The 57,671-nt window shown below is 37.3% G+C and carries 47 protein-coding genes and 2 tRNA genes (1 of these 49 running past the window's edge); 37 read left to right on the forward strand and 12 right to left on the reverse strand.

Going from position 1 to position 57,671, the window contains the following annotated elements; all coding sequences use genetic code 11:
- The first annotated feature begins 22 nt into the window (after positions 1-22).
- The 3 genes from NZ923_08870 to NZ923_08880 all read left to right on the forward strand — a co-directional run bounded on the left by NZ923_08870 (position 23) and on the right by NZ923_08880 (position 4,870).
- Complete coding sequence (locus NZ923_08870) at positions 23-1,516, forward strand: aldehyde dehydrogenase family protein (GenBank protein MCS7230130.1); 1,494 nt, start codon at positions 23-25, stop codon at positions 1,514-1,516.
- A gap of 200 nt (positions 1,517-1,716) precedes the next feature.
- Positions 1,717-4,515, forward strand: coding sequence for a GAF domain-containing protein (locus tag NZ923_08875; GenBank protein MCS7230131.1), 2,799 nt, complete (start codon positions 1,717-1,719; stop codon positions 4,513-4,515).
- Complete coding sequence (locus NZ923_08880; GenBank protein MCS7230132.1) at positions 4,496-4,870, forward strand: response regulator; 375 nt, start codon at positions 4,496-4,498, stop codon at positions 4,868-4,870. Before NZ923_08875 ends, NZ923_08880 begins: the two co-directional genes overlap by 20 nt.
- Here the strand turns inward: NZ923_08880 and NZ923_08885 are convergent.
- Both NZ923_08885 and prmA read right to left on the reverse strand, forming a co-directional pair.
- Positions 4,836-5,801 (reverse strand): Ppx/GppA family phosphatase, encoded by a 966-nt coding sequence (locus tag NZ923_08885; GenBank protein ID MCS7230133.1) that lies wholly within the window; start codon positions 5,799-5,801, stop codon positions 4,836-4,838. The genes NZ923_08880 and NZ923_08885 overlap by 35 nt on opposite strands.
- Entirely contained in the window at positions 5,770-6,606 is an 837-nt protein-coding gene (gene prmA / locus NZ923_08890) for a 50S ribosomal protein L11 methyltransferase (GenBank protein MCS7230134.1), read from the reverse strand. Before prmA ends, NZ923_08885 begins: the two co-directional genes overlap by 32 nt.
- 133 nt (positions 6,607-6,739) lie before the next feature.
- Here prmA and NZ923_08895 point away from each other — a divergent pair, with 133 nt between their 5' ends.
- The 15 genes from NZ923_08895 (at position 6,740) to NZ923_08965 (ending at position 26,997) form a co-directional block, all read left to right on the forward strand.
- Entirely contained in the window at positions 6,740-8,038 is a 1,299-nt protein-coding gene (locus tag NZ923_08895; protein ID MCS7230135.1) for a nodulation protein NfeD, read from the forward strand.
- Positions 8,039-8,062: 24 nt separating this feature from the next.
- On the forward strand, positions 8,063-8,821 hold the full coding sequence (locus NZ923_08900; protein MCS7230136.1) for a slipin family protein: 759 nt from the start codon (positions 8,063-8,065) through the stop codon (positions 8,819-8,821).
- Between the two features lie 17 nt (positions 8,822-8,838).
- On the forward strand, positions 8,839-9,753 hold the full coding sequence (locus NZ923_08905; GenBank protein ID MCS7230137.1) for a PfkB family carbohydrate kinase: 915 nt from the start codon (positions 8,839-8,841) through the stop codon (positions 9,751-9,753).
- A gap of 295 nt (positions 9,754-10,048) precedes the next feature.
- Complete coding sequence (locus NZ923_08910; protein ID MCS7230138.1) at positions 10,049-12,580, forward strand: hypothetical protein; 2,532 nt, start codon at positions 10,049-10,051, stop codon at positions 12,578-12,580.
- Between the two features lie 15 nt (positions 12,581-12,595).
- Complete coding sequence (smc, locus tag NZ923_08915; protein MCS7230139.1) at positions 12,596-16,135, forward strand: chromosome segregation protein SMC; 3,540 nt, start codon at positions 12,596-12,598, stop codon at positions 16,133-16,135.
- Positions 16,136-16,169: 34 nt separating this feature from the next.
- Positions 16,170-16,880 (forward strand): MtnX-like HAD-IB family phosphatase, encoded by a 711-nt coding sequence (locus tag NZ923_08920; protein MCS7230140.1) that lies wholly within the window; start codon positions 16,170-16,172, stop codon positions 16,878-16,880.
- A gap of 65 nt (positions 16,881-16,945) precedes the next feature.
- A complete protein-coding gene (locus NZ923_08925) occupies positions 16,946-17,542 on the forward strand; it encodes an isoprenylcysteine carboxylmethyltransferase family protein (protein ID MCS7230141.1) in 597 nt (198 codons plus the stop codon).
- 2 nt (positions 17,543-17,544) lie between these two features.
- Complete coding sequence (gene lpxB / locus NZ923_08930) at positions 17,545-18,693, forward strand: lipid-A-disaccharide synthase (protein ID MCS7230142.1); 1,149 nt, start codon at positions 17,545-17,547, stop codon at positions 18,691-18,693.
- Between the two features lie 29 nt (positions 18,694-18,722).
- Complete coding sequence (gene lpxK, locus NZ923_08935; GenBank protein ID MCS7230143.1) at positions 18,723-19,736, forward strand: tetraacyldisaccharide 4'-kinase; 1,014 nt, start codon at positions 18,723-18,725, stop codon at positions 19,734-19,736.
- Positions 19,737-20,417 carry a gamma-glutamyl-gamma-aminobutyrate hydrolase family protein gene (locus tag NZ923_08940; GenBank protein MCS7230144.1) on the forward strand — a complete coding sequence of 227 codons (681 nt, stop codon included), beginning with the start codon at positions 19,737-19,739 and terminating at the stop codon, positions 20,415-20,417. It begins immediately after the preceding gene.
- A gap of 18 nt (positions 20,418-20,435) precedes the next feature.
- Positions 20,436-23,237, forward strand: a complete 2,802-nt coding sequence (gene ppdK / locus NZ923_08945) for a pyruvate, phosphate dikinase (protein MCS7230145.1) — start codon at positions 20,436-20,438, stop codon at positions 23,235-23,237.
- Positions 23,238-23,299: 62 nt separating this feature from the next.
- Positions 23,300-24,340 (forward strand): tRNA preQ1(34) S-adenosylmethionine ribosyltransferase-isomerase QueA, encoded by a 1,041-nt coding sequence (queA, locus tag NZ923_08950; protein MCS7230146.1) that lies wholly within the window; start codon positions 23,300-23,302, stop codon positions 24,338-24,340.
- Positions 24,341-24,365: 25 nt separating this feature from the next.
- On the forward strand, positions 24,366-26,219 hold the full coding sequence (locus NZ923_08955; GenBank protein MCS7230147.1) for an APC family permease: 1,854 nt from the start codon (positions 24,366-24,368) through the stop codon (positions 26,217-26,219).
- A complete protein-coding gene (gene ispD, locus NZ923_08960; GenBank protein ID MCS7230148.1) occupies positions 26,216-26,902 on the forward strand; it encodes a 2-C-methyl-D-erythritol 4-phosphate cytidylyltransferase in 687 nt (228 codons plus the stop codon). The genes NZ923_08955 and ispD overlap by 4 nt, the downstream gene beginning before the upstream one ends.
- 21 nt (positions 26,903-26,923) lie before the next feature.
- Positions 26,924-26,997, forward strand: a tRNA-Arg gene (locus NZ923_08965).
- A 172-nt stretch (positions 26,998-27,169) separates the two neighbouring features.
- Here the strand turns inward: NZ923_08965 and NZ923_08970 are convergent.
- From NZ923_08970 to NZ923_09000, 7 genes are all read right to left on the reverse strand, one after another.
- Complete coding sequence (locus NZ923_08970; GenBank protein MCS7230149.1) at positions 27,170-28,171, reverse strand: DUF4097 domain-containing protein; 1,002 nt, start codon at positions 28,169-28,171, stop codon at positions 27,170-27,172.
- Between the two features lie 60 nt (positions 28,172-28,231).
- Positions 28,232-29,302, reverse strand: coding sequence for a DUF4837 family protein (locus NZ923_08975; GenBank protein MCS7230150.1), 1,071 nt, complete (start codon positions 29,300-29,302; stop codon positions 28,232-28,234).
- A 16-nt stretch (positions 29,303-29,318) separates the two neighbouring features.
- The gene (locus tag NZ923_08980; GenBank protein MCS7230151.1) at positions 29,319-30,065 is read right to left on the reverse strand and encodes a dolichol kinase; all 747 of its coding nucleotides are present in this window, start codon (positions 30,063-30,065) and stop codon (positions 29,319-29,321) included.
- On the reverse strand, positions 30,019-32,046 hold the full coding sequence (gene ftsH, locus NZ923_08985) for an ATP-dependent zinc metalloprotease FtsH (protein MCS7230152.1): 2,028 nt from the start codon (positions 32,044-32,046) through the stop codon (positions 30,019-30,021). The genes NZ923_08980 and ftsH overlap by 47 nt, the downstream gene beginning before the upstream one ends.
- A 24-nt stretch (positions 32,047-32,070) precedes the next feature.
- Complete coding sequence (gene hpt / locus NZ923_08990; protein MCS7230153.1) at positions 32,071-32,622, reverse strand: hypoxanthine phosphoribosyltransferase; 552 nt, start codon at positions 32,620-32,622, stop codon at positions 32,071-32,073.
- Positions 32,612-34,063: a tRNA lysidine(34) synthetase TilS gene (gene tilS / locus NZ923_08995; protein ID MCS7230154.1), complete on the reverse strand. Its 1,452-nt coding sequence runs from the start codon at positions 34,061-34,063 to the stop codon at positions 32,612-32,614. Before tilS ends, hpt begins: the two co-directional genes overlap by 11 nt.
- A gap of 31 nt (positions 34,064-34,094) precedes the next feature.
- Positions 34,095-34,167: transfer RNA gene (locus NZ923_09000), tRNA-Met, on the reverse strand.
- A gap of 206 nt (positions 34,168-34,373) precedes the next feature.
- Here NZ923_09000 and NZ923_09005 point away from each other — a divergent pair.
- The 19 genes from NZ923_09005 to NZ923_09095 all read left to right on the forward strand — a co-directional run bounded on the left by NZ923_09005 (position 34,374) and on the right by NZ923_09095 (position 55,227).
- A complete protein-coding gene (locus tag NZ923_09005) occupies positions 34,374-37,220 on the forward strand; it encodes a TonB-dependent receptor (GenBank protein MCS7230155.1) in 2,847 nt (948 codons plus the stop codon).
- Positions 37,221-37,307: 87 nt separating this feature from the next.
- Complete coding sequence (locus NZ923_09010; protein MCS7230156.1) at positions 37,308-40,286, forward strand: hypothetical protein; 2,979 nt, start codon at positions 37,308-37,310, stop codon at positions 40,284-40,286.
- 70 nt (positions 40,287-40,356) lie between these two features.
- Positions 40,357-41,388, forward strand: coding sequence for a PorV/PorQ family protein (locus NZ923_09015; protein MCS7230157.1), 1,032 nt, complete (start codon positions 40,357-40,359; stop codon positions 41,386-41,388).
- 112 nt (positions 41,389-41,500) lie between these two features.
- The gene (locus NZ923_09020) at positions 41,501-44,197 is read left to right on the forward strand and encodes a M14 family zinc carboxypeptidase (protein MCS7230158.1); all 2,697 of its coding nucleotides are present in this window, start codon (positions 41,501-41,503) and stop codon (positions 44,195-44,197) included.
- A gap of 178 nt (positions 44,198-44,375) precedes the next feature.
- Entirely contained in the window at positions 44,376-45,128 is a 753-nt protein-coding gene (cas6, locus tag NZ923_09025; GenBank protein ID MCS7230159.1) for a CRISPR-associated endoribonuclease Cas6, read from the forward strand.
- A gap of 114 nt (positions 45,129-45,242) precedes the next feature.
- Positions 45,243-45,710 (forward strand): Rrf2 family transcriptional regulator, encoded by a 468-nt coding sequence (locus NZ923_09030; protein ID MCS7230160.1) that lies wholly within the window; start codon positions 45,243-45,245, stop codon positions 45,708-45,710.
- The gene (gene sufC / locus NZ923_09035; protein MCS7230161.1) at positions 45,697-46,479 is read left to right on the forward strand and encodes a Fe-S cluster assembly ATPase SufC; all 783 of its coding nucleotides are present in this window, start codon (positions 45,697-45,699) and stop codon (positions 46,477-46,479) included. Before NZ923_09030 ends, sufC begins: the two co-directional genes overlap by 14 nt.
- Positions 46,480-46,520: 41 nt before the next feature.
- Entirely contained in the window at positions 46,521-47,924 is a 1,404-nt protein-coding gene (sufB, locus tag NZ923_09040; protein ID MCS7230162.1) for a Fe-S cluster assembly protein SufB, read from the forward strand.
- A 28-nt stretch (positions 47,925-47,952) separates the two neighbouring features.
- Complete coding sequence (locus NZ923_09045; protein ID MCS7230163.1) at positions 47,953-48,237, forward strand: sulfite oxidase; 285 nt, start codon at positions 47,953-47,955, stop codon at positions 48,235-48,237.
- A gap of 55 nt (positions 48,238-48,292) precedes the next feature.
- Positions 48,293-49,564: a Fe-S cluster assembly protein SufD gene (sufD, locus tag NZ923_09050; protein MCS7230164.1), complete on the forward strand. Its 1,272-nt coding sequence runs from the start codon at positions 48,293-48,295 to the stop codon at positions 49,562-49,564.
- 21 nt (positions 49,565-49,585) lie between these two features.
- Complete coding sequence (locus tag NZ923_09055) at positions 49,586-49,975, forward strand: SUF system NifU family Fe-S cluster assembly protein (GenBank protein ID MCS7230165.1); 390 nt, start codon at positions 49,586-49,588, stop codon at positions 49,973-49,975.
- Positions 49,976-49,994: 19 nt separating this feature from the next.
- Positions 49,995-50,312 carry a non-heme iron oxygenase ferredoxin subunit gene (locus tag NZ923_09060; protein ID MCS7230166.1) on the forward strand — a complete coding sequence of 106 codons (318 nt, stop codon included), beginning with the start codon at positions 49,995-49,997 and terminating at the stop codon, positions 50,310-50,312.
- A gap of 50 nt (positions 50,313-50,362) precedes the next feature.
- Positions 50,363-51,580 (forward strand): cysteine desulfurase, encoded by a 1,218-nt coding sequence (locus tag NZ923_09065; GenBank protein MCS7230167.1) that lies wholly within the window; start codon positions 50,363-50,365, stop codon positions 51,578-51,580.
- 19 nt (positions 51,581-51,599) lie between these two features.
- Positions 51,600-52,790: an IscS subfamily cysteine desulfurase gene (locus NZ923_09070; GenBank protein ID MCS7230168.1), complete on the forward strand. Its 1,191-nt coding sequence runs from the start codon at positions 51,600-51,602 to the stop codon at positions 52,788-52,790.
- Positions 52,787-53,134 (forward strand): hypothetical protein, encoded by a 348-nt coding sequence (locus NZ923_09075; GenBank protein MCS7230169.1) that lies wholly within the window; start codon positions 52,787-52,789, stop codon positions 53,132-53,134. Before NZ923_09070 ends, NZ923_09075 begins: the two co-directional genes overlap by 4 nt.
- 15 nt (positions 53,135-53,149) lie before the next feature.
- The gene (locus NZ923_09080; protein MCS7230170.1) at positions 53,150-53,503 is read left to right on the forward strand and encodes an iron-sulfur cluster assembly accessory protein; all 354 of its coding nucleotides are present in this window, start codon (positions 53,150-53,152) and stop codon (positions 53,501-53,503) included.
- Between the two features lie 148 nt (positions 53,504-53,651).
- Positions 53,652-54,254 carry a Fe-Mn family superoxide dismutase gene (locus NZ923_09085; GenBank protein ID MCS7230171.1) on the forward strand — a complete coding sequence of 201 codons (603 nt, stop codon included), beginning with the start codon at positions 53,652-53,654 and terminating at the stop codon, positions 54,252-54,254.
- Positions 54,255-54,301: 47 nt separating this feature from the next.
- Positions 54,302-54,841, forward strand: coding sequence for an archaemetzincin family Zn-dependent metalloprotease (locus tag NZ923_09090; GenBank protein ID MCS7230172.1), 540 nt, complete (start codon positions 54,302-54,304; stop codon positions 54,839-54,841).
- Positions 54,838-55,227 (forward strand): DUF2203 domain-containing protein, encoded by a 390-nt coding sequence (locus NZ923_09095; protein MCS7230173.1) that lies wholly within the window; start codon positions 54,838-54,840, stop codon positions 55,225-55,227. Before NZ923_09090 ends, NZ923_09095 begins: the two co-directional genes overlap by 4 nt.
- Positions 55,228-55,549: 322 nt before the next feature.
- Here the strand turns inward: NZ923_09095 and nfo are convergent, their stop codons facing one another.
- The 3 genes in view from nfo to lysA are tightly spaced (at most 13 nt apart) and all read right to left on the reverse strand, a layout consistent with a single transcriptional unit that may run on beyond the window.
- Positions 55,550-56,416, reverse strand: coding sequence for a deoxyribonuclease IV (gene nfo / locus NZ923_09100; protein ID MCS7230174.1), 867 nt, complete (start codon positions 56,414-56,416; stop codon positions 55,550-55,552).
- A complete protein-coding gene (locus tag NZ923_09105) occupies positions 56,413-56,922 on the reverse strand; it encodes a DUF5668 domain-containing protein (protein ID MCS7230175.1) in 510 nt (169 codons plus the stop codon). Before NZ923_09105 ends, nfo begins: the two co-directional genes overlap by 4 nt.
- Positions 56,923-56,935: 13 nt before the next feature.
- On the reverse strand, positions 56,936-57,671 hold the 3' portion of the coding sequence (gene lysA / locus NZ923_09110; GenBank protein ID MCS7230176.1) for a diaminopimelate decarboxylase. It continues 548 nt past the right edge of the window; the window shows 736 of its 1,284 coding nt (coding positions 549-1,284); its start codon lies beyond the right edge, outside the window; its stop codon occupies positions 56,936-56,938.

Consider the following 57,671-nt stretch of genomic DNA (forward strand, 5'->3'; position numbering starts at 1 on the left):
AAAAAATAAAAAGGACATTAACATGGCTGAAGTATTCAAAAACTATATCAACGGGAAATGGGTAGATGCAAAGTCGGGGAAAACTTTTGAAAACAGAAATCCTGCCAATTGGGACGATTTAATCGGTGTGTTTCCAAAATCAAGTGCCGAAGATGTTGAAGAAGCTGTAAAAGCTGCTAAAAAGGCATATCAATCTTGGCGACTTGTTCCCCCTCCAAAGCGTGCGGACATAATTAAGAAAGCTGCTGACCTTCTCGTCCAGAGGAAAGAAGAAATCGCTCGTGAGATGACACGCGAGATGGGAAAGATTTTGCTTGAAACTCGTGGGGATGTTCAAGAAGGTATTGATACAGGATACTACGCAGCTGGCGAAGGGCGAAGGTTATTTAGTTTCACAACAACTTCTGAACTACCAAATAAGTTTGCAATGGCAATTCGCTTGCCAGTTGGAGTTGCTGGACTTATAACGCCTTGGAATTTCCCGATGGCAATACCAACTTGGAAAATTTTCCCGGCTCTTGTAGCAGGAAACACGGTCGTTTTCAAACCAGCTTCAGATACACCGAAGACAGCAACTACTCTTGTTCAAATTCTTGAAGAAGCAGGCGTTCCAGAAGGAGTTGTCAACCTTGTCCACGGTGGGGGCAATGAGGTTGGGATGGCAATTGTAAGACATCCAGATATTGATTTGATAAGCTTTACAGGTTCAACCGCAGTTGGCAAAATTCTTTCAAGGGAAGCAGCGAACACACTGAAGCGAGTTTCGCTTGAAATGGGAGGAAAAAACGCTCAAATAGTTCTTGAAGATGCCAATCTTGAGCTCGCCCTTGACGGCGTTGTCTGGGGAGCTTTCGGGACCTCAGGGCAAAGATGTACCGCAACAAGTAGGTTAATACTTCACGAAGCAATTTATGATCAATTCATTGAAATGCTTGTTGAAAGAGTTAAGAAATTAAAAGTCGGAAATGGTCTTGATGAATCTACGGAGATGGGTCCAATTATAAATGAAGCACAACTTAACAAAATTCACGAATATGTTGAGATCGGAAAGCAAGAGGGAGCAAAATTGTTGATCGGAGGGCATAGGTTAACAGGTGGAGAGTATGACAAAGGTTGGTTTTACGCACCAACGATTTTCGTTGATGTCCATCCAAAAATGAGAATCGCACAAGAGGAAATCTTCGGACCAGTTCTTAGCGTTATAAAAGTTAAATCATTTGAGGAAGCAATTGAAGTTATAAATGATAGCGCATATGGGTTATCATCATCAATTTATACAAGAGATGTTAACAAGGCATTTAGAGCAATAAGAGATATCCAAGCTGGAATAACATACATCAACGCTCCAACGATCGGTGCTGAAACACATTTACCATTTGGTGGTGTAAAGCAAACTGGAAATGGTCATCGTGAAGGTGGATGGACGGTGTTTGATTTCTTCACAGAGATAAAAACAGTTTATGTAGATTATAGCGACAAATTGCAGAGAGCGCAAATTGACACTTACAAAGAGTAAAAACGAGGGGGGCTATGCCCCCGCTATTTTTAATACTTGCACTGATAAAATTTTGAGAGTTTTTGCAACGGATTTGCTGAAATTATTTTTATTTTATATCTTTTAGTGAATGGTCAAAATTCGTTCGTTTTGATCTGTATAAGTGGGCGGGAAAGGATTGAAAATTTGCAAAAACTAAAATTTTTTTGCCTAAAAAATATATGGGCGAAAAATTTCTTGCCAGTTTAATTGCCTTCTTTCTTATTGTAATCACCGCGGGTTTAATTTATTTCAACGAGCACGCGCTTATTAGAAATTTTGAAAACTATATCCACAATAAGGCCAATGTTTTGCTTTTGGCTTTAAAGCATGAGATAAAATCGGGTTTTGTTAAGGGTGAATCAGACAGAATTTTTGAGCTTGTGAAAAATTATAAGGATCTTCCTGACATAAGACTAATAGCGATATTTGATAGCTTGGGCAGGCTTATGTTTCATACAGGCGAGAGTAGTGAAATCCCTGTTAACCTTCAATATAAGCAGAATATTTTAAGATATGTTCCTGAAAAAGAATGTTACGAGATCTTTTCGCCAGTTGAGGACGGCAACAGGAAAATTGCTTCTGTTCTTGTTAAAATAGATGCAGTTACTTATAGGGAAAATATAACGAAGGCAAATTTACTTATTTTTAGTTTAATTGCCATCGCTATAATTCTGGGCTTTGCCACAGTAATATCAAGTTTCAATCGTCGGGTAGTGAAACCTATCTCAAGGGTTTCAGGGCTTATGCAGGATATAGCTCGTGGAGTTTACAATGTCCAGATTGATGTGCCTCGCTCATCCGAAATTTATGATTTTGCCGAAAGCTTTAATCAAATGGTTAAGCTTATTGATGAAAAAGAAAGACGACTTGAGAAACAAAAATTTCAGTTTAAGTTAATATCTGAAATCTCACGACTCGGGCTTGATATTAAATCCCTGGATGATTTCTTTAAAAATGTTGCTTCGCTTATAAGAAATGAGTTTAATTTTCTAAATGTCCTTTATTACACTGTTGATCAATCAAAAAAGTTAAAATTGACAGCAGTTTCTGGCTATCTTGAGGATTACATTGATGAAAGTTATATCATTGAGGTTGGTTATGGAGTTGCTGGATCTGCGGTATTGCTTGGCGATGTTGTGGTTATAAATGATGTTTCAAAAAGTCCCCAGTTTGTCCCTCTTTATGATGCACCTATCCAATCTGAAATGGCGATTCCGATCAGGAATAAGGGGAAAATGGTCGGCGTTTTGGATATAAGTTCTGAAAAGATAAATGCCTTCACTTCCGAAGATATCAGAGTTTTCAAAACGATCGCCGAAACCATAACCGTTATACTTGAAAAATTTGACTCAACGATGGAAAATATAAAATTACTTTTCAAACTTGAATCAGTTTATAAATTAACACAAGATCTTGTCTTACTGAAAGATATTGATAAGATTCTTGAAAGCGTGGTCAGAATAATTTATTCCGTTCTCGGAAAGAAGGAACTTGTCGTTGAAATTTATGAAAAGGTCGGGGATCAATTCGTGATGAAGAAAATATATGGTGCTTTAAAGGAATCATTACCGTATGAATATGTTCAATCAATTGACGAGGGAATAATAGGCAAGGCAGTTAAGGAAAAAAGGTTGATTTACATACCTGATATTTTTCTTGAACCTGAAGCAAAAAGATTTTATAAAACGACTTCCTCGGAGGTTGTTGTCCCATTGATTGTAAATAATGAAGTTATAGGAGTTATAAATTGCGAATCTGAGGCAATTAATGCTTTTGATAATATTGATCTACTTATTCTTCAAACAATTGCTGACATGCTTTCAATCGCAATTCATAATGCGAAAATGTATCAGGAAGTTTTGGAATCGGAAAATAAATATCGGACCATATATGAGAATTCAAGTGAGGCTATTTTCAGAATTGATGAAGAGGGCAACTTTATTGATGTAAATCCTGCTTTTGAGAGAATTTTTGGGTTTAATGTTAGAGATAAAATTAATCTTTATGATTTGTTTGCCTCCGATGAAGTCGCTTTAAAGTTTAAAAGAGAAATTTTAACTTATGGGCAAGTTTTGGGATTTGATGCGCAGTTGAAGAATAGATCGGGGGAAATCTTAAATGTTAAAATTTCTTTGAAAAGTTCGGGCGCGAGCTATTACGATGGCGCAATAGTTGATTTGACGGAGTATTTAAAAATGCGAGACAAAATTTATGAGGCTGATAAGCTTCGTGGGCTTGCACAGATAGCTGGTGGAATGGCTCACGAATTTAATAACATATTCGCTGGAATCCTCGGATCAGCTCAACTTATAAAAATGAGATTTCCAAACGAAGAAAAACTCTGCTACTGGGCTGATATAATTGAAAGGGCAACAATAAGGGGAGCTGAACTTGTTAAGAAACTAATTGGATACGCAAGGGGCGGAAAATTCAAAATTTCAAATTTGAATATAAATGAGCTCATCATTGAAACACTTCAAAGCTTCGACTTGGAAGAAAAAATAATCATAAAAACTGAACTTGAGCCCGAGATACCAGAAATTTCAGGGGATCGTGAACAGCTAATTCAGGTTTTGTATAATGTAATTCAAAATGGAATTGAAGCAATGGAAAATGGTGGAACTTTATATATAAAAACTGATTACGGATGGTTTGATGAAAAAACCGTGAAAGATCCTGAATTTACCGCGGGTCAGTATGTCCGAGTCTCAATCACTGATACTGGCATAGGGATGTCTGATGAAATTGTGAAAAGGATCTTTGAGCCATTCTTTACAACAAAAAGGGCAATGGGTAAAAGCGGACTTGGATTATCAATGGCTTATGGTGTTATTAAAAATCACGGTGGATATATAACTGTGTCAAGCGTACCTGGCAAGGGCTCAAGTTTTGAGATATTCTTGCCTGTATTGAAAAGCGATACAAACTATAAATTCTACCAAAACAGCGAAATCAAAGTTGAAAATTTTAATCGTTGATGATGAAGAATTTCTTGGAATTGTCCTTGCGGACATTTTACATGAGCTTGGACATGAAGTAATTCAGGCAAGCGATGGGGTTGAAGCTTTGAAAATTTACAAAGAATTGAAAAATGAAATTGATCTTGTGATGCTTGATGTAATAATGCCGTTTATGGATGGTTTTGAGGTTTTTAGAAGACTTAAAGAGATGGATGAAGATGTGAAAGTTGTATTTACATCCGGATTTTCAGCCGATAAAAAAATGATTGATTTAATTTCTGTTGAGAAAAACCTTAGATATATCACGAAACCTTATCAGGTTGAGGAAATTAAGGAAGTTATAGGTAGTTTCTTTGCAACAAATCAAGAATGACACCATACCTTACTCCTCTATCGCTTGTAATTATTCTGTTAAAGTTGAATTTTTTCATAAATTCTCGTAGGATCAAAATGCCGGCAAATATGACATCTTCCCTTCCTTTTGAAATTTGCGGAATTTTACCGATCTCATCAGAGCTAAGCTTTTTAAAAGTTTCATATATCTTTTCAATCGTTTCAAAAGTCATTTCGTGCATGTTAACTTTTTCTCCATCATAGATTTCAAGTTTTAAATCGTAGGCTGAAAGGGTTGTGACGGTTGCAGCAACTCCGACAAGAACCGAGTTCTTAAAATCAAAGTCGGGTTCAATTTTTTGAAATTCTTGGGTTATAAAATTTCTTGCTTCGTTTATTTCTTCCTCAAACGGAGGCGAATGTTTGAGAAATTTCTCGGTTATTCTTACTGTCCCGATGTCAAGTGAGATAAATTTTTTTATCTCAAAACCATGACCATTTATTATTTCGGTGCTACCTCCACCGATATCAATTACAGTGATTTTTGAACTTAAAAATCTTGGCTCAATACCGCTTACAGCTCCAAGGTATGTTAACCTTGCCTCTTCCTCACCAGATATTACTTTTATTTTGATACCTGTTTCCTGGGCTATAAAATCAATGAATTCAACTTTATTTCTTGCGTCCCTTAAAGCGCTCGTCCCAATTGCTATTATTTTGTCAACCTTGAAATTTTCAGCGATCGTTTTAAATTCAGAAAGTGCCTTTAATACCTTTTCAAATGCTTCTTTTTGTATAAAACCAGTCGCATCAACATTTTTACCGAGTCGTGCTATTACTTGGGCGTTGTATAACGGGATTATTTTTCCGTCTATAACTTCTGCAATTAGAAGCAAAATTGTATTTGTTCCGATATCTATTGAGGCGATTCTGAGTGATTTATTTTCTTGCAACGATCGCAACCCATTCATTTTCTTTTAAAACATCAATTATTTCAAAGTTTTGCAAGCGAAGATATTCTTCAATTGTTCCTTGTTCAACATCAATGAAGCCCGATATGATTAAAAATCCTTTGTCTTTGAGCTTATCATAGAAACTTTCCATCATGTTGATTATTGCGTTCTTATTTATGTTTGCGAGGATAAAATCAAAATCTTTATCTTTCACATCATCAATTGAACCGAGAATTGATTTGAATTTATCTTTCACATTGTTTATTTCTGCGTTTTCAATTGAATTTTCATAAGCCCATTGGTCGTTATCAACTCCGATCACCATTTTGGCACCGAGTTTAGCTGAAGCGATCGCAAGCACTCCAGAGCCAGTTCCGATGTCAAGGACTTTAGAATCTTTGTAAAGATATTTTTCAATTGCTTTTAGCATAAGTCGTGTGGTCTCGTGGTGCCCTGTTCCGAAAGACATTTTGGGATCAATTTCAATAATAATTTTATTTGGTTTATGGTATTCTTTCCAAGTCGGTTTTATAACAAACTTTTCGCCGACCTCAATCGGTTCAATGCTTTGTTCCCATATCTCGTTCCAGTTTTTTTCGGCAACTTCGTTTACAGAGACAATCGCTTTGGATGCTTTTTCTTGAAGATAATTCAAGAAAATTTTTTCTTTTTCTTCGGTCCAATTTTCTTTTTTGAAATAGCATTTTATAGAGTTTTCTTCTTCCCAGCATCCTTCGGTTTCAAGTTCGCTGGCTAAGTAAATCACTTCATCTTTTAGTTCATCAGGAACATTTGATATGGACACTTCAATCCATTGTTTCATTGTTTATGAAAAAAATGTGTTTTTTGAGTTGGTGCGCTAACGATATGTTGTAGGTTAAGGTAATTATTTTCTTGCAACAAAGCAAGTTTTTTTGTAAAATTGAAATGGAAAGCAAATAAAATCATTCCATGAGATGAGAAAGATAATTTTACTTTTGTTTTTGGGATTGAGCCAAGCGTTCGCAGATAATTTTGTGTATGTGATAAAAGTTGAAGGAACGATAAACCCGGCAACAGCTGAATATATTTCAAGCTCAATAAAGAAAGCGACTGAAGAAGGAGCAGAATGTCTTGTCATAGAGCTTGACACACCAGGTGGTCTTCTTGAATCAACACGGACAATTGTTAAAGCAATTCTTGGAGCTGAAATTCCAGTGGTTGTTTTTGTTTACCCGTCAGGTGCGCGCGCTGGTTCAGCTGGCGTTTTTATAACTCTTTCAGCTCATATCGCAGTGATGGCTCCAGGGACGAACATAGGAGCTGCTCATCCTGTGGGGCTTGGTGGAATGGGTGATACTTCAAGAGTAATGGAGCAAAAAATCACAAATGATGCTGCAGCTTTCGTGCGAACGATAGCTGAAAAAAGGAACAGAAATGTCAAATGGGCGGAGAAAGCAGTGCGTGAGAGCATCTCATCAACTGAAACAGAAGCTTTGAAAGACAGTGTAATTGATCTAATTGCGAGGGATTTGAAAGACCTGCTTGAGAAAATTGATGGACGCGTTGTAAAAGTTGATTCAAAAGAGAAAATCTTAAAAACGAAAGACGCTACTATAAAATTTGTTGAAATGAACTGGCGCGAGAGGTTGCTCGCTTTAATAAGTGATCCGAATATCGCATATATTTTGCTTTTGCTTGGAATCTATGGGATTTTGTTTGAACTTTATAATCCTGGTTCCATCTTCCCCGGAGTTATCGGTGCGATTTGTCTGATACTTGCTTTTTATTCACTGCAAGCTTTGCCAATCAACTACGCAGGTCTTGCTTTGATTATACTTGGCATAATTTTGCTATTGCTTGAAATCAAAATTGTAAGCCATGGTATTTTAACCATCGGTGGGGCAATTTCACTTTTGCTTGGTTCAATAATGTTAATAAATTCGCCATTTGAACTTATGCAGATCTCATTAACAGTTATAATAACTGCTGTCGCTTTAACCGTTCTATTTTTCCTCTTTGCGATAGGAATGGCTTTGAAAGCACAAACCAGAAGACCAACCACCGGAAGGGAAGCGTTGATAGGTGAAACGGGAATTGCTCTCACTCAATTTAGACCAGCGAAAGATGGATGGGCAACAGGACAAGTAAGAGTTCATGGGGAAATATGGAAAGCGATAAGCCAAGATAAAATTAATCCGAATGAAGAGATAGTTGTAAAAGGCATTGAAGGTTTAACATTAAAAGTTGAAAAAGCAGATAAGAAGGAAAGTTAAAAAATCAAATTTGGAGGCAGGCTTATGACGATATCACTTTTAACGGTTATAGTAGTATTTTTAATCATCATACTTTCAAGTGCTATAAGGGTTCTTCGTGAATACGAAAGAGGGGTGATTTTCCGACTTGGTAGATTAATAGGTGCTAAAGGACCTGGGCTTATATTTTTAATCCCAATAATTGATAGAATGGTAAAGGTGAGCTTAAGAACAGTTGCTCTTGATGTTCCACCGCAAGATGTAATAACGAGGGACAATGTTTCAATTAAGGTTAATGCTGTCGTCTATTTTAGAGTCGTTGATCCTGAGAAGGCAATAGTTGAAGTTGAAGATTATCTTTATGCGACTTCGCAGCTTTCCCAAACAACTTTGCGAAGCGTTTTAGGTCAAAGTGAACTTGATGAAATTCTTGCCGAAAGAGAGAAAATTAACCAAAATCTCCAACAAATAATTGACGCACACACCGATCCGTGGGGTATTAAGGTTTCAATGGTTGAAATAAAACATGTTGATCTTCCTGAAGAAATGAAGAGAGCAATGGCAAGACAAGCAGAGGCGGAAAGAGAAAGGAGAGCAAAGATAATCAGCGCCGAGGGTGAGTATCAAGCAGCTCAACGCCTTGCAGAAGCAGCTCAGATCATAGGGCAATATCCGACAGCAATACAACTTAGATTTCTGCAAACATTAACTGAGGTCGCTTCTGAAAAGAATTCCACAACAATTTTCCCGATCCCGATTGAGCTTATAAAACCATTTATTGAGTCAGGGGACAAGAAAAAATAAAATAAAGGAAAATTGTTTTGAATCTCCTCGTTGTCGGTTCTATAGCACTTGATACAATTGAAACACCATTTGCTAAAGTTGAGGATACGCCGGGCGGTTCGGCGCTTTATATTTCCATTTCCGCAAGTTATTTTACGAAGTCAATAGGACTTGTTGGAATCGTTGGTGACGATTTCCCAAGAGAAGTAATTGATGATTTGAAAAAGAGAAATGTCAATTTGAATGGATTGAAAATTGTAAGTGGTGGTAAAACATTCAAATGGGCTGGAAGATATCACTATGATATGAACACGAGAGAAACTATCTATACTCATCTAAATGTATTTGCTGATTTTGAACCTGTTATCCCTGATGAGTTCAGGACAAGTGAATATGTTTGTTTAGGAAACATTGATCCAGTTCTTCAAATGAGGGTTCTTGAACAAGTTGATAGCCCAAAGCTTGTCATTGCTGATACGATGAATTTTTGGATTGAAAGGAAATACGAAGAACTTCTTGAGACATTAAAACATGTCAATGTTTTAATTGTAAATGATGCCGAGGCCAGGCAAATAGCAAGGGAACCGAACTTGATAAAAGCGGGAAGGAAAATTCTTGATCTCGGACCTGATATTGTGGTGATCAAGAAAGGCGAACATGGAGCTGTTTTGATGATTGATAGCGTGATCTTTTCCGCTCCTGCTTATCCTATTGAAGCTATTCAAGATCCAACAGGGGCTGGTGATACATTTGCTGGTGGTTTCGCTGGGTGGATAGCTAGAACAGGTGATATCTCTGAAAAAAATTTGAGAAAGGCGGTGATCTATGGAAGCGCAATTGCTTCATTTTGTGTTGAGGACTTTGGTATAAATAGAATCAAAAACTTAACATGGAATGAAATTCAAGAGAGGTTCAAAACTTTTCAGGAGATGACGAGGTTTGAAGTAGATTAGTAAAAATCAAAAAGTGATTGTGGGAAAAATTGTGTATATGTCGTTTCATACAGATCAATGGAGAGCGAAACAACATACGAATTTTTAAAGAGGTGAAAAAACTTTCAGCCGTGGGTACCGTGAAATTAAATGGAAGGGGACTTTTCAAGTTTAATCTTGCCAGAGTGAAAATTTTATAAACATTTCCCTCGTTTTTATTAAATTTAACTGCACTTTTATAACAAAGTTGAAGGTGAAGGTGAAGGTGAAACGATTTTTTCTAATACTGTTTGCCCTGTTCTTTCTGAAGTGTGATGTGAAAGCACTTCAATCAACAGCGGAAAAATTTTTATTCAATGGCAACCCGACTTTAACTGGAATTGATGCTGGGATGTTTCATGATACCAATACGAGATTTAAAATTGATTTATCTGGTAAATGGCTTGCTAAGGTTGAGGGGGAGAAAAAGTGGTTTGAGGTGTTGGTTCCCTCAGCTTACAACTTTACAGGTAAAGTGACATTTAGAAAAAATTTCGTTATTTCAGATACCCTTGTTCGGAGCAAAGTTTTGTTTCTTGTCGCTTATGGAATAAACTATGAGTGTCAAATTTTCATCAATGGTCAATTTCTTACAAGGCATATCGGAGGATATACATCCTTTGTCGTGAGGATTCCAGATAGAATGTTAAACGCAGGTGAGAACATATTGGAAATTCAAGTAAACAATGAACTTAATTCAAAAACAACTATCCCATTGAGGCATCAAGTTTGGGCTTGGAGAAATTATGGCGGAATTTATAGGGATATTTACATACTTGCTACTCCGAAAGTTTGGGTGGATGATGCGCGAGTTTTATATTCATTTGCCTCAAATTATTCGGTTTTGAACGGCGAGGTTGATACCTACCTTTCTTCCGTTGAAATATCAGAATATTTTGTTAACAAAAATTTTGAAATTCAACTTCAAATCTTTGAAAAAAACGGTGAAGTATTCGTAACAGCGACAAAGCCGTTGACATTTTTCATTGATGATTCAAGAAGCTTAAGAGTTAAAATCCCGTTTTCAATTTATGCTCCAAAGCTTTGGTCGCCAGAAGAGCCTACACTTTACATTTTAAAACTTATCGTTTCAAATCTTGGTAAGGTTGTTGACGAGTTCATCATTGTAACAGGCTTTAGAGAGATAAAAATTAGTGGTGGTGATATTTATTTAAATGGACGGAGGATTGTCTTGAAAGGGATTTCAAGGCACGAGGATCATCCAAATTTTGGAAACGCCTTAACTTATGAGGAGATGGAAAGGGATATGGTTTTGATAAAAAATATGGGAGCAAACGCAGTTCGCCTCGGACACTATCCACCGCATCCATATGTCCTCAATCTATGCGATAGATATGGGCTCCTTGTTCTGGAAGAGATACCGGTTTGGAATGTTCCTGCTGATATATTAACGACTGAAAGGTACATCTCCCTTGCAAAGGATTATATCGCAGAAATGATAAATAGAGACAAAAACCATCCAAGCGTCTTAGCGTGGGGAATTGGAAATGAGTTTGATTCTGCAAATGAAAAAGTCAGAAAATATGTCAGGGAAATGGTTAAGTTTGTTAAGTCAATTGATGATAGACCAGTTTACTATGCTTCAAGGATGATAAAAAATGATGTTTGCGCTGACCTTGTTGATCTCGCTTGCGTAAATGTCTATGTTGATAATATTGAAAAATTTTCAGAGATGTTAGAGTTGTGGAAGAAAAAGTATGGCGACAAACCAGTTATTGTAACTGAATATGGCAAGGCAGTTCAAATTGGAAATAGAAATGGTTATTCTGATCCGCTTTCTTATGAAAGTCAAGCAAAATATATACTTGAGCGATACAGGTTAATTCAAGAGATGAATTATGATGGCTCTTTTGTTTGGACCTTTGCTGATTGGAGAGGCGAGCGACCTGTTATGACCCTTCCGAATCCAGACCTTTATCTTTACACTATGGGTGTTGTTTCATACCACAGGGAGAGAAGACCAGCTTATGAAGTTTTGAAGGCACTTTACACAGATGGGAAAGTCCCAACACTTGCAATTGGGGATTATTCTGAAAATATTCCAGAAATTTATACGATTTTTGCCATAGTTCTTCTTCTTTCGCTTTCGTATATCTATTACTCATATCGTTGGTTTAGGGAAAATTTCAACAGAGCAATTTTCAGACCTTATAATTTCTTCGCTGACATCAGGGATCAATATTCAATTTCATTTGGGCAAACGAGTGTGCTGGCGTTGATAATCTCTGCAACGCTTGGTGTTTTCATAGCTGGGGTTTTGAATAGATTAAAGCAAAATGAGTATCTTGATTATATCTTGACACATTTGATTTTCGTTGATTGGTTAAAGGTGAAATTAATCTCAATTGCGTGGAGTCCTATTTCTTCGGTGTTGTATTGTTCGCTTTTTTCATTTGTTTTGATTTTAATTTTGACATTTGCTGTTCAGATTTTTTCAGCGTTTGTCCGGGTTAGGGTTTTTTTAAATCATTCTTATTCAGTTGTTGTATGGTCGTTTTTGCCCGTTATATTTCTTATCCCGATAGATATGGTTTTATATAGGTTGATATTAAATTTTGAAGCTGGGCTTATGATAGTTGGATTTGGTTTGATAGTCCTTCTGATTTCGTTTATCAGGTTGATCAAGGGAATTTCAATAATTTATGAAACAGGGCAATTGCGAGTTTATCTGTTTTCGCTCGGCTTAATTTTAATTTTGTTAAGTGCGCTTTTGATCTTCTACGACTATAAATTCTCAACGCTTGCGTATTTGAAGTTTTTGTTCAATATTTTAAACAGTGTAAAATAAAAAGGGTATGGATGAATGTATCTTTCGCGACTTGAGATCTTTGGCTTTAAATCATTTGCTCAAAAGGTTGAGTTAAAATTTAACGGCGGTATAACAGCAATAGTTGGTCCAAATGGTTGCGGAAAGACCAACATAGTGGACGCAATAAGATGGGTTCTCGGGGAGCAAAGAGCTAGCGTTTTAAGAAGCGACAAAATGGAGGATGTTATATTTAACGGGACAAAGGAAAGAAAACCACTCGGAATGGCGGAGGTCTCCATCACAATTCAGAACACCAAAGGAATCTTGCCAATGGAATATTCGGAGGTAACTATAACTAGGCGCGTCTTTAGATCGGGCGAGAGCGAGTATTTTTTAAACAAGGTTCCCTGCAGATTAAAGGATATAATTGATTTGTTTGCCGATACGGGGATGGGAGCAAATGCTTACTCCGTGATTGAGCTAAAGATGGTGGAATCGCTTTTAAGTGAGAAAGCGGAAGAAAGAAGAAAACTCTTTGAGGAAGCAGCTGGAATAACGAAATATAAGCAAAGAAAAAAGGTAACATTCAGAAAACTTGAGGATGTGAAAAATGATCTTTCAAGAGTAAACGATATAATCCGCGAGGTTCAAAAAAATGTCGCATCTCTTGAAAGACAAGCGAAAAAAGCTGAAAAATACAATCAAATTCTTGAAGAGCTCAAAAGAAGTGAGCTCTCTCTCTTTGAAAGAGAGTATTCAGAACTTCATAGAACTTTAATCTATCTTGAAGAGACACTCAACGCTGAAAGAAATAAGAAAATAAATATCGGCGATGAACTTTCCCGTGGAGAGCAACTCCTTGATGTACTAAAAAGCGAACTTAGGACAATTGAAGAACAAGTTGAGGAAATACATTTGAAAATTGAATTGGGAAATAAAGAGTTAAGTTTGGTAGAACAAGAAATTGTGCTTTTGAAGGAGAGGAAAAAAGTTTTTATAGAGCGAATTGAGAAGGTTTCGCAAGAAAAGCTTGAACTTCAACATCGTATCCATGAATTAAACCAAAAAATTGGCGAGAGAAAATTAGCGCTTGATGCCGTCTCAACCGAAAGAAAGATTTTACAAAGTGAATATACGGAGAAGAAAAAGGAAATTGATCAATTATCATTAGGTCTTGATGAGAAAAGAATTGCGGTTAGAAACTTGAACGAGACACTAATTGAGAAGATGAATCAGATCTCCGATAAAAGAGGGGAAATTGAGAAAACGAGAGGCAAGATGGAAAATTTCAAGGGTAAGCTGGATCTACTAAATGATGAAAAGAACTCGCAGGAGAAGGAGATAAACGATGCTGAAATAGAACTCGGATTTCTTTTTGAAAAGAAGGCGACGCTTTTGAACGAACTTGCGAGCGCTGAGAGGATATTTAATGAAAAGGAAGCGTTAAGAGAAAATTTAAAATCTGAAATTGAGGAATTAAGAAAAAAATCTTTCGCGATTCAAAGCGAGATAAATAAAAGGCTTTCAAAAATTGATTTTTTAAGGGAATTAATTGAAAGGCACGTTGATTTGTCTGAAGGTGCACAATTCCTCGTGCAAAATTACAATCCTAATTTTAAAAGTGTTTCTGATGTTGTGGATGTTGAGCCAGAGCTTTCGTTCGCAATTGAATCAGCGCTTGGGGAGACGGCAGGTTATTTAATCGTTGATACCGTTGAGGAAGCTGAAAGAGCCATTGATATTTTGAAATCACAAAACAAAAGCAAAGTGACTTTTATCTGCCTTGAGAAAATTCCAGAAAATTATGCAACAAATCTCCCAATTCGCGGCAACGGCGTAATCGGTTGGGCAAATGAATTGGTATCTTGCGAAGGAAAGTTCAAGAAGGTAGTTGATCTTTTGCTTGATGAATTTCTCATCGTGAGAGATAAAAGTTCGGCGATTGAGGTTTTAAAAAATTACGGGAATGTCAAGTGCGTAACACTTGAAGGGGAGATCTTCACCGATGAGGGCTTGATTAAAGGTGGGAGCACGAATGGTTCAACACAAAGCGTTATAGGTAAAAGAAAACAAATTGATCTATTGGAAAAAGAGGTTTCAAAGCTAAAAGACGAATTGAATCGTATTCAAAAAGAAATTGAAGAAAAGAGCAATCAAGTTGAAACGATAAATTTAAAAGAACTATCAGACGCCTTGCGAGGCATCCAATCGTCGGTCGTGGAAGTTGAAAAGATGATAAACCAAGTTGAATACAGAAGAAATAGAGCGTTTGAAAGAATCGGCGAGATAGAAAGGGAAAAAGACGAGATTGAAAAAGAGATTGAGAGATTAACGGAAATTTTATCTAAACTTGAAAACGAAATTTCAACGCTTGAAAAGGAAAAAGAAGAAATTGAATATCAACTTTCAATAGCGACATCAGAATTTGAAATGCTTGAGAGGGAATGGAGCATAAAAGCTGAACATGTTTCAGAACTTAACATTAAACTTGTTTCCCTTGAAAATGATGAAAAAAATCTTGAATCAGAGATAAAACGGCTTGAGGATGAACTTGTACGGAACTCGGTGAAAATTAATGAGTGTGAAATTGAAATTGAAGAAAGCAAACTTCAGGTTGAGAATATTGAATTCAAACTGGTTGAACTTGGAGAAAAACATGATCTCCTTGAAAATGAGGTTTCAATGCTTCGCGAGAGATTGAAGGAGGTTCAATCTCAGCACAATGCTAAAATAGTTGAAATCCAATCGCTTGAGAGAAAAATAAAGGACGAAAGAGCTAAATATGAGGAATATGTTAGCGCAATGCACGATATTGAAATGAAGATAAACGAGGTGAAATTGAGAATGCAAAATTTAAGGGAAAGAGCGAAGGAAGAGTATCAAGTGGAACTTGAATATAAAGAATTTGAAGACTATAATATCGCAGTTTTAAGGGAAGAAGTTGAGAATTTGAAAGCGAAGCTTAAACTTCTCGGACCTGTGAACTTGCTTGCGTTTAATGATTATCAGGAGGAAAAAAAGCGACTTGAATTCTTGATTTCGCAGAGAGACGATTTGCTTGAGTCCGAGAAAACGCTTAAGGAAACAATTAATGAAATTAACACAACCGCCGAGAAAAAGTTTCTTGAGACATTTGAAAAAATAAGGGAGAATTTCAAAAGAACATTTGAGACGCTTTTCGGACCTGATAGCGAAGCGGATTTGAAACTCGTCCCGGATGAAAATGGCAACATTGATCCGCTTGAATCAAAAATAGAAATAATGGCGAAGCCGAAGGGAAAGAGATTGCAATCAATAGATCTTTTATCTGCAGGAGAAAAAACCTTAACTGCTATTGCACTTCTTTTCGCAATTTATCTTGTGAAACCAAGTCCATTTTGTGTTTTAGATGAAGTTGATGCACCGCTTGATGATGCAAACATTGACAGATTTATAAATCTTTTGAGGAGCTTCTCAAGTGATACACAATTTATAATAGTCACACATAACAAGAAAACTATGGAAGCAGCTGATACGCTCTACGGTGTAACCATGGAGGAAGAAGGTGTTTCAAAGATCGTTTCGGTAAGGTTCAAACAAGAGGTTGAAAGATAAACATTTTCACAAAGAAAATAACTTTTGCTGAAATATGAACATAAAAATTTTTTGTGATTTTGACGGGACGATAACAAAAAACGATGTCGGAGATCTATTTTTTGAGACATTTGGGGATAAAGATTATTACGCTTCATTGGTTGAAAAATGGCGCGATTATGAGATCTCGTCCAAAGAGATGTGGGAGAAGATCGCAGAGAAGGTAAAGGTTGAAAACGGAGAGGCGGAAAATTTAATTTATTCACAGGAGATTGATCCACATTTTATTGATTTTGTAAAATGGGCTAAAGAAAAGGGAATTGATATTTTCATCCTGAGCGATGGATTTGACTTTTACATAAAGCGAATCCTTGAGAAACACGGGCTCGCTGATATTAAATTTTTTTCTAATCGGATGAGGATAGAAAACGGAAAAGTTAAGCTTGATTTCCCATATCCCGATTCAGTTTGTCGTATTTGTGGAAACTGCAAAAGAAATCATATGCTGACGCTTTCCGGAGATGAAGATATAATCGTTTATATTGGTGATGGTTATTCGGATAGATGTCCGGCGGAGTATGCCGATGTTGTTTTCGGGAAAAAGGAACTTTTGAAGTTTTGTAGAGAGAAAAACATACCAGTTTATGAGTTTGAGACATTCAAGGATGTACTTGATCAATTCCAAAGGTTTTTGAGCGGAAAAAAGAAGTTAAAAAAGAGATGGCAAGCTGAACTTAAACGAAGGGATGTTTTTATGAGGGAATAGCTCTCTGATTTGCTTTCGTAATGATTTCGTGATTAAAAAATGGTGAAAACAAAAAATTATTTGTGGTGAAAACTGATTTCAGACAATTGATTTTTTCTTACAGAAGCTACACTCCAATACCTTTTTTGATTTTGATGATCGTATTTGCGAAACCAACTTTGATGAGTTTGCTGATTGGCTTTGTGATCGCATCAATTGGCGAAGCAGTAAGGATTTGGGGAGTTGGATATGCAGGGGCTGAGACAAGGACAACTGGTCCTGTTGGGGGAAGTAAGCTTGTCACCAACGGACCATATGCCTATGTTAGAAATCCTCTTTACCTTGGAAATATGCTCATATATCTTGGTTTCGGAATTATGTCAATGGCTCTTTTCCCATATCTTCAAATAGTTGGCTTTGTATATTTTTTTGTGCAGTATTATTTAATTGTGACGCTTGAGGAGGAGTACTTAAGCAGGGCATTTGCCGATGAATATGCGAGATATTATAAACATGTTCCGAGGTTTATTCCGAGGTTGAGAAAATATGAATTTGCTGGAAATTTGGAATTTAATTTGAACGAAGCTTTGAGATCAGAGCGAAGAACTTTACAATCATTTTTTGCGGTCACTGCGTTGAATATTATCATCTTTCTTGTGAAAAATAATCTTTTGTTTTCATAACTATGCCAAAGCGATTGATGGTCATAGCTGGTGAGGTATCGGGGGATTCGCATGCTGGAAAAGTTATCTGCAAGATAAAAAAGAATTCACCTGATGTTGAAGTTTTCGGGGTTGGCGGAGAGAGGATGAAGAAATGCGGAGCTGAGTTAATTTATGACATATCCGAGATTTCTTTGATCGGTTTTGTTGATGTATTAAAAAGCTTCGGGAAAATAATTGAGTTGGAAAATCTATGCAAAAGCGAACTATTGCGCCGCAAGCCGGACGCAGTTTTACTCGTGGATTATCCGGGGTTTAATCTCAGGTTTGCGAGATTTGCAAAAGAAAATGGATTCAGGGTTTTTTACTATATTGCTCCGCAGGTTTGGGCATGGGGACGAAGAAGAGTTAAAGTTTTGAAAAATTATGTTGATGAGCTTTTTGTGATATTTAGGTTTGAGGAAGAGTTTTTTAAAAAATACGGAATCAAAGCTGAATTCGTAGGTCATCCATTACTTGAAGATTTGAGCTATTCCGAGATGCAGGATGGCATGACTTTTTTGGAAAAATACGGGATTTCAAATAAAAAAATAATTTCTTTTTTTCCAGGAAGCAGAACTCAAGAAGTTAAAATGATGCTTAAAACGATGGTTGAAGCTGGCAAAATGATCAAAGAGAGGTTTGATGTTGAGATTGTTTTCAGCAGGGCTAAAACCATTGATGAAACCGTGATGAAAAATTTGATCAAGGAAGGTTTTAAAGAGTTTAAATTTATTACCGACTCTCATATGTTGTTAAGATTTTCTCATATTGCAGTGGTAAAAAGCGGGACGACATCGCTTGAAGCTGGAATCCTCGGAGTTCCGATGGTAGTTTGTTATAAAACTTCGCAATTTAATTATTTTTTGGGGCGAATTCTTGTTAAAACAGATGTAATTGAAGGAATCGCTCTTCCAAATATAGTTCTTCGCAAAAGGGTTGTGCCAGAGCTACTACAAAATGATTTCACAGCGGAGAAGATTTTTAGCGAGGTCAGCAAGTATCTTGTGGATGAAAATTTATATCATAATGTCAGAAGAGAACTTTTAAAGATCAGGGATCTTCTGAAAATTGATCTTGCAGGAAAAACAACTTCCGAGATAGTTGCTGAAAAAATCCTATCAAAGATATGATGAAAACTTTATTTAGGTTGTGGCGTATTTTGAGATTTTCGTTCCTCCCGCTTTCGTTTTTTTATGGAATCTTGATCGTGTTAAGAAATTTTTTTTACAGCTGGGGGATTTTTAAAATTAAAAAACTTCCACGACCAGTAATTTCAGTTGGAAATATAATTGCGGGTGGGACCGGAAAGACGCCGATAGTTGAATGGATAGGTAAATATTTTTCTTCGCTTGGGAAAAAAGTTGCGATCTTGAGTCGTGGATACGGAAGGAGAACAAAAGGTTTTGTGTTTGTATCAGACGGTGAAAAGATTTTTGCAAAACCAGATGAGTGCGGTGATGAACCGTTTCAAATGGCTTTGAAATCAATTGAAGAGAAACTTGGATGGATCGTTGCCGTGTGCGAAGATAGATATTTAGCTGGGATGAAAGTTCTTGAAAAATTTGCCGTTGATGTTTTCATACTTGATGATGGTTTTCAAAGAAGGGATATTTATAGGGATCTTGATATAGTGATAATTTCTGGGGAAGAAATAAAAGAATTTTTGATCCCTGCTGGTTTGAAGCGGGAGCCATTGAATTCGTTGAAGAGAGCGGATGTGATATGTTTTAGAAAAAATGTTGATGTCCGTAGCTTCAAACCTTACCTAAAAGAAAATTCGCTGCTGCTCAAATTTGATTACGAGCTTCTTGAAATACGAAAATTTTTTGATTATATTTTAAACAAAAATGAACTTTTAGGCAAAAAAGTAGTGGCCTTTTCAGGCATCGGAAAACACACGAATTTTATAAAACTATTGAAAGACAATAATTTTCAAGTCGTAAAGGAGTTTGAGTTCCCAGATCATCACTGTTATAGCCACCGAGATATTCAGAAGATAGTTGATTCTATTGGTTCAACAGGAGCAGATTTTGCTATTACGACTGAAAAAGATTTTGCAAGGTTATTTGAGATGAAAGAATTGAAAGATTTTCCGTTTTTTTATACAAAGATAGAGGTCAGGTTTTTGGATGCTGGTGAGAATTTAAAACAAAAGCTTTTGGAACTGGTTTAAATGATAAAGGTGGGGGTTTCTTATTGTGATACTAATTTGGAAAATTACATCAAATGGTTGAAGATGGCATCGGTTGAGGTTGAGCCAGTTATCTTGTCTTATAAAGAACTTAACTCAGATGACTTGAAACTTTGCGATGCTCTTCTTCTCACAGGTGGGGATGATGTTCATCCGGAGTTTTACGGTGAGGTGGAGAGAGAGGGTGATAGATATAATCGTGATAGAGATTGGTTTGAGTTTAAACTACTTGACATAGCTTTTGCGAAAAATTTGCCAATCTTGGGAATCTGTAGGGGATTGCAATTAACAAATGTTTACCTTCGCGGGAGTTTGATTTTTGATATTCAAACGGTTATAGGGACAAATCATCGTAAAGATGAGAAAACAAATGAAGATAGATTGCATAATATCTTTGTTCTTGATGATTCAAAGCTTTTCAAGATCGTTGGTGAAAGAGAGGGAGTTGTAAATAGTAGTCATCATCAATCTGCTGATAGAATTGGAGAGAATTTGCGTGTCAGTGCAAAGTGTGATGATGGGGTGATTGAAGGGCTTGAATGGGCTTATGATGATAGATTTGTTTTGCTTGTTCAGTGGCATCCGGAGAGAATGAGGAATTTTGAAAGTGCTTTTTCAAAGAACATACTTGAGGCATTTATCAATTCAATTATTCAAAAATAAATTTTGGAGGTTGAGGTAATGACGAAAAAATATGTGTATTTTTTTGGTGGCGGTAAAGCCGAGGGAACGGCTGATATGAAGAAACTTCTCGGAGGTAAAGGTGCAAATCTTGCTGAGATGACGAACATTGGATTACCTGTACCACCTGGATTTACAATCACGACTGAAGTTTGTAGTTATTATTACAAACATAATCAAACTTATCCAAAGGGGCTTGAAGAACAAGTTAAAAAAGCACTTGCGAAAGTTGAGAAATTAGTTGGAAGAAAATTTGGAGATCCAAAAAATCCACTTTTAGTTTCCGTTAGATCTGGTGCTCCCATGTCAATGCCTGGAATGATGGACACGATCTTAAATCTCGGTTTGAACGACGAAACTGTTAAGGGATTAATTGAACAAACGAAAAATGAAAGATTTGCTTGGGATGCCTACCGAAGATTTGTCCAAATGTATGGCGATGTCGTCCTCGGTTTGAAACCTGAAACTAAAGAAGAAAGAGATCCGTTTGAAGTTTTAATTGAAGAGAAGAAAAAAGCAAGAGGAGTTGAACACGATGTTGAATTAACAGCCGAGGATTTGAAAGAGCTCGTTTATGAGTTTAAGGAATTGATAAAGAAAAGAAAAGGAGTTGATTTCCCCGAAGATCCTTGGGAGCAGCTTTGGGGAGCAATTGGAGCTGTTTTTAGATCGTGGATGAATCCAAGAGCCGTTGCATATAGAAAGATATACAGCATCCCAGATGATGTTGGCACCGCTGTTAATGTTCAAACGATGGTTTTCGGAAACATGGGTGAAGATTCAGGTACTGGTGTCGCATTTACGAGAAATCCTGCGACTGGTGAAAATGAATTCTATGGTGAGTTCTTGATGAACGCCCAAGGTGAAGATGTCGTAGCTGGAATAAGAACTCCTTTGCCGATTTCAAAACTGAAAGAAGTCATGCCGCATGTCTATGAACAGCTTCTTGAGGTTAGGAAGATCCTTGAGAGCAGATTGAAAGATATGCAAGATATTGAATTTACCATAGAGCGTGGAAAACTTTACATGTTGCAAACACGCGCTGGGAAGAGAACAGGTTTTGCTGCGATAAGAATAGCGGTTGATATGGTTGAGGAAGGTTTGATAACAAAAGAAGAAGCTTTGTTAAGGATAGATCCAGATTCATTGAATCATCTTTTGAGGCCGATTTTTGATGCCGTTGAAAAGGAGAAGGCAATTAAAGATGGTCGTCTTCTTGCGAAGGGATTACCTGCTGGACCAGGTGCAGCTACCGGTAGAGTTGTCTTCCATTCAGAGGATGCTGAGGAGTGGGCAAGAAGAGGTGAAAAAGTTATTTTGACAAGAATTGAGACATCACCTGATGACATAAAAGGAATGCATGCTGCCGAAGGAATTCTCACATCGCGTGGTGGTATGACATCGCACGCAGCGCTCGTAGCAAGGCAAATGGGTAAAGTTTGCGTCGTTGGATGTGGCGCGCTTGACATTGATTATGTCAAAAAGGAAATGAGAGTTAATGGACAGGTTATAAAGGAAGGGGATTACATCTCAATTGATGGTTCAACGGGTGAAGTTATACTTGGTAAGATAACCACAAAGCCGAGTGAGGTTTTGCAAGTCCTCGTGGAAAAAACACTTGATCCTGAGCAAGCACCAGTATATAAGCAATTTGAAAAATTAATGAAATGGGCCGACGAGGTAAGGAAATTGAGGATAAGAACAAATGCCGATCTACCAAAACAAGCAGAGATCGCAGTTGCATTTGGAGCTGAAGGAATTGGGTTGACAAGAACTGAACATATGTTCTTTGAAGGAGATAGGATCATCTCAATGCGAAAGATGATACTTGCTGATACAAAGGAAGAAAGGGAACAAGCTTTGAACGAGCTTTTGCCACTTCAAAGGCAAGACTTTTATGGGATTTTCAAGGTTATGGGTGATAGACCTGTAACAATAAGAACACTTGATCCACCGCTTCATGAATTCTTGCCGCATACTGACGAAGAGATAAAAGAATTTTCTGAAAAAACAGGAATACCAGAGGAAAAGATTCGCAGGAGAATAGCTGAGCTTAAGGAATTCAATCCAATGCTTGGTTTCAGAGGTTGTCGTCTTGGAATCGTCTATCCTGAAATTACGGCGATGCAAACGAGAGCCATAATTGAAGCTGCTTGCGATGTCGCAAAAGAAGGAATAAATGTTAAACCTGAAATAATGATACCTTTAGTCGGTCATATAAACGAGCTTAAGAATCAGGAAAAGATCGTGCGTGAAATTGCTGAAAAAGTTATGGAGGAAAAAGGAATTAGGGTTGAATATTCGGTTGGGACAATGATTGAGGTTCCGAGAGCAGCGATAACTGCGGATGAGATAGCCACAGTTGCGGAGTTCTTCTCGTTCGGAACGAATGACTTAACGCAAATGGGAATGGGACTTTCAAGGGATGATTATGAGAAGTTCATTTACAAATATCTTGATTTTGGGATTTACGATAAAGATCCATTCCAGACAATTGATGTTAAGGGCATCGGTGAATTGATGAGGATTGCGGTTGAGAAAGGTCGTTCCGTAAGGCAGAATCTAAAGGTTGGAATTTGCGGCGAACATGGTGGAGATCCTGCAACAATTGAGTTTTGCCACAAGATCGGGCTTGATTATGTGAGTTGTTCACCTTATCGCGTGCCAATTGCGCGTCTTGCTGCTGCAAGAGCTGCGTTGTTGTATGATGGAGTTAAGAAATCAACCGTTGCAAAAAAAGCAGTTAAAAAGACCAATAAGACAGGTAAGCAGAAAGCAAAGTCAAAGGTAAAAGCAAGATAAAGTCAAGGCGGGGGATTAACGCCCCCGCTTTTAAATTTTAAAAATAAGCGCAAGAGAGCCTTATGAAACTTTCAGATTTCAATTATCAATTGCCAAAAAATTTAATTGCGAAGTATCCAGTTGAGCCAAGGGATAGCTCAAGATTGCTCGTAATTAATAGGAAAACGAAAACTTTTGAGGATAAGGTCTTCACCGATATAGTTGATTATCTTGAGGAAGGCGATTCACTTGTTTTAAACAAAACTAAAGTTTTCCCAGCAAGGTTAATTGGTAGGAAAGAGAAGACGGGTGCAAAAATTGAAATACTTTTGCTTCGTGAGCTTAATCCTGAAGAACATCTTTGGGATGTCCTCGTTGAGCCAGCTCGCAAGGTTAGGATTGGAAACAAGATATATTTTGGTGATAATAACGAAGTGTATTGTGAAGTTATTGATAATACCACATCCCGTGGTAGGACATTGAAATTTCATTACGAGGGCGATTTTTTCAAATTCATAGAAAAATATGGACAAGTTCCGCTTCCGCCTTACATAAAGAGACAACCAGAGGAAGCTGACAAAGAATGGTATCAAACTGTGTATGCGGAGGTAATTGGATCAGTTGCAGCTCCAACTGCTGGGTTACATTTCACTACAAGATTGTTGAAAAAGATTGAAAAAAAGGGAGTTAAAATTGTCCCGATTGTCCTTCATATTGGGATTGGGACATTTAGAAAAGTTGAGGTTGAGGATTTAAGTAAGCATAGAATGGATTCTGAATATTTTGAAATCCCACCAGAAAGCGCTCGCTTAATAAATGAAACAATAGACAATAAAAAAAGCGTCGTCGCTGTTGGAACAAGCGTTGTCAGGGCGCTTGAATCAAGTGTAACTGCGGACGGACATGTGAAACCTTATAAGGGGTGGACGGATAAATTCATTTATCCTCCATATGATTTTAAAATCGTGGATAAACTTATAACTAATTTTCACGCACCTGAGTCAACTCCGCTTATTCTCGTTGCTGCTTTTGCGGGGCTTGATCTTTTGATGCAAGCTTATAAACACGCGATCAAAAATGGTTACAGATTTTTAAGCTACGGTGATGCTACGCTTATAATCTAAAAACTAATCCCATCTATTTTCTTACATGCGAACCTTTGTCTTCATTGCCATAAATCTTCTGCTAATCATAGTTTTTGCTTATCTTATTCGCAAGAAAAATTTGCTAAGTTATTTTGATTCAGGGCGTTGGTGGATAACATGGTTTGCGGTTTCAATAATAACATTGATGGATGAGTTAACATCAATTTATTACGCTCCTTTTGAAGCATATAGGTTTATCGGAATAAAAGCGATCATCTATATTGCTCTCACTTCTCTTTTCATCCGCTTCTTATCAACAAGGATGGTTGAAATAGCTGAGATACTTGAGGTTCATAACATAAAAGGTGGTGGGGTTTATTCATTTTCGTATCTTGTCCTTGGACCTGTGGTTTCTTTTATTGCGGTTGCGTCAATACTTGTCGTGTATATTTTAACAGCTTCAATTTCAACTGTAAGTGCCGTTGAAAATGGCCTTGCTTTTGTATCAATACCGTCGCATATTAAGTTCCTGCTTAAAATCCTTGTCGTTTGGTTCATAGCTGGACTTAACATTCTTGGGATAAGAGAAAACGCAAGGTTTACATTTGCCATTTTCATCTTTGCTTCTTTTGTGCTTTTGAATTTGATAGCTGGCGGATTTTTGAACTTTGGCGATTCATCAATGAGAAAAGTTGAGGAAGCTTTTTCTCTTTTCATTTCTGATATAAATCAACCTTCAATTTTCCAATCTTATGCGAACCTCGTCACTGGGATCGGGAGTTGTATTCTCGCTTACTCTGGCATTGAATCAGTTCTTCAAACAGCTTCGCTTGTTAAAAGTTGGCATGATGTAAGAAAAGCCTACATTTTTCTTGCTTTAACGGTTGGAATAGTTACTCCGCTTATTGCTCTTTTTGCTCTTTCGTCAACTATTGAATTAGAAAAGCATGAAACAGATCTTATTCCAACATTTGCTGAAAGCGTAAATGGTTATTGGTTTGGGATAGTTGTGAGTGCTCTTGCAAGTATAACATTGATAATGGCTGTAAACACAGCAATGGTTGCTTCTTCGGAATTAATAGAAAAAATATGTGAGAGATACAACTTTCAATGGTTGATGAAACTAAATCGTCGTGGTTCCCTTTATAGAATTCACATCTTTAACGCAATTTTTTATTCAATTATACTCTTCATAACGAGCGGTAGTCAGGCAATGCTTGCTGAGATGTATGCGGTTGGACTTGTTGCAAGTTTTTCAATTAACATTGGCTCTCTTGTTATTTACAGATATCGCATGGGAACGAAGGAAATAACATATCACACATCAAGGACTGGGACTTTAATTTTATTTGTCTTGATCTTTAGCATCTTTGTTTACATAGTTATGCATCGTCTTTATGGAGCTTTGCTTTGGTTGTTTATGACTCTTTTCTTTTTGGTTGCTGGATTGAGAATTTCAAAATTTAGAGCTCCGGAGATTCCGATCAGGCGTGTCACGGATAGCCCAATGGATGTGGTCTTTGCGATTATGGATGTTGAATCGGACGAAGTTCATATTCATTTCAAGAGACCAAAAGAAAGCATTGAAAATGTAGATTCAAATGCGATATATGTAAGTTTTTATTCACCTCGGCTTGATAGACCGGAGAGAAGTTTGCCGAGACATTTTTGGATTTCCATTCAACCGAGGACAAACTTGTTTGATATGATCGTTGGTTTGCTCAACACGATAAAATATGAAGTTCCACCTGAAAAGAAAATACACATTCATTTTGGTTGGCCACTTTCATCTTGGCTTGATAGATTATCAACGGGGATCATGGTTTATCACATAATAAGTTTGCCGAGAAAGTTTCCAGAATTTATATTTCACATTGATTACATTGCCGAAAATGAAAAACGAGGAGGGAAAACTTGAAGGTAACAGCTATAATTCCAGCTGGAGGCTATGGAAAAAGAATTGGTGCGGGGATACATAAACAATTAATAGAGATATCGGGAAAACCAATTTTGATACATACTCTTGAAAAATTTGAAACTTGTAAATGCATAGATTCCATAATCATAGCGACCGCGCCCGAGATCTTACTTGAGGTTGAGAAATTGGTGAAAGAATTTAACATAACAAAAGTAGTTGAAGTCACAATAGGTGGAAACGAAAGACAAGATTCAGTTTATAACGCTTTGCAAATTATGGTCTATCATCACACTGAAATTGTCGTAGTTCACGATGCGGTGAGACCTTTTATAACATGTGAAAAGATTTGTGAGGTTATATCGGCTTGTAAAGAGACGGGAGCAGCTATCCTTGCGGTTCATCCCAAGGAAACGATAAAACTTGGGCGCGATGATGGTTTCGTTGAAAAAACGCTTGATCGCAATTTGCTTTGGCTCGTTCAAACACCGCAGGCATTCTATTATACAATTTTACAACAAGCGTATAAAAGAGCATACACTGATTCTTTTTACGGAACAGATGACGCTTCACTTGTGGAGAGATTAGGCATTAAAGTTAAAATAGTTGAGGGTTTATACGAGAACATAAAAATAACAACTCCTGAAGATATTGAATTTGCTAAAATGTTGCTTAGTAGGGGATAAATTTTTTAATTTTATACAGATGCGCCTGTAGCTCAATTGGACAGAGCAGCGGACTTCGGATCCGCGGGTTGGGGGTTCGAGTCCCTCCAGGCGCGCTAAAATTCTGAACAATTGTAAATTATCAGATAAATACATTTCTCGCTTCTACATACAACTTTACATTTTTCAATTACACATTCACAACCGCAAACGGGACAAATTATTTTATCTTTAGATTCTTGCTTTGGCTCGTTGTTGTTTAAAGCATTGAGATTTTCTTCAAACATCTTAAATGTTCATATCTTTTGAAATTAACTCAATATCTCCACCTGATGATGAAGCTTTGATGGTGGTTTCAGAATTTTGTTTCCCGATCCAACCTTTTAGCTCAAAGCTTGATTTCTTTTCAATCCTCGTGGGGAAGTCAACTTTGATATTTCCACCAGATGATTCAAGATCAACATATGCATTTAAGTTTGAGGGAGCGTAAATTGTTATATCTCCACCGGCTGTTGACAGTTTCGTCGTTCCAAGCGGAAGAGCAAATTCAACCTTTACATCGCCGCCAGCTGAAAAGGCAAAGATAGAGCCATTTAATTTGTTAACCGTTATATCTCCACCTGATGATTCAATTTCAATTTTACCTTGGTATTGGCTTACAATTATATCTCCGCCTGCTGTCTTTATTTCGCTATCACCTCTGCAATTTCTGATTCTTGTATCACCTCCAGCTGAAGAAGCATAAATTTCGCCGTTTAACTCTTCAATTTGAATATCTCCACCTGCGGATGAAAGCTCAAAGTTTGATGTAAAATTTTGAATTTTTATATCTCCACCCGATGATTTGATAACAACATTTGACAAACTATCTGGAGCTTTTACAACAAGCTGAGATGCTTCAATCCCCTCCACTTGAAAGAGGTCAAATAAATCGTAAAAATTTAAAATCCTAACTTTCTTTTTTCGCTTTACTTTGATCGTCAAACGATTTTCTTCTTCGTGAAATGAGACATCAAATTCTTTAAGTTTCTGACTCAAGCCTTTCACATAAAAATTAACCTCAATCTCATTTGCATCGTGAGATTGCATTATGACATCTGCTATGCTTGATTCAATGATGATTTCATGTTTGGGGCTTGCTTTGAACGACTTTGAAATTTTCAATTCGTTGGTATCACTAAGTTCTTCTTCCAGCGGGGTTTCCGTTATTTTGATGTTGGAGCAGAGAAGCAAACCGCCAGCAAAAATAAAACCAGTTAAGATGAAAATCAAAAATTTTACATTCATCATTTTGTGAAACTTTTGTTTTTCTACTTGCTGAGATACGAGAATTATTCTGTAATGTTTCAATTATTTTTTCACTTCGCTGGCGGTTTTGAAGGTATGGAGGAGCGCATCTACTTGGATAACGAGTTTCTTCTTTTCATATCTCGGAGCGAAAATAGAACCATCAATGAAATAGATTCGCTTTTGAGTTGAGTCGTAAAAAACATAAGAAACAAAAGGACCTCCACCTGTGAAGTCATTAAACCTCCACAACCCTTGAACCCTTATAGCGTATCTTCCATTGAAATTAACTGGGAAAAAATAGAGATGTTTTATGCTTTCTGGATCGTCTGCTATCACAACCCAGGCGTCGTCTCGCGTTGTTCTGTAAAACTTTCTCGTTATCTCGTTTCTTTTCTCGGCTATCCATACTTGATTGAAAAATCTATACGGTTCATATACAGAATCAATCCAATGAACAAAGATAAACCTTTCCATATCCTCAGGTGTCCTTCTTCTCAACCAAACAAATTTTTCTTGTGCTGAATCTTTAGCGATATAGTAATCATGCTGAACAAACATCGTCCATCCGTATTTTTCAAGGAAATATCTTTCAATGTCTTTTTTGTTATGCCCTTCTGAAATGATCGCATTTAGCTCACGATCAAAGAATTCATCCCTGAAATAGAGATAAATTTCGTTTCTATCTTTTGTTAGGCGTCTTAAAAGCGTCTCCTTATCTTTTGCGACAAGGAAGAGAACAATTTGACCTTTGCTCCATAGGTCTTTCTTGATGAATAGATATGCTGAATCCTTTTCAACAAGTTCTTTGGAAACGGGGTCAAGCATATTTTGGGTGTATAAGCTGATTTCACCTTTGTCGTCAAGTGTGGAAACAAACATTAAATTCTTTTGGTATTTCAATTTGTCAATGGAGTAGATTTGAAACTCGGGCTTTATTATGAACAAGCTTTCTGGTTGTGGTGTGTAAAGTAATCGGTGAAATACGGATTTCAAAGGTCGCTCTATTTGTGCATAGAGGGATGAGTCAATATAAGTTATGATCTCTGTTTCATCGCCTGTAGCTTTAGGTTTGAGATTTGAACACGAAATTAAAAAGAGGAAAAGAGGGAGAAAAGCGATGATCTTTTTCATAACAGGTGGAAAAAATTTATTTTAAAAAGTAAAGGTCAAGGTTTGGATAAAAAATTAGGTAAAGGATCCACATCGTCGCCCCTATGCTTACGGGAATTAAAAGGTTATCATCAACTTTGAGGTTAATTGATGCAGCTTCAATAATCCCACCAACTATAGCAGACGCCATAGTTATTATGTATTCACCTGGCAAATTTTGGACTTTGGGGGCAAGTAGGACAACTGGAACTGCAGCTAAAATGAAAGCGATCGTCCCTTCAAGTGATTTTTTGAAAAATTTATGTTTTCCAAATTTTCTACCGAAAACTGCAGCGCTTGCATCTGAGAGTATGAGTATTGCGAAGGCATTTATCACTATAAACTTTGGGAAGATAATTACGCAAACAAGTGCGGAGATGAAAACCCAAGTCGCGCCATTTAGATTTTTTACTTTATGATCCCTTTCGTGTTGGCGTAGAATGAAACCAAAGAACTTGTAAAAAAGTTTTTGAACGGTGGGGTTGTAATATCTTATAATATCAACTGTGAGGAAGCCAAGGGTTAAAACGATTAAAATTTTTATCGCTAAATCGCGGGGTGTGAAATAATAGATCACAGGGATTAACATTGAAAACTGATGTATCGCCTTGCGGATATACTCGGCTTTGTAATTTCTGTCTATGTTTTTGTTGAAATCAATTATGGCTTCGGAATAGTCGGGGACTTTAGATATCTCATTAATTCTTTGGTTCAGTGTTTGCAGATACTCTTGTAGAAGTTTCATTTTGACCATTCACTTTCTTTTGTATAGGTGGTAGCTCCTCTCCTTTTATAACTTTATCTATTTCATCACCTGTCAGTGTTTCTCTTTCAAGTAGCGCATTTGCAAGGCGATGAAGTGCATCTATGTTTTCAAGTAAAATTTTTTCAGCTCTTTCCATACAACTTGTGACTATTCTCTTGACTTCTTCATCTATCAATATCGCAGTTTGTTCACTATAATTTTGGTGTCTGGTTATTTCTCTTCCGAGGAAAATTTCCTCTTCTTTTGTACCATATGTCAAAGGACCGAGTCGTTCGCTCATTCCCCATTCGCATACCATTTTCCTTGCGATTGTTGTTGCTTTTTCAAGATCATCCGCTGCACCGGTTGTTAGCGAATTAAAAATTATTTTTTCCGCTGCTCTTCCACCGAGAGCATATGTTATTATCGCTTCAAGGTATTCTTTTGAATAAGTGTGTCTTTCATCAATTGGTAGATAGGTTGTAACTCCAAGAGCTCTGCCACGAGGAATTATCGTAACTTTGTGAACTGGATCAGCTTCTGGCAACATTTTCGCAACGAGGACATGACCTGACTCGTGGTAAGCTGTTACTCTTTTCTCACGCTCTGATATTGCGACATTTTTCCTTTGAATTCCCATCATAACCTTATCTTTCGCTTCTTCAAAGTCCTGCATTGTCACAAGATCATGATTTTTTCTTGCAGCAAGAAGTGCAGCTTCGTTTACAAGGTTTGCGAGATCGGCTCCGGAGAATCCTGGTGTTGATTTTGCGATTACCTCAAGATTCACATCTGGAGCTAGAGGTAATCTACGCGTGTGAACTTTAAGGATCTCAAGTCGTCCTTTTACATCAGGTCTGTCAACAACGATTTGTCTATCAAATCTTCCAGGTCTTAAGAGTGCTGGGTCAAGTATATCAGGTCTGTTGGTTGCAGCGATTACAATTATTCCGCTGTTTTCTTCAAAACCATCCATTTCAACGAGAAGTTGATTCAAGGTTTGCTCTCTTTCATCATGTCCTCCACCGAGCCCTGCTCCTCTATGTCTTCCGACGGCGTCAATTTCATCTATGAAAACAATGCAAGGAGCAAGTTTTTTCGCTTGTTCAAAAAGATCTCTAACTCTGCTTGCTCCGACACCAACGAACATTTCAACGAATTCAGCACCACTTATTGAAAGAAATGGCACACCTGCTTCCCCTGCAACAGCTTTTGCAAGTAGTGTTTTACCAGTCCCAGGCGGTCCAAGCAATAAAACTCCCTTAGGAATCTTGCCACCAAGTCGCTGAAATTTTGCTGGATCTTTGAGGAATTCTATTATTTCCTTTAATTCTTCTTTAGCTTCGTCAACGCCAGCGACATCATTGAATGTAACTTTGGGTATGTTATTTGTCACGATTCTTGCTCTACTTTTTCCAAAAGTGAAAATGTTTCTTGTCGTAGTTCCCTGCATTCGCCTGATTATCAAAAACCATACGAAAATCAGCAATATCCATGGAATTATGCTTAAAAGCGCGTTTAGCCATTGATCGCTTTCTTTAACGAAATTGAACTTGATCCCACGGCGTGTCCATTCATCTATCACTCGCGAATCCGAGGCGTTGGGTAAAAATACGACGAATTTATCACCTCTTACTTTTTTCCCATCAACAGTTATCATTTCCTCCGGCTCTTTAAGAACGCCATGAAAATCAAAGTTATTCACATCTGTTTTCTTTACTATTGCTTCTTTGATCTTACCTGCTTTTAGAAATTGTTGGTATTGGTCAAATGTAATTTCATATTCATGTTTTTGATTTCCTCTGAACCAAACCATAAGTGCGAAAACAGCGGAGATAATTATCAACCAGCTTAAAATCACTCTTGTGACTTTTCCCCAGTTGAAATCATCGTTATTGCCGTTATCCATTTGAGGTTTTCTCATTTTTCTATCGTTTTTAATGAATTTGTTATCATTTGAATTTAAAAATTGCCTAAACATTTTTCAAAACCTCCAAGCAAAAGTTTATTTTTGTGAATCAATAACATAGATCGCCTTTAAGTTTCGTCCTTTCTGGGCGTAATCAAGACCGTAGCCGATAACGAACTCGTCACCTATTTCAAATCCAATATAATCAATTTTGAAGTCAATTTGAACTCTGTTCTTTTTATATAACAACGAAACTATCCTTAAAGATTTCGGGTTTTTGAGCATGATCAAGTTTTTGATGAACTTTATTGAAAGCCCAGAATCAATCACATCTTCAACTACGATTATATCTCTTCCCGTCACTTGGCAATCAAGATCTTTCAAAAGTTTTACATGACCTGAGGAAATTTTTTCGTCTCCGTAGCTTGAAAGTTTAAGGAAGTCAACTTCGCAGTCAATTTTAACTTCGCGAATCAAATCAGCGAAAAATATGATTGAACCATTTAGGACTCCTATGAAGATCGGCACGCTTCCTGCGTAGTCCTTGCTTATTTGTTCGCCAAGTTCTTTTACTCTTCTTTTTATTTCCTCTTCGGTTATTAAAATTTTGAACCTTTCGCCGTTGATATAAATTATCTCATCGTTCATTGCTCTGTAGAATTGGTTTTGGATGAAATTCAATTTTTAAAATTTTTTGTGTTGAATCAGTTATTTTAAATCTGTCGTCAAGACGAAGTCCACAGACCCAAACGATCTTCCCTTCGGATTCAAGCACAAGGATTTTTTTCTTGTCATAAACAGGTATTTTAAGGTCAATAAGAAAGTCGCTAATTTTTTTTCTTCCTTTCATCCCAAGTGGGACAAACCAATCGCCAGGTTGCCAATTTCTCAAGATGAGTTCATCAGCTATAAGGTCAGCGTCAATGTATTCAACTTGCGAATCGCGATTGAATTGAACTTCCTCTTTTTTGACAAATTCGGATGAAAATATAAAAAAGTTAGTTTCAAACTTTTCACCGGGATGAACATAAGTGTAGATCTCGGTTTCGGCAAATTCAGGTTTTCGCAAGAAGACGAGATATTGTCTATCTCTGTAGACGTAAAGATTTTTTGAGATCGCAATGGAGCTACCGGGAGTTGAATCAATTAAATTAAGCACTGCGAGAACTTTTGCAAAGTCAATCCTTTCATTGAAAAATGTCTCAATCGCTGAGATTATAACACTTTCTTGGATGAAGAAAAGATAGCTTTTCAACCTGTGAATGTCAATTAGGACTTTTCCGGGATTTTCCTCAATTGTGATGAAATTTATAATTTTTGATACCTCATAGCGTACAAATTCGCTTAGCTCCGAAAATATCTGTGCAGTTCGGTTAAGAGTTTCAATGATTGCAGGGTTTATGTTTTCACTTATTAAAGGTAAGAGTTTCAAGCGTATATAGTTTCTTCTGTAAGCTGTTTTGAAGTTTGATGAATCAATTCTATATGGTAATCCTTTTTCAGAGGCATATGTTTCTATTTCGTCTCTCGTTGCGAATAGAAGTGGTCTTATTATGTTTCCTCTTTTTACCTGTATCCCGGCGAGTCCGCTTACTCCGGAACCGCGGAAAAGATTTAAAAGAACTGTTTCAGCATTGTCATTTGCATTGTGTGCGATTGCAATCTTATCAAAACCTTTAAGCAATCTAAGTGTTTCAAAAAAGTTATATCTTAATTCTCTTGCTCCTTCCTGAATTGAAATTTTTTTGGTTTTACAGTATTCTCTTGTGTCCTCGCTTCTAACATAACATTCAAGGCCAAGCTGGGAAGCAAATGCTTTAACAAAATTTTCATCTTCGTCTGATTCTTCTCCTCTCAACTTGTGGTTGAAATGGGCAACGATGAGTTCAAGTTTAAGTTGATTTTTCAGTTCGTTTAGAAGATCAAGTAAAACTATAGAGTCAACTCCTCCGCTTACGGCGACTATGATTTTATCTTTGGGTGAAATAAGCTTATTCTTTTGAATAAATTCACGGAAGCGATTTATAAAATCTCTTATCATCTCAGCTGTGTCAGATATTCGGTTTATATAAAAAAACCTTTCAGTCATTGCGGGACTGAAAGGTTTCACTTTGAAATTGTAGCGGGTGAGGGACTCGAACCCCCGACACGCGGATTATGATTCCGCTGCTCTACCACCTGAGCTAACCCGCCACATGGGTTGAGTTCTATAAAAATATAAGGATTTAGATAAAAAAAATCAACTTTGAGGCGAAATCGTTTTCGGTTTTCAATGTTTATCTCAATTTTTGAATTAAGTAAACACCGACCCTCTTGACAACTTGAGGTTTTTATATTATATTTAAGCAGAAATGTGTTCTCCAAAAAATGGGAACTCAAACTTAAAATGGAGGCAAATTATGTTAAGAAGGTTACTTCTTTTTTATTTGTTTTCACTTTTGATTGTTGGGGTTGCTCTTGCTGGTGAGACGGGGAAAATTCGTGGTAAAGTTGTTGACAAAGAAACAAAAGAACCCTTACCTGGAGTAAATGTTGTTTTAATTGGCACGGCTTATGGTGCTGCTACCGATTTGAAAGGCGAATATGTAATAGTTAATATCCCAGTTGGCACATATGATGTAAAGGCGTCGTTCGTTGGATATAGAGCTGTTACCATAAAAGGAGTGAGGGTTTTGCCTGACTTTACAACTGAGGTTAATTTTGAGTTGCCGAGCGAAACAATTCAACTTGAGGAGGTCGTTGTTACAGCTGAAAGAAAGTTAATACAAAAAGATGCAACTTCAACAGTCACAGCAGTAACTGCACAAGAAATTCAATCAATCCCTGTTAATTCATATCAAGAGGTCATGATCTTAGCTCCTGGCGTGGTTCAAGCGAATAACGGGGGACTTGGAGGTGGAGATGACGGAATACATGTTAGAGGTGGCAGAACACATGAAGTTAGTTATGTAGTTGATGGCATTCGCGTTGACGATCTTCTCTATGGTGGGTCGGCTCTTGATGTGTCCAGACTTGGAATAGCATCGGTTTCAATTTTATCTGGGACATTTAATGCTGAATACGGACAAGCGCAATCGGCAGTTGTTAATATCGTAACTCAAGAGGGTGGTTCAAAGTTTTCTGGAAATTTAAGGGTTGGGACAGATCAGTTTGGGAAACTTGGTTGGAAAGATAACGATTGGGGGACATTTAGAGGGGAATTTTCATTAAGTGGTCCTGTTGTTCCAGGGAAGGACTTTGCGACATTCTTCATCAGTGGAGATAGGTCTTTTACTAGAACCTATTTAAACAGATTCACAGGTCCAACATATAAAACTCCCGGTGGAAGAGTGATACAAAATACTTATGAAAATCTTGGCTTTTTTGATAGTAGGGTTAGAGGAAACGCAAAGTTCACATTGAAATTCTTTGAAAACTTGAAAATTCGGCTTGGATATGCTGTGACCAATAGAAAGAACAAAGGATATGACCATTACTTTAAATACCAATATCTTTTGAAAATGAAAGATCCAAGTTTACCGGAGTTTCAAGGGACGAACTATAGAACCAGCACTCTTTATTCGGCGCATCTAACGCACGCTTTGAGTGGAAATACTTATTATGAAGTTAAGTTTTCACAGTTTAACACAAGATATAAGTTCTACATTTACGAGGAACAGCTGAAGGGAGATTTCTCAAGAATATTTACGCCAGTTAGAGGGAATAATTTATTTGATTCAACATCTAACTACGAGTTCGGTGGTCCTTACAGGGCGACTTTGTGGTTAAAAGATGCTTTGAAAATGGGATTCCCACTTTATCGTGATTATGTCATTGGCAGTGATACGATCAAAAAAGGAACAAGGTTAACTCCTGAACTTATCGCAAGATTGAGACAAGCAGGGATTGATAGGGTAGATGTTTGGGCTATTTCAATGGATGATTATGTTCAACATTACTTTGTTTTAACAAATACATTTTCAGCAAGTTTTGCCAGCCAAATTGACAGATATAACTTTATTAAGTTCGGTTTTGAATTCAAACAGTATGACCTTAGCGACTGGTGGATAAGCGGTATAAACAGCTATTGGGATCACCTTGATACACTACAGCCCGAAGATACGCGTCATTATGAAACAGCTTATTATAAGTTTAGACCTGTTCAAGCAGCTGCTTACATTCAGGACAAAATTGAAATTGAAGATCTTATCATAAACATTGGACTTCGTTTTGATTATTTGAATCCGAAAGCGCCAGATGTTTATAAAGTAATTGATTTAAGGGCATCGGATCCAAACGCTGATATCTCAAAAGTTGGAAATGTTAAACCTAAGTGGCATATAAGCCCAAGAATTGGTTTCTCGCATCCAATTTCCGATAGAGCAAAGATTCATTTCGCATATGGTCAATTTTATCAGTATCCTGATATGTTTTTCCTTTACAGAAGATTTAATCAGAATAATCCGAATTATCCATATCCAAACCTTGCTCAAGGATATGAACCCAGAATCGGTAATCCAAATCTAAAACCTGAGACAACACACGCTTACGAGGTTGGAGCTGATGTAGTTTTGACCGAAGATATTGTTATGAGCATAACTGCATTTTACAAAGATACTTATGACTACATTTCAACAAAGCGTTATTTCAGAGATCCATATACTTATACACAGATTGTGAATCTTGACTATGCAAATTCAAGGGGAATTGAGTTCGCGCTGAGAAAGAGATTGAGCAATCATTACGCATTTCAAATAAATTACACATACTCAAGGGCAGAGGGTAATGCAGATAATTGGGCGACGCATTTCTGGGAAGCTTATACCGCATCCGTAACCGGTTACATTCCACCAAAGAGGACAACAACTCTTGCTTGGGATCAGCCACATACTCTTTCATTTATCTTTAATGTAATTTATGACACTTGGGGATTGAACTTCATTGGTAATTTTGGAAGTGGTCTTCCATATACTCCAACAGATGCAAGGGGAACATATTTGACGGGTGAAATAAATAGCGGAAGACAGCCATGGACTGGAAACATTGATGTCAGAGCTTATAAAACATTCAAGATTGGATTCTTAAACGCCACCCTTTGGGCTGATATCACTAATCTTTTAAACAAGAAGAATGTTTTAAATGTATTTGACGATTCTGGAAGACCTGATTATAGCACGAATCCTGCCATTTCTCCGGAGAACAGGCATAGACCGCATTGGTTTAGCGCACCAAGACATGTTGAAATTGGGATAGAATTAAACTTTTAATTTTTAGTTTGATATCTTAACAATTTCCCGCCACAGGTGTGGCGGGGTTATGTTAATTTTTTTACCAATAAAAATAGGAGTTAAGAAATGAAAAGAGCTACAGAATTTATCATACTACTGCTCTTCACTTTCGGGTTGATTTCAACTGTGTTTGCACAGGTTAAAGAAGATCCAAATTGGATGACAAAAGAAAAATATTATAACACTGTTCTTGCTCCTCAGCGTGGCTTAAAGCCGTTGGCAAAAACACTCGGGCCAGGAGACAGGAAAAGATCAGTTCTTGATGTCGGAAATGTTTGGGCGCGCATATCAAACGCGGCAACGCTCGGATATGACAGGTGGGGACTTTGCTGGGAGTATCCTGCAAGAAGTGGCATAACTTACAGATGGACAATGGCACCGATTGTCGGTGCGAAGAAAAGAAACCCTGATGGAAGCTTCACGAAATTTTTTGCAAGTGGAACTCGTGGAGCTGCAAGATTCAGTGAAGAGGAATATCAACCATTGCCTGGATTTGATGCGGGTTATGTTGATGAGAAAAATAATATCGGAATAGCATTCAGTGATAAACCACAATCTTGGCCAAGAAGATGGCCTTCTTTAAGTGATTTACCAGCTCATGCAAGGAAAATATCATATAGGCAACCGCCGGTTGGTTCTTTGGGATTTCCGGGTGTTCTAAACGGTGAAGTCGTTGCAAAAAGAGAAGCTTACTTCGTTGTCACAGATAATGATCCGGAGTCTGGAAACAAGCCAAAACCAATGGACATTCGCCTTGATGTTTGGGGCTTACAATGGGACGACTTTCTGAACCAAGATTTTATAATTTTTAGATTTGTTCTAACAAACATTGGAACAGACACACTTTATGATGTTTATGTTGGGATTCACGATGATCCAGATTGTCCTGAACAAGGTTCTTATGAATGGACAGATGATTTTGCTGCGTTTATCCCGCCGGGAACAGATGTTGAGGGATATTCACCAAGTGAGGATTCTTTGTTGTGGAACTTTACATATCTTTGGGACGGCGACGATAAAGTTGAAGGTTTAATTGCGTCAAATGTTGGATGGGTTGGATTAAAATTTCTTGAGACGCCGATTAATCCCGCTACGGGTAAGCCAATGGGTATAACAACATTTCAAGTTTTTCCATATAGCGAAGCTCCGCAGACAGAAACAGGTGAATATGACCAAATATCAGCAGGAGTTTCCCCACCTCACAATGTTAATCCTCATCCCAGGGATTGGACACAAACACCGAATTCGTATGGGCCAGATATAACATATGTCGTCGCATCTGGTCCGTTTAATTTACCTCCTGGTGGACAACTTGCTTTCACATTTGCTTCAATACATGCGAGAAATAAACGAGACCTGTTCAAGAAAGCGATGCTTTGTCAATTGCTTTACAACAATAGCTACCGCGCTGCCGAAGCACCACCAGAACCATCTGTTAGGGCAGTTGCGTTAGATAGAATGGTTATTCTATACTGGGACGATCGCTCTGAAAAAGGTATTTATTACAAACCAGATGGGACAATAGATCATATAAATGATAGATTAACTGGAAACAATGCATTTGAAGGTTATAAAATTTACAAGAGCACAGATAGAGGTCAAACTTGGGGTGAAGCTATAATTGATGCATTTGGTCAATTTCAAGGATGGATTCCACTTGCTATTTATGATTTGAAAAATGGCGTTCAAGGTGAATCTGAATCAAGACGACATTTCAACCTTGGAAGCGATGTTGGTATAAGACATTATTTCATTGATAGAAATGTAAATAATGGCTATGAATATTGGTATGCCGTTGTCGCTTATGACCGTGACGATGGTCCTATTCCGCCACTTGAAAATGCAATAAGAAGCTATCCAAAAGAAGGAACAAACACTGTCGCTGTTATACCTGGAAAACCTGCTTCAGGTGTTACGCTTGGAAGCGCTGACAAAGAAGCAAAACATATTAGAGGAAATAGTAGCGTAAAAATACCAATCACTTTGCTTGATCCTAGAAAAACAACTGGTAAAAAGTATACATTAACTTTTAAGCAGGGCAGTACGCCTTTCAGTTTGCTCATGGATTTGAGAGATGAATCCGGCAATTATGTCGTTACGATAAACAGAGATACAATAAAGAACTATCCGTACTTCTATGATCCAGCAATTGACAATGCACTTATGTTTGATGGCTTATATATACCTGTTCAAGATTTGCCACCCGATGTTAACTGGAATGAGGTTGACGATGGGGATAGTGTTCATATTTATGATGCTTTAACAATTGATCAAACTATTGAAGGTGTAAATGCTGGTGCAACAATTGATTCTCTATCAAGAGAAGCATTGTCTGCAGATTATGAAATAAGGATCGTGAATACCCCCGTTGTCTATCCAAGAGTTGGTGCTTCTATAAATCCAACGGGGACAATCACAGCACCTTTTGAGATATGGAATTTGACCACCAACACCAGAGTAAACGCTGCGATACGAGATCGTGGTGCGACTGGATTTAACTGGGGTGATTATGATAGAATCTTTATAATCAATAAACCATATCCAACAGCAAATCCAGGAGCATTCAATGCTACTTCTCTAGCTGATATACCATATAGAGTCAGAATCTATTCCGAGGCTGTTTCCGTTCCACAAGGTGACAAAATAAAAATTGTGACGAACAAAATCTTGACGAAAAACGATGTTTATGAATTTAACACTGTTAAGCAGACAACTACTACGATGACAGCTTCTGATCTTGAAAACATTCGCGTCGTCCCGAATCCATATGTTGTGAGCTCACCTTATGAGACAGGTAAATATGGAGTTCAAAAAGAAGTACAATTCCATCACTTGCCACCGAAAGCAATAATAAGAATTTACAATGTCGCTGGCGACCTTATTAGGGTTATAAATCATGAGGGTGGTTCAATAGCAAGGTGGAACTTGCAGACATACAATGAGCAAGAGGTTGCCTTTGGAGTTTATATATATCACATTGAGGGTTATGACGAGACAGGTAGGAAAATTGGAGAAGTTATCGGGAAATTTGCATTGATCAAGTAAAAAGATTCTCCGCCTCCTTGTGAGGCGGTTTGAAAAATTTTTTGAGAAAATAAAAAATTTGGAGGAAGAAATGAAAAAGTTTCAAATAATTGCGGTTTTACTCTTGATGGTATTTTCAAATTATGCGCTTTCCCAATTTGATAATGTAGGAACCTCGGCAGCAGCTTTCTTGAAAATCCCTGTTGACCCACGAGGTTCATCACTTGCGAGCGCCGTTGTAGCTAATGTAAATGATCCCTCCGCTGTCTATTGGAATCCTGCGGGACTTTCGCAGATGAAAAGAACGGAAATTATGTTTTCAAATACCGATTGGATTGCGGATTTGAACATCGCTTTCCTTTCCGTTGGTGTTCCTCTTGGAAACCTCGGTGCCATTGGTGTCGGGATAACTTACCTTTCAATGGGCGATATGCCGATTACAACCTGGCTTGATACCGAGGGAGCAAGTGGACAAACTTTTTCTGCTTATGATGCCTGTTTTGCGGTTGCTTATTCGCGAAGGTTGACAGATAAGTTTTCAATTGGTGTAAGCGTAAAATATGTTACGGAAACAATTTCGCATTCAACTGCAAGTGCTTTCGCTCTTGACATCGGAACTTTGTATGATACTGGGTTTAGGGGATTGAAGGTAGGTATGTCGTTTACAAATTTTGGCACAAAGATGCGACTTGAAGGAAGAGATTTGATTTTAAAGGTTGATCCATACCCGACGGCCGGTTCAAATCCAACTGATGTCATCGCAACCCTTAAAACTGAAGAATGGTCTCTACCTTTGACATTTCAAATGGGAGCAACATTTAACTTAATTGAAAGCGAGACATTTAGATTTACGCTCAACGCTGACTATAGAGATGAGCGTGATTATAGAGCGCTCGGACTCGTTGGAGGTGAATTTGCTTTTAGAGAAATGTTTTTCGTGAGAGTTGGAGGAATGAAAAGATACGCAGTTGATGAAAGGCATGGAAAATTCACCTTGAACGCCGGTGCCGGTATAAAACTTGGCATTCCTGGTTCGTCCGTTAAATTGAAATTTGATTATTCATATTCAGATCTATACAGGCTAAAGCAAGCCCACAGAATTTCCCTGGCCGTTGTTTTATAGTGTGAGAACCTACTTTTACTTGCCCGGCTCAGCTTTTATCGCTGAGACCGGGTTTTTTCCTTTTAGAACTTCCTTTCGCAATTTTCGTCTGAAAAATAAAAATTGAAAATCTATGAAAAAGTCAGTAATCATCTTTTTATCTTTTTTTCTCGTCTCCATATCTAATTCAGATGATTTCAAATTCTGGAAAGATGGGATTTACAATCCCGACATACCAACCCCAAAACAAATCCTTGGGTATGAAATCGGTGATTTCGTAACCGAACATCATCAGATGGAACGCTACATTGATGCACTTTCAAAATCATCAAATCGGATTAAGGTTATAAGATATGGCGAATCGTACGAAAGAAGGGGGATGTATCTACTAATTATAAGCTCGCCTGAAAACCTCGCACGGCTTAACGAGATAAGAGAAAATATAAAAAAATTAACAGACCCAAGGATAACTTCCGAAAGCGAGGCGAGAAAAATATCCGAGACAAATCCAATAATTGTTTGGTTGAATTATTCCGTTGACGGTGATGAGACAGCAGCCTTTGAAGCTGGAATTCAAGTTGCTTATCAACTTTGTGCTGGCGAAGATGAAATAACAAAAAAGATTCTTAAAGATGCGATCGTTATAATTAATCTGCCGCATAACCCCGATAGCCATCAAAAAGCTGTTGCTTGGTTCAAAGCAACATTCGTCGGAAAATATGGTAATCCAGATCCTTACGCCTCTGAACATCGTGGTGATTGGAGGATGAAAACAAATTACAACCATTATTTAATTGATTTAAACCGCGATGCTTTCGCTTGTTCACAAATTGAGACGCAGAAAGTTGTAGAACAATTTCATTACTGGAATCCTCAAGTTTTCGCAGACCATCACGGGGAAACAAAAAATATGTTTTTTGTTCCGTATGCTCCGCCTGTAAATCTAAACATACCATCAACTACAAAAAAGTGGGCGAGGGTCATCGGGCTTAATATCGCTCGTGGATTTGACGAGTATGGATGGAGTTATTATACCGAAGAAGTTTTTGATTTACACTATCCTGGTTATTGGGATTCATATCCATCTCTAAATGGCGCAATTGGAATGACATTTGAAACCGACGCCGGTGGTAGAAAAGGATTCCAATTTGAGAGAGAAGATGAGACAATCATTACTTTCAAAGAGGGGATTCATCATCACTTTATCGCCTCAATGAAAACTCTTGAAGCATCAGTAAATCATAGAAAGGAGATACTGTTTGACTTCTATAAGTTTAGACAAACAGCGCTTGAAGAAGCAAAAAGAGAACAATATAAACTCTTCATCATCGTTCCTGACAAGGACAAAGAAAAGACATCAAGATTTATAGAGTTGTGTCTAAGACATGGAATTGAAATCTATGAAGCAAAAGAACCATTTACGAGCAATTCTGCAAGAAGCTATTTTGAAAAATCATCTTCAAAGAAAACATTTAAAAAAGGTGTTTTCATAATCCCGATGTATCAACCTCAAAAGAGACTTTTGAAAACTTTATTTGAGCCAGATACAAAAATTGAGGAAGGATTTCTTAAAGAAGCGAGGTTTGCTTATGAATACAACAAAAAGCTTGGCAAAAATGTCCGACGACTTCCGCTTGGATTTTACGATGTAACTGCTTGGAGCTTGCCGATAACTTGGGGGATTGAATGTTATCTAACGGAAGATTCCGCCAAAGTTAAAATTGAAAAGATAACTCAAAAACCAGTATTTGAGTTCTATATTCCAAATGACACACCAAAATATGCCTATGTTTTCAAATATGACACAGACGCATCTGCTAAGTTATTGGCTAAACTTTTGTCTTTGGATTTCAAAGTCGCGGTCGCATCTAAGTATTTTTATACTGAAACAGGTGATTATTTCCCAAGGGGAACGGTTATTGTTCGGGTTGAGAGGAATAAACATATTCAAGATTTTCATCAAAAGATCAAGAGAATTGCAAGGGAAATTGGAGTAGATCTATATCCTATAAATACGGCATACACGGAGCGCGGGATTGATCTCGGTTCAAATTGGGTAATTGAATTGAAAAAACCAAAGGTTGCAGTTATAACCGAAGAGCCAACTTCTCAAACTTCATATGGAGCGCTATGGTTTCTATTTGAACAAATTTATGAATACGATTTCACTCCAATAAGATGGGATTATTTTTCAAGTGTAGACCTATATCGGTATAATGTAATTGTTATCCCTGACGCAAATGCGAACCAGTTGAAAAATCTGCTTGGTGAAGGTGGTGTTAAGAAATTAAAAGAGTGGATTTCCAATGGCGGAGTTCTTGTGACATTGAAAAACGCCTCTGTTTTCCCAACCTTAAAAGGTGTTGAACTTACAAGCGCGAAACTTCTCAGTGAGGGCGAAAAGGATGAAGATAGGTATGAGGAGGAGAAACCACAAGCTGTTAAAGATACCATAAAACCAAGGGAGAAAAAAACCGCAGAAAGAGTTGAATTTACACCTGGGGCAATTATGCGCGTTAAACTTGACACTTTGCATTTTTTATCGTTTGGCTATGGCGATGAAATCGCTGTGCATATTTATTCAAATTTAATTTTTGAGAAATCAAAAGATGGAGCAAATCCCGGAGTTTTCGCAGATAAAGATGTTCGCATAAGTGGCTTCGTTTGGGAAGATATGGAGAAGAAGTTCCCAGGAAACGCCTACTTAATTGATGAGCCGGTTGGGCGCGGTAGAGTTATAATGTTTGCGGATGATCCAAACTTTCGCCTTTATTGGCTAAGCTTAAACCGCTTGTTTTTAAACTCCATTTTCTTTGCACCAAGTTTTTGAAAAATTTTTTATTGATTTTATATTTAAAAGGGTGGGTGAAGCCCACCCTCTTTGAAAAGAAATTTGAAAAGTCAAGTTTAAGACAAAAAGTAAAAGTTTAAATCATATATGTCTTCCATCGGGGAAAATCCAGGGGTGATTATCTTGAGCCAATTAAACCTAAGGTGGGGGATTGCATATGCGATTAAAAGTTACTCTCACCGCCCAAAACATTCCTACATCAATACCTGTAAACTACAACCACCTTATTTATTCGGAGATAAGGGAAAAGATAAAAAGACATAGCGACGCCTTCAAAGATAAAAGATTAAAGGAGCTCGGAATTTTTAAGGAAAAGTTTAGAGTTTACACATTTTCGTTTCTTCGTTTTAAAAATTTTTTGATAGAGAACGAGGAAATCAAGCTGACCTCCGATGAGGAGTTTAATTTTTTCATTTCATCGCCATTTGCTTCATTTATTGAGGGTATTGCTATCACATTTTTGAGGGAAGGAAGCTTTAAGGTTGGAAATGTCAACTTTATTGTTAGATCAATTGCGAAAATTGATGTTCCAGAGTTCACCAGCGAGATGAAATTTCGGCTTCTTTCCCCTATTGCTGTCGTCAAAAGCCAAACGGAAAAGAAAATTTTTATGACCCCTGATGAAAGCAATTACTTTGATAGGATCAAGGAGGATTTGATAAAAAAGTATTGTTTTTTGCATGGAGAAAAATTGAAAGATGTTGCTTTTGAGATGAGATTTGACAGCGAATATATAAACTCAAAAGGCGGGAAATTTTCAAAACTTATAAAATTTGGGAAAACCAATATAAAGTGTTTTCTTGCGCCATTTATTATAAAAACGGATCCAAGGTTAATTGAAGTTGGCTATGAATGGGGGTTCGGCCATAAAAACCATCTCGGCTTCGGTATGGCGGTAATTTCAGAATAGAAGAGAAATTTCAAGTCTTTCAATGCCTATATCTGTGAAATTTGCATTTTAATTTTCTAAGTATTATATTTACATCGTAGACATACAATGTCCAAAATTAAAATTTGAGTAAAGATGATAGTTTCAAAGACGCTTGATTATGCAGTAAGGACACTGATGTACTTAGGTAAGCAACACGGTAGAGGAGCAGTTCTAATGAAGGAAATCGCTGAGAACCAAAGGATACCTTTGAGTTATTTGGCAAAGGTTATGAGACAGCTTGTGAAAGCAGGTATAGTTTTTTCCGAGTATGGTCCTCATGGTGGATATTCACTGAAGAAATTGCCATCTGAGATCACATTAAGACAAGTCTATGAAGCAGTTGAGGGCGAGGTTAAAATGGTTGAATGCCTTGAGGTCCCGGGCTCGGCTTGTGCTTTTGTATCTTGCTGTGGTCAAGCGGACATATGGCAGGAGGTGGAGAAAAAATTTATAAGCATCCTTGAAGGTATAACAATTCAAGATATAATTTTAAGGGATTGTGTTTATCCAGAAAAATTATTAACAATAAACAAACAGGAGAATAGACATGCCAACACTTGAAGTAAGAGATTTATATGTGAGCGTTGACGGAAAGGAAATTTTAAGGGGACTCAATTTAGTCGTTAACAAAGGAGAAGTTCATGCGTTGATGGGTCCCAATGGTTCAGGGAAAAGCACGCTCGCTTACACTATAATGGGACATCCCAAATATAAAGTTGAAAGCGGAGATATTTTGTTTGAAGGTAAAAGCATACTTGAGATGAAACCTGATGAGAGAGCAAAGTTAGGGTTGTTCCTTGCTTTTCAATATCCTATTGAAGTTCCAGGGGTCACGCTTTTTAACTTTTTGTGGAAGGCGATACAAGCTAACAATCTTGATTCAACGCCTAATCGTGCATCGCAGCTTCCGAAATCGGTCGTTGACTATAAAAAGGAACTTATAGATAGAATCAAAAAATTGAACATGAGCGAAATTTTTATTTATAGACCAGTTGGAGTTGGATTTTCAGGTGGTGAGAAAAAGAGAATGGAGATCTTACAAATGGCTATGTTGAAACCAGTTATTGCATTCCTTGACGAGCCTGATTCTGGGCTTGACATTGATTCGCTTAAAGTTGTCGCAGATGTTGTAAATTCCGTCCGTAACCCAGATATTGGTATCGTTATGATAACTCACTATCAGAGAATTTTGAATTACATCAAGCCAGATTTTGTTCACATAATGCTTGATGGTAGAATCGTTAAATCTGGTGGTCCTGAAATAGTTGAAAAGCTTGAGCAAGAGGGTTACGCTTGGATAAGGGAAACAGCAGCCGAATCGGCTGATTAGAAGAACTATATTGTAAAAACTAATTAAAAGGAGAAACAGCTATGCAGGCAACAAGAAATAGGATAGATATAGATTACACAAAGTATGATTTCAAAGACGAAATAAAGTATGTCTATCAAGCTAAGCGCGGTTTAAGTAGAGAGGTGGTTGAGGAGATCTCATATTGGAAAAATGAACCTGAGTGGATGCGTCGTTTCAGATTGCATTCGCTTGAAGTTTTTTTGAAAAAGCCGATGCCAACTTGGGGCGCTGATCTTTCAGAAATAAATTTTGATGAATATATCTATTACATTAAACCAACAGATAGAAAAGGCAGGTCTTGGGATGAAGTTCCTGAGAAAATAAGACAAACATTTGAACGATTGGGAATTCCTGAAGCAGAAAGAAAATTTCTCGCTGGCGTTGGTGCTCAATATGAATCCGAAGTCGTATATCATAGCTTGCGCGAGGATTTATTGAAGAAAGGTGTAATTTTCACTGATATGGATACTGCTGTTAGGGAATATCCAGATTTGGTGAAAAGATATTTTGGCACTGTTGTTCCACCTGAGGATAACAAGTTCGCAGCTCTTAACAGTGCGGTCTGGAGCGGTGGAAGTTTTGTTTATGTCCCAAAGGGAGTTAAAGTTGATTTCCCGCTTCAGGCGTATTTCAGGATAAATGCGGAAAGCGTTGGGCAATTTGAGCGAACACTAATAATTGCAGAAGAGGGTGCGAGCGTTCATTATATTGAAGGTTGCACAGCTCCTGTTTATAGCGAAGATTCGCTTCATAGCGCCGTTGTTGAAATCATTGCATTGCCAGGCTCACATGTAAGATATACAACTGTTCAGAATTGGTCAAAGAATGTTTATAATCTTGTCACTAAAAGAGCGGTTGCTTATGAAGGTGCTTTTGTTGAATGGGTTGATGGGAATTTAGGTAGTAAGACAACTATGAAATATCCCGCTGTATATCTTCTTGGTAAAGGTGCAAAAGCAGAAATTTTATCAATTGCTTACGCAGGTGCAGGTCAACACCAAGATACCGGTGCAAAGATAATTCACGCAGCGCCTTATACCACAAGCAATATAGTTTCAAAATCAATAAGCAAAGACGGAGGCAGAACAAGTTATAGAGGACTTGTGAAGGTTCAAAAAGGAGCTGTTGGGGTTAAATCAACAGTTAAATGTGACGCTTTAATGCTTGATGAATTTTCAAGATCTGATACATATCCCTATATGGAGATAGAAGAAGAGCTTGTGAGCATAGGACACGAAGCAACGGTCGGAAAAATAAGCGAAGATCAGCTTTTCTATTTGATGAGCAGAGGTTTAACTGAAAGCGAAGCTCTAACGCTTGTCGTTCTCGGATTTATTGAACCATTTGCAAAGGAATTACCGCTTGATTACGCAATTGAACTTAACAAACTTATAAAGCTTGAAATGGAAGGCGCAATTGGTTAAACAAATATCTTTATTGGAGGTGCCACAAATGCCGTTTTTCATAGTTCAACATAAACACGAAACGAACAATTGCCCTGTTCGGAATCCCGAGCTTGCACAAATGCTGTTGAAACATCTCGCGTCGGCGAAGGATTATAAAATTGAAATCCGATCAGAAGGAGTTGTTGATGGCTCACATAGATTATTTCTGTTCGTTGAATCGGATGGGCGTGAAAATGTTGAGAATTTTATGAAACCATTTGCACAGCTTGGAGAAGTTGAAATCTTAAACGCATCGCCTTGTGAAACAGTTGTTGAAAGAGGCGGTTGTTAATTTTCTCAAATTTTTTTAACTTTATCAACGAAAACTAACTCTCAGGAGATAGATTATGTCTGAAGTCATTCTGCCGAATTGTTTGACTCATGAAACTATAGATAAACTTTCAAGTCAAAGAAATGAACCTTTGTGGTTTCAAGAAAAACGCAATGAAGCTTTTGAAATTCTGGACGAGCTGAAACTTCCAGAATCAAAATACACGAAGATAAAGGGATTCAACTTAGAGATTCTAAATCCGTTCCTTTCAGGAAATCCCGAGAAAGTTCTTTTTGACATAAAAAAACTTGGCATTTTTATCGTTCAAGCGAATACCTCAACTGAATATAAAATTTCGCCCGAATATCTCGGCAAAGTTGTTCTGATGCCACTTGCGAGAGCGCTTGGTGAATATGAGGAAATGATTAAAGAGAGGATATTTACAAAGTTTAGATACGACCAAAATAAATTTACCGCTTTACATCTTGCATTTTTAAATTCGGGCGTTTTCATTTATGTCCCCGATGGCGTTGAACTTGATAAACCAATTTACATCGTAAACGAGGTTCAATCTGAGAACGCTGGTGTTTTCTCGCATAATCTGGTAATAGTGGGTAAAAATTCACATGTTACGGTGGTTGAGGAAAATCATTGTTGCCTTGGGAATGAGTACGCAGTTATGACAAATGTAAGCGAGATATTTGGGGGCGAGGGAAGCAATGTTAATTTCATCAGCATAAATAATCTCGGTTATGGGATATACAATTACATTGAGAGAAATTTCATTCCAGAGAAGGACGCAAAGATAAATTTCATTGGCAATTGGCTTGGTAGTAAGTTCACCATTTCAAGACATTCAGCTTTTCTTGAGAAACCTGGTTCGGAATTCAGAGATGTTCAAATTGCCTTTGCCACTGGCTCCCAGCATTTTGATTTAACAAGTTATGCACAACACATAAGCCCGTATACTAAAAGTGATATAGTATTGCGCGGTGTTTCAAAGGATAAAGCAAGAATGGTTTTCTACGGACTTGTTGATATTGAGAAGAACGCTCATGATTCCGATTCATTTTTAAGTGAACATGCCATGCTTTTAAATCCTGGAGCAGGAGCGAATGCGATACCTTCACTTCAAATCAAAAATGCGAATGTTCGCGCTGGACATGCTGCAACGGTTGGACAAATTGATGAAGAACAAATTTTTTATCTTATGACGCGAGGATTAAGCGAAGGTGAAGCAAGAAAAACAATTGTTGAGGGTTTCCTTCTCCCAGCGTTTGATGAAATAAGGATTGACTTCGTTCGCGAAAGAATTAAAGAGATGATAGATCAAAAATGGAACATGTAAAAATAAAATCTCACTTTATCAATGGACGAACTTCAAATGGAAATTCTGCTGGATCATTATCAAAACCCAAGAAATTTTGGGCACCTTGAAAATCCAGACATAGTCCACGAGGAAGGGAATCCGTCGTGTGGTGATCAAATTAGAATTGAAATTAAAATTCAAGACAACAAAATATCAGACATCAAATTTACAGGAAAAGGTTGCACCATAAGTCAAGCTTCGGCTTCAATACTCACAGAGATAGTTAAGGGAAAAACACTTGACGAGATCAAAAAATTCAGCAAGGAAGACATGCTTAATGCTTTGGGGATACCGATAAGCCCAATAAGGTTGAAATGTGCACTTCTTGGTTTAAAGGTTTTGAAAGCTGGAATTTACGGAATTAACACCTGGCCGGGTGAAGAAGATTGAAAATAAATTTTAATCAAGCATGAAATCCGTTAATGAATATATTCAGATCGCAAAAATTGATGAGATTAAAAACGGGGAGTTAAAGGTTTTTGAGGTGAACGACGAATCGGTAATCTTGATAAATTTAAATGGTGAGATTTTTGCGTATAAGAATCAGTGCTCTCATATGGAGCTTGAATTGAACGATGCGGAAATTGATGGTGAGATTTTAACTTGCCCATGGCATGGTGCAAAATTTGACATAAGAACAGGTGCTGTTGTTCGCTTGCCTGCTTCTCAACCGCTTGAAAAGTACGAGGTCAAGGTTGAGGGTGATAAAATTTTTATAAAAATTTAAACAGAGAAAAAATCATGCGGGCACAAAACCAAGAAATTTTAACGGCAAAAATTGACATTGAAAAAATCAGAAACGACTTCCCGATTTTAAACCGTATCATCAATGGCTATCCTGTTGTCTATTTTGATAATGCAGCTACAACGCAAAGACCTAAGCAGGTAATTGATGCTGTTAAAAATTTTTATGAAAATACGAATGCTAACATTCACAGGGCTGTTCACACTTTAAGTTATGAAGCAACCGTTGCTTACGAAGAAGCACATAAGAAAGTCGCAAAATTTATCAACGCAAGATCATGGCGCGAGATAGTTTTCACAAGAAATGCAACAGAAGCGATTAACCTCGTTGCTTATGCCTGGGGATTGACAAATTTAAGAGAAGGGGATGAGGTTGTTGTTACGATTATGGAACATCATTCAAACATCGTCCCGTGGCAATGGCTCAGGAAATTTAAAGGTATAACTTTGAAGTTTGTTGATATAACTGATGATGGATATCTAAAACTTGATGAGTTTGAAAGATTAATAACCGAAAAAACAAAACTCGTTGGTGTTGTTCACGCTTCAAATGTGCTTGGAACAATCAATCCTGTTAAGGAGATAACTCAAATTGCGAAATCAAGAGGAGCTTATGTTCTAATTGATGGGGCGCAGTCGGCTCCACATATAAAAATTGATGTTCAAGACATAGGTTGTGACTTCTTTGTTGCATCAGGACATAAAATGCTCGGCCCGACGGGTATAGGTTTTCTTTATGCAAGGCGTGAGATACTTGAAACTATGGAACCATTTCTTTATGGCGGTGATATGATAAGCACTGTCACAGTTGAAGGCGCAACTTGGAATGAATTGCCGTGGAAATTTGAAGCGGGAACACCAAATATCGCAGGTGGAATTGGGCTTGGCACTGCAATTGATTATCTGCAAAATATCGGGATGGACAAAGTTTTTGAGCACGAGAAAGAATTGTTGAACTATGCTTTTGAAAAGATGGCCGAAATTCCAGATGTTGAGATCTACGGACCGAGGGAGAATCGGCTCGGGGTTATTTCATTCAATATTCGTGGCATACATCCGCACGATATCGCAGGCGTCCTTGATCAACACGGTATCGCTGTTCGTTCTGGGAATCATTGCACACAACCTTTGCTCGCACGACTCGGGGTTGATAACACTGTAAGAGCAAGTTTTTACATTTACAACACATTTGAAGAAGTTGACAGATTTATTGAAGCTTTGAAAAAGTCGGTTAAAATTTTCAAAAGATAAAACTTTTGAACTAATGGCTTTGCGCTTCCCAATATATCTTGATAATCATTCAACCACGCCAGTTGATCCGAGAGTCCTTGATGCTATGATTCCTTATTTCGTCGAAAAATTTGGTAATCCGGCAAGTCGCCAACATCAATTTGGTTGGGAAGCAGAGGCAGCGGTTGAGCTCGCACGAAAGCAAATAGCTGAACTTATCAATGCAAATCCAAAGGAAATAATTTTTACAAGCGGGGCAACTGAATCAATAAATCTTGCCTTAAAGGGAATCGCTTTGGCTTACTCTGAAAAGGGAAAACATATAATCACGACTCAAATTGAGCACAAAGCAACGCTTGATGCCTGTAAACGGCTTGAAAAAATGGGCTTTAAAGTTGATTACCTTCAAGTTGATAAGTATGGGCTTGTTGATCCAGATGAAATTAGGAAAAAAATTACATCGGAGACTATACTCGTAAGCGTTATGTTCGCAAATAACGAAATTGGAACAATTGAACCAATTGAAGAAATCGGTAAAATTTGTGCTGAATTTGGGGTCATATTTCACACAGACGCAGCACAAGCATTAGGTAAAATACCTATTGATGTTCAGAGTTTAAACATTGATCTTATGTCAATGTCTGCGCATAAACTTTATGGACCTAAAGGTGTTGGTGCTTTGTTTATAAAGAAGAAAACACCGAGAATTAAAATAATTCCAATCATTGATGGCGGTGGTCATGAAAGTGGATTAAGGTCTGGAACATTGAATGTGCCAGGAATTGTTGGATTTGGAAAGGCGTGTGAGATCGCAAAAATGGAAATGAACGAAGAATCCGAAAGAGTTAGAAAGCTTCGCGATAAACTTCAATATGGAATCATGAACTCGCTTGAAGATGTTTATTTAAATGGTCATCCTGTTAAAAGATTACCGAATAACTTAAATTTAAGTTTTGATGGCGTTGAAAGCGAAGCTATATTGATGGGAATGAAAGAAATCGCTGTATCAACCGGTTCTGCTTGTTCCTCCGCATCTGTTGAAAAATCACATGTTTTAAAAGCAATAGGTTTAAACGACGATTTGATCGCAGGGGCGATAAGATTTGGAATCGGAAGATTTAACACTGAAGAGGAAATTGATTATACCATCAATCGCGTCATTGAAGTTGTTAATCATTTGCGAGACATATCACCGAAATATAAATTCAGAAAAGAAATCTCAAAAACTTGAAAACAAAACCTGACGATGAACAAATGAAGGAGATGAAAGAACTCCAAATTATCAAAGACAATTGGGAAGATTTTTTAAAGTTTATGAAGGAAAAATATCCACTTTATCATCTCTCAAATGTCTTTGTCAGGGACATTGAATATGCAATGATTGATTATTTCGCAAATAGAGGACGAAAGATAAGTTTTCAAGAAGCGGAATATCTTGCCCAAAAATTTTCGGAGTTCATGGTTGAGAAAGGGATTTTCAAACCTGTCAAAAACGAATATAATAAAGTTTGGACTTTAAATTATCCATCTTTCAAGAAACCGAGTGTCCAAAAATCTGGAGAAACAAAAACTTAACGAATGGAGGATTAAATGAGCCAAATAAATCAAGAGCAAATTGAAAGAATAAAAATTAGCGATAGAGCAGCAAGGGAGATAAAACAGATAATTCAAGATAATAACATTCCGTCAGAATATGCGTTGAGGATCGGCGTTAAAGCTGGTGGTTGCTCAGGATTTTCTTATGTTTTAGTTTTTGATGAGATAAGGGAAAACGATATTGTGTTTTCATCAAATGGTATAAGGGTGACCATTGATCCGAAAAGTTTATTTTATCTTGAGGGGACAGAGCTTGATTTCGTTGATAGTTTGATGGGTCGTGGCTTTGTTTTCCATAATCCGAACGCGACGAGAAGTTGTGGTTGTGGGCATTCGTTCTCAGTGTGAGTTTGGATGGGAATAAAAATTAACATTTTGGAGATCTATGATCACACGGAGGAAATTTTTGAAGGGAATAGGATTAACTTTCCTTTCCATTCCGTTTATTAAATTTTCAAATTTATTTTCTCAAACAAAACAAAAAAAGGAGGTAAGAATGCCTTACGAAGCAAAAAATTACGACCACCTTTTGGGAACGCCTGGTTTCAGTGATCAGCTTTTGAAAAATCATTTTACATTATATCAAGGTTATGTGACGAATACAAACAAGCTTGCAGATATACTTGCTCAAATGGTGAAAGAAGGGAAAACCGGAACACCTGAATATGCAGAGCTGAAAAGAAGATTTGGTTGGGAATACAACGGAATGCGACTTCATGAGTATTACTTTGGAAACATGATTAAGGGCGGAAAAGAGCTTGATAAGGGTTCAGCATTTTATAGAAAATTGACTGAAGATTTCGGCTCATATGAAAATTGGGAGAAAGATTTCAAAGCATCAGGCACAATGAGAGGTATTGGTTGGGTTGTTTTATATCTTGATCCAATTGCAAACAGGTTATTCAACACTTGGATAAATGAACATGATCTCGGCCATCTTGCTGGTTCAATACCGCTTTTAATTATGGATGTTTTTGAGCATGCGTATATGATTGATTATGGTTTAAAGAAAGCTGATTATATTGAAGCATTCTTCAAAGCAATTGATTGGTCCGTGGTTGTGAACAGGTTTAACAACGCTCCAAGGGTAACATTATAAAACAAAATGGGACGGTCTAAAGCGACCGTCCCTAATTTTCAAGTAAAATGAACAATCTTGATATTTGCATCGTTAAGATTGGGGAAGTTGAAAGTGACTCCATTGAAATTTTACAAAATGGGTTGAAATTGCATCTTGGATGGAATGTTAAGCATGTTGGTAAAGTTGAAATTCCTTCCCAAAGCTATAATCCTTTCCGAAGACAGTTCAATTCATCTTTGATACTTGATCGGATTAAGAAAGAATTTAAAGCAAAAGATTTTGCCTTTGTTCTCGGAATCACGGAGGTTGATCTGTATGCTCATGGTTTAAATTTCGTCTTTGGCGAAGCCGATCCAGTTGAAAAAGTATGTGTAATTTCAACTTTTAGGTTAAAGCCAGAGTTTTACGGTAAGAAGTCAAATAAAAATCTTTTTGAAAAACGACTTTTAACCGAGGCAGTTCACGAAATTGGGCATTTGTTGAATCTAAAACATTGTCCTAATCCAGCTTGTGTAATGTTTTTCTCAAACTCAATACTTGACACAGATAGAAAGGGTTTTCTATTTTGTAATAAATGCAAAAGTAAATTAAGCACTTTGGAATGAAATACCTTCACGAGAAACATTTCACGCTTGAAGAAGCCAAAAATTTGCTTGAGCAGATAAAACCTCTCGTTTCAAGGATGATTGAGCTCAAAAAAGTTATTGATTCAAAAGGTTATGATATTTATCAGCATAGGTATTTTACTGGAAATCCGAATGGAGAAAAGAATTATCCTCCTGAACTTGAAGAGATAGTCGCTCTGATTGAAAGGATAGAATCATTGGGGGCACTTGTCAAAGGAATTGAGCAAGGTCTTATTGATTTTCCTCACATAAGAAGAAATGGCGAGGAAGTTTATCTTTGCTGGATGTATGGTGAGGACACGATACGCTATTGGCATAGGATAAGCGAAGGTTTTATTGGAAGGAAGTCGCTTGAAGATATTTAGGCTTGCGCTTTACATATTTATAAAAAATCGTTGAAAGCAGTATTGCTCGCTGGACGGATGAAGATAATTTTGATGTGAATATTTCAGCAGAAAATCCTCCTAAAAAAGTTCTCTGGAGTTGATGCATCTTTTATGGGTGTAGTCAGGTATAGGTATCAGCCTAAAGGAAGAGGATTTGTTTTCAGAGCGGGGGTAATGCTATTTATAGAAAAGGAAATTTAAGCGTGTCGCTTGGGCAAGTTTTGGTTATAAGTTATTCTAAAATTTGAAAGAGGCAAGTGTTATGCTTCTAAAAAACTAAAGAAAATGGAAGGGGAATTTTTTAACTTAAACTTAATTTTCGCAAGGTTCTTAAGTTCATTATGTCAAGTTTGTCATCGTGACCTTTGGGTGTCTCAATTATTTTGGGTATATTTGCAAAGAGTGGGTTTTGCATTATGAAGCGAAAGGCTGTTTTTCCGATTTTACCTTTCCCAATGTGAAAGTGTCTGTCAACTCTTGAGTTTAGCTCTCGTTTTGAATCATTGAGATGGAAAACTTTTATTTTATCAATACCGATAATTTCATCAAATTCTTTGAAAACATTTTCACATCCTTTTTCTGTCCTTATGTCGTATCCAGCGGAAAAGATATGGCAAGTATCAACGCAAACTCCAATCCGATCTTTCTCTTCAATGAGATCAATCAATTTTCTTATCTGTTCAAACCTATAACCTATCACAGTGCCTTGTCCGGCGGTCAATTCAATCACTGTCAAAGTTTTAAAATTTGGGGTTCTTTCGTGGATTATGTTTAGCGATTCTGCGGTCATTTTGATTCCGTAATCTTCACCTTTACCGAGGTGGGCGCCAGGATGGAATACAAGGCATAATGCACCGATTTTTTCACATCTTTTCAACTCTTCAATGAATGAGATTCTTGATTTTTTAAGTATTTCTCTATCGCTTGCGCATAGATTTATTAGATAGGAGCTATGAACAACGACAGGATGAATTTGGAAATTTTTTAGCTCGGCTTGAAATTTTTTTATCTCGTTTTCATTTAACTTTCTTGCGTTCCACTGTGCGTTGCTTTTCGTAAATATCTGGATCGTTTCGCAACCGATTTTTACAGCTCTTGAAACAGATTTATCTAATCCACCGCTTATTGAGATATGAGCCCCGATGTTTAATCTTTGGTAATTTTTCATCTCTTTTTCAGTATGAAATAAAGACCAAGAAGTATCAACAAAACAGGCCAGAATTTTTCAAAATTCTCCCAAAATTCAAAAGAGTATATGACTCCAACATTTGTAAGTAGGAATAAAGTCCCAAGCCCAGTAAGCATCACCGCTGGAAGAAGCAGAGCATATTCTTGTGGACGGTTAACAAATGACATGAAAAATGACAAGCCCGTGACTATCAAAAGCACCGGCCAGAAAAAATGAATTTCTGGATTTAATAATTCAAAGGAATCAATGAACAGATAAATTCCAAAAAAGAAAAACAGCGAGCCCCAAAAGACTTTTCTATTTGAATTTAGCCCGAAGCCCGAATATCCAAGATATGTGCCATAAATTACAAGTAAGACGGAGACAATTTTTTTCCAACTCAAGTGTAAAATCTCAAGTTTGTCAAATAAAATCAGAGTTCCAACGATAACAAGCATAATTCCAAGTAGAAACGCCGTTTTATTCTTCTGTGAAATGAGACTCATTTCGCAATTTGGCTTATATTTTTATCCACACAGTTTTACTTAACAAATCCTCAAAAGTTTCAGGTTCTCGTATAAGATAATAATTTTCTCCATCAATTAGAACTTCCGCAGGCCTTAACCGTGCGTTGTAGTTTGAGCTTGAGACGAAACCATAAGCCCCAGTTGTCATAACAGCAATATAATCGCCCCTTGAAACTTCAGGAATTTTTCTATCACGAGCTATGAAATCGCTCGTTTCACAAACAGGTCCGACGATATCTACTATTTCTATTTTTTCGTTGTTAAGAACGACAGGGACAACTTGATGATATGCGTTGTATAGAACTGGTCTTATAAGCTCAGTCATTGAAATATCTGTGATGATGAAATTTTTTGCTTTATTTTTTTTGGTGTAAATAACTTTTCCAACGATTATCCCAGCGTTTGCGATTATGAATCTCCCAGGCTCAAACATAAGGTCGCAGCCGGATTTTTCAAGTATTGGAAGGACTTCGTTTGCAAAGATTTCTGGTTTTAGTTCTTTATCATCATTTTCTTCAAGTGGTAATTTGTCGTTTGAAATTACATTTTTATATTTCACGCCTATCCCTCCACCAAAATCAATGTGTGAAATTCTGATCCCTTCCTTTTCAAGTTTTTCAATGTATTTTAGAATGAATTTCGCTGTTTCAACGAATGGCTCAACATCAACGATTTGAGAGCCGATGTGTGTATGTATTCCAAGGAGCACAACGCCAGGAAGTTTTGAT

The sequence above is a fragment of the Candidatus Kryptonium sp. genome, from assembly GCA_025060635.1.
Classification (GTDB): domain Bacteria; phylum Bacteroidota; class Ignavibacteria; order Kryptoniales; family Kryptoniaceae; genus Kryptonium.

Coding starts and splice junctions, on each gene's coding strand:
- NZ923_09060 (MCS7230166.1), top strand. CDS start 49,995: ATGAAATCCGTTAATGAATATATTCAGATCGCAAAAATTGATGAGATT.
- lpxB (MCS7230142.1), top strand. CDS start 17,545: ATGCCAAAGCGATTGATGGTCATAGCTGGTGAGGTATCGGGGGATTCG.
- NZ923_09095 (MCS7230173.1), top strand. CDS start 54,838: ATGAAATACCTTCACGAGAAACATTTCACGCTTGAAGAAGCCAAAAAT.
- sufC (MCS7230161.1), top strand. CDS start 45,697: ATGCCAACACTTGAAGTAAGAGATTTATATGTGAGCGTTGACGGAAAG.
- NZ923_08975 (MCS7230150.1), bottom strand. CDS start 29,302: ATGAAAAAGATCATCGCTTTTCTCCCTCTTTTCCTCTTTTTAATTTCG.
- NZ923_08970 (MCS7230149.1), bottom strand. CDS start 28,171: ATGATGAATGTAAAATTTTTGATTTTCATCTTAACTGGTTTTATTTTT.
- hpt (MCS7230153.1), bottom strand. CDS start 32,622: ATGAACGATGAGATAATTTATATCAACGGCGAAAGGTTCAAAATTTTA.
- NZ923_09030 (MCS7230160.1), top strand. CDS start 45,243: ATGATAGTTTCAAAGACGCTTGATTATGCAGTAAGGACACTGATGTAC.
- NZ923_09010 (MCS7230156.1), top strand. CDS start 37,308: ATGAAAAGAGCTACAGAATTTATCATACTACTGCTCTTCACTTTCGGG.
- sufB (MCS7230162.1), top strand. CDS start 46,521: ATGCAGGCAACAAGAAATAGGATAGATATAGATTACACAAAGTATGAT.
- NZ923_09055 (MCS7230165.1), top strand. CDS start 49,586: ATGGACGAACTTCAAATGGAAATTCTGCTGGATCATTATCAAAACCCA.
- NZ923_09105 (MCS7230175.1), bottom strand. CDS start 56,922: ATGAGTCTCATTTCACAGAAGAATAAAACGGCGTTTCTACTTGGAATT.
- NZ923_08920 (MCS7230140.1), top strand. CDS start 16,170: ATGAACATAAAAATTTTTTGTGATTTTGACGGGACGATAACAAAAAAC.
- queA (MCS7230146.1), top strand. CDS start 23,300: ATGAAACTTTCAGATTTCAATTATCAATTGCCAAAAAATTTAATTGCG.
- NZ923_08900 (MCS7230136.1), top strand. CDS start 8,063: ATGACGATATCACTTTTAACGGTTATAGTAGTATTTTTAATCATCATA.
- NZ923_08870 (MCS7230130.1), top strand. CDS start 23: ATGGCTGAAGTATTCAAAAACTATATCAACGGGAAATGGGTAGATGCA.
- NZ923_09005 (MCS7230155.1), top strand. CDS start 34,374: ATGTTAAGAAGGTTACTTCTTTTTTATTTGTTTTCACTTTTGATTGTT.
- NZ923_08875 (MCS7230131.1), top strand. CDS start 1,717: ATGGGCGAAAAATTTCTTGCCAGTTTAATTGCCTTCTTTCTTATTGTA.
- NZ923_09020 (MCS7230158.1), top strand. CDS start 41,501: ATGAAAAAGTCAGTAATCATCTTTTTATCTTTTTTTCTCGTCTCCATA.
- NZ923_09080 (MCS7230170.1), top strand. CDS start 53,150: ATGAGCCAAATAAATCAAGAGCAAATTGAAAGAATAAAAATTAGCGAT.
- smc (MCS7230139.1), top strand. CDS start 12,596: ATGTATCTTTCGCGACTTGAGATCTTTGGCTTTAAATCATTTGCTCAA.
- NZ923_08895 (MCS7230135.1), top strand. CDS start 6,740: ATGAGAAAGATAATTTTACTTTTGTTTTTGGGATTGAGCCAAGCGTTC.
- ftsH (MCS7230152.1), bottom strand. CDS start 32,046: ATGTTTAGGCAATTTTTAAATTCAAATGATAACAAATTCATTAAAAAC.
- NZ923_08955 (MCS7230147.1), top strand. CDS start 24,366: ATGCGAACCTTTGTCTTCATTGCCATAAATCTTCTGCTAATCATAGTT.
- tilS (MCS7230154.1), bottom strand. CDS start 34,063: ATGACTGAAAGGTTTTTTTATATAAACCGAATATCTGACACAGCTGAG.
- nfo (MCS7230174.1), bottom strand. CDS start 56,416: ATGAAAAATTACCAAAGATTAAACATCGGGGCTCATATCTCAATAAGC.
- sufD (MCS7230164.1), top strand. CDS start 48,293: ATGTCTGAAGTCATTCTGCCGAATTGTTTGACTCATGAAACTATAGAT.
- NZ923_09090 (MCS7230172.1), top strand. CDS start 54,302: ATGAACAATCTTGATATTTGCATCGTTAAGATTGGGGAAGTTGAAAGT.
- NZ923_08980 (MCS7230151.1), bottom strand. CDS start 30,065: ATGAAACTTCTACAAGAGTATCTGCAAACACTGAACCAAAGAATTAAT.
- NZ923_08885 (MCS7230133.1), bottom strand. CDS start 5,801: ATGAATGGGTTGCGATCGTTGCAAGAAAATAAATCACTCAGAATCGCC.
- NZ923_09085 (MCS7230171.1), top strand. CDS start 53,652: ATGCCTTACGAAGCAAAAAATTACGACCACCTTTTGGGAACGCCTGGT.
- prmA (MCS7230134.1), bottom strand. CDS start 6,606: ATGAAACAATGGATTGAAGTGTCCATATCAAATGTTCCTGATGAACTA.
- cas6 (MCS7230159.1), top strand. CDS start 44,376: ATGCGATTAAAAGTTACTCTCACCGCCCAAAACATTCCTACATCAATA.
- NZ923_09015 (MCS7230157.1), top strand. CDS start 40,357: ATGAAAAAGTTTCAAATAATTGCGGTTTTACTCTTGATGGTATTTTCA.
- NZ923_09045 (MCS7230163.1), top strand. CDS start 47,953: ATGCCGTTTTTCATAGTTCAACATAAACACGAAACGAACAATTGCCCT.
- ppdK (MCS7230145.1), top strand. CDS start 20,436: ATGACGAAAAAATATGTGTATTTTTTTGGTGGCGGTAAAGCCGAGGGA.
- NZ923_08940 (MCS7230144.1), top strand. CDS start 19,737: ATGATAAAGGTGGGGGTTTCTTATTGTGATACTAATTTGGAAAATTAC.